At 45.2% G+C, this 57671-nt stretch carries 56 protein-coding genes and 1 riboswitch (2 of these 57 cut by a window edge); of the genes, 39 read left to right on the top strand and 17 right to left on the bottom strand.

From position 1 onward, the window contains the following. A protein-coding gene (locus tag LIN78_RS03480) for an ATP-binding protein (protein WP_227178513.1) crosses the window boundary here: on the bottom strand, positions 1 to 2764 show its 5' portion. Its footprint begins 170 nt before the window's first position; 2764 of the gene's 2934 nt are visible here — the first part of the coding sequence; the start codon lies at positions 2762 to 2764; the stop codon falls past the left edge of the window. A 535-nt stretch (positions 2765 to 3299) separates the two neighbouring features. Between LIN78_RS03480 and LIN78_RS03475 the strand changes: the two genes are divergently transcribed. The 9 genes from LIN78_RS03475 (at position 3300) to gloA2 (ending at position 11248) form a co-directional block, all read left to right on the top strand. Further along, positions 3300 to 3935, top strand: coding sequence for a YdcF family protein (locus tag LIN78_RS03475; protein ID WP_227178510.1), 636 nt, complete (start codon positions 3300 to 3302; stop codon positions 3933 to 3935). Positions 3936 to 4184: 249 nt separating this feature from the next. Continuing rightward, positions 4185 to 4781, top strand: coding sequence for a TRAP transporter small permease (locus tag LIN78_RS03470; protein WP_227178507.1), 597 nt, complete (start codon positions 4185 to 4187; stop codon positions 4779 to 4781). Position 4782: 1 nt separating this feature from the next. After that, the gene (locus tag LIN78_RS03465) at positions 4783 to 6063 is read left to right on the top strand and encodes a TRAP transporter large permease (RefSeq protein WP_227178505.1); all 1281 of its coding nucleotides are present in this window, start codon (positions 4783 to 4785) and stop codon (positions 6061 to 6063) included. A gap of 141 nt (positions 6064 to 6204) precedes the next feature. After that, complete coding sequence (nhaA, locus tag LIN78_RS03460; protein ID WP_227178503.1) at positions 6205 to 7545, top strand: Na+/H+ antiporter NhaA; 1341 nt, start codon at positions 6205 to 6207, stop codon at positions 7543 to 7545. A 105-nt stretch (positions 7546 to 7650) separates the two neighbouring features. Next, the gene (gene miaB / locus LIN78_RS03455; protein WP_227178501.1) at positions 7651 to 8982 is read left to right on the top strand and encodes a tRNA (N6-isopentenyl adenosine(37)-C2)-methylthiotransferase MiaB; all 1332 of its coding nucleotides are present in this window, start codon (positions 7651 to 7653) and stop codon (positions 8980 to 8982) included. A gap of 55 nt (positions 8983 to 9037) precedes the next feature. Then, positions 9038 to 9991 carry a PhoH family protein gene (locus LIN78_RS03450; protein WP_227178499.1) on the top strand — a complete coding sequence of 318 codons (954 nt, stop codon included), beginning with the start codon at positions 9038 to 9040 and terminating at the stop codon, positions 9989 to 9991. Continuing rightward, positions 9992 to 10360 carry a DUF5329 family protein gene (locus LIN78_RS03445; RefSeq protein ID WP_227178497.1) on the top strand — a complete coding sequence of 123 codons (369 nt, stop codon included), beginning with the start codon at positions 9992 to 9994 and terminating at the stop codon, positions 10358 to 10360. Positions 10361 to 10365: 5 nt separating this feature from the next. Then, positions 10366 to 10854 carry an rRNA maturation RNase YbeY gene (gene ybeY, locus LIN78_RS03440; protein WP_227178494.1) on the top strand — a complete coding sequence of 163 codons (489 nt, stop codon included), beginning with the start codon at positions 10366 to 10368 and terminating at the stop codon, positions 10852 to 10854. Then, on the top strand, positions 10847 to 11248 hold the full coding sequence (gloA2, locus tag LIN78_RS03435; RefSeq protein WP_227178492.1) for an SMU1112c/YaeR family gloxylase I-like metalloprotein: 402 nt from the start codon (positions 10847 to 10849) through the stop codon (positions 11246 to 11248). Before ybeY ends, gloA2 begins: the two co-directional genes overlap by 8 nt. A 1-nt stretch (position 11249) precedes the next feature. Here the strand turns inward: gloA2 and LIN78_RS03430 are convergent, their stop codons facing one another. Both LIN78_RS03430 and LIN78_RS03425 read right to left on the bottom strand, forming a co-directional pair. Then, entirely contained in the window at positions 11250 to 12428 is a 1179-nt protein-coding gene (locus LIN78_RS03430) for an amino acid aminotransferase (RefSeq protein WP_227178490.1), read from the bottom strand. 8 nt (positions 12429 to 12436) lie between these two features. Beyond that, a complete protein-coding gene (locus LIN78_RS03425) occupies positions 12437 to 13330 on the bottom strand; it encodes a DMT family transporter (protein ID WP_227178488.1) in 894 nt (297 codons plus the stop codon). 116 nt (positions 13331 to 13446) lie between these two features. Between LIN78_RS03425 and LIN78_RS03420 the strand changes: the two genes are divergently transcribed. Beyond that, positions 13447 to 13929 (top strand): Lrp/AsnC family transcriptional regulator, encoded by a 483-nt coding sequence (locus LIN78_RS03420; protein ID WP_227178486.1) that lies wholly within the window; start codon positions 13447 to 13449, stop codon positions 13927 to 13929. 18 nt (positions 13930 to 13947) lie between these two features. Here LIN78_RS03420 and LIN78_RS03415 read toward each other — a convergent pair whose 3' ends face one another. Together LIN78_RS03415 and LIN78_RS03410 are read right to left on the bottom strand one after the other, a co-directional pair. Next, the gene (locus tag LIN78_RS03415; protein ID WP_227178484.1) at positions 13948 to 14832 is read right to left on the bottom strand and encodes a pirin family protein; all 885 of its coding nucleotides are present in this window, start codon (positions 14830 to 14832) and stop codon (positions 13948 to 13950) included. A 122-nt stretch (positions 14833 to 14954) separates the two neighbouring features. Then, positions 14955 to 16169 carry an HD-GYP domain-containing protein gene (locus tag LIN78_RS03410; protein ID WP_227178482.1) on the bottom strand — a complete coding sequence of 405 codons (1215 nt, stop codon included), beginning with the start codon at positions 16167 to 16169 and terminating at the stop codon, positions 14955 to 14957. 506 nt (positions 16170 to 16675) lie between these two features. On the opposite strand from LIN78_RS03410, the gene cysD reads away from it, so the two are divergent. Both cysD and cysN read left to right on the top strand, forming a co-directional pair. Beyond that, positions 16676 to 17575: a sulfate adenylyltransferase subunit CysD gene (gene cysD / locus LIN78_RS03405; protein WP_227178480.1), complete on the top strand. Its 900-nt coding sequence runs from the start codon at positions 16676 to 16678 to the stop codon at positions 17573 to 17575. Next, a complete protein-coding gene (gene cysN / locus LIN78_RS03400) occupies positions 17575 to 19353 on the top strand; it encodes a sulfate adenylyltransferase subunit CysN (protein ID WP_227178478.1) in 1779 nt (592 codons plus the stop codon). Before cysD ends, cysN begins: the two co-directional genes overlap by 1 nt. A 235-nt stretch (positions 19354 to 19588) precedes the next feature. Here cysN and LIN78_RS03395 read toward each other — a convergent pair whose 3' ends face one another. The 4 genes from LIN78_RS03395 to waaC all read right to left on the bottom strand — a co-directional run bounded on the left by LIN78_RS03395 (position 19589) and on the right by waaC (position 24834). Continuing rightward, positions 19589 to 20383 (bottom strand): substrate-binding periplasmic protein, encoded by a 795-nt coding sequence (locus tag LIN78_RS03395; RefSeq protein WP_227178476.1) that lies wholly within the window; start codon positions 20381 to 20383, stop codon positions 19589 to 19591. A gap of 67 nt (positions 20384 to 20450) precedes the next feature. Next, positions 20451 to 22595, bottom strand: coding sequence for a DNA helicase RecQ (gene recQ, locus LIN78_RS03390; protein WP_227178474.1), 2145 nt, complete (start codon positions 22593 to 22595; stop codon positions 20451 to 20453). After that, positions 22592 to 23860, bottom strand: a complete 1269-nt coding sequence (waaA, locus tag LIN78_RS03385; protein WP_227178472.1) for a lipid IV(A) 3-deoxy-D-manno-octulosonic acid transferase — start codon at positions 23858 to 23860, stop codon at positions 22592 to 22594. Before waaA ends, recQ begins: the two co-directional genes overlap by 4 nt. Beyond that, a complete protein-coding gene (gene waaC / locus LIN78_RS03380) occupies positions 23860 to 24834 on the bottom strand; it encodes a lipopolysaccharide heptosyltransferase I (protein ID WP_227178469.1) in 975 nt (324 codons plus the stop codon). Before waaC ends, waaA begins: the two co-directional genes overlap by 1 nt. A 74-nt stretch (positions 24835 to 24908) precedes the next feature. Between waaC and LIN78_RS03375 the strand changes: the two genes are divergently transcribed. From LIN78_RS03375 to LIN78_RS03285, 19 genes are all read left to right on the top strand, one after another. Beyond that, a complete protein-coding gene (locus LIN78_RS03375) occupies positions 24909 to 25691 on the top strand; it encodes a glycosyltransferase family 2 protein (RefSeq protein WP_227178467.1) in 783 nt (260 codons plus the stop codon). Continuing rightward, the gene (locus LIN78_RS03370; RefSeq protein ID WP_227178464.1) at positions 25688 to 26695 is read left to right on the top strand and encodes an NAD-dependent epimerase; all 1008 of its coding nucleotides are present in this window, start codon (positions 25688 to 25690) and stop codon (positions 26693 to 26695) included. Before LIN78_RS03375 ends, LIN78_RS03370 begins: the two co-directional genes overlap by 4 nt. Before the next feature lie 123 nt (positions 26696 to 26818). Further along, complete coding sequence (locus tag LIN78_RS03365) at positions 26819 to 27184, top strand: ATP synthase subunit I (RefSeq protein ID WP_227178462.1); 366 nt, start codon at positions 26819 to 26821, stop codon at positions 27182 to 27184. Positions 27185 to 27190: 6 nt separating this feature from the next. Then, positions 27191 to 27997: a F0F1 ATP synthase subunit A gene (gene atpB, locus LIN78_RS03360; protein WP_227178460.1), complete on the top strand. Its 807-nt coding sequence runs from the start codon at positions 27191 to 27193 to the stop codon at positions 27995 to 27997. Positions 27998 to 28068: 71 nt separating this feature from the next. Beyond that, on the top strand, positions 28069 to 28350 hold the full coding sequence (gene atpE / locus LIN78_RS03355; RefSeq protein WP_018152618.1) for a F0F1 ATP synthase subunit C: 282 nt from the start codon (positions 28069 to 28071) through the stop codon (positions 28348 to 28350). 37 nt (positions 28351 to 28387) lie between these two features. Further along, a complete protein-coding gene (locus tag LIN78_RS03350) occupies positions 28388 to 28858 on the top strand; it encodes a F0F1 ATP synthase subunit B (RefSeq protein ID WP_227178458.1) in 471 nt (156 codons plus the stop codon). Positions 28859 to 28863: 5 nt separating this feature from the next. After that, complete coding sequence (locus LIN78_RS03345) at positions 28864 to 29400, top strand: F0F1 ATP synthase subunit delta (RefSeq protein WP_227178455.1); 537 nt, start codon at positions 28864 to 28866, stop codon at positions 29398 to 29400. An 8-nt stretch (positions 29401 to 29408) separates the two neighbouring features. Beyond that, positions 29409 to 30950 (top strand): F0F1 ATP synthase subunit alpha, encoded by a 1542-nt coding sequence (gene atpA, locus LIN78_RS03340; protein WP_227178453.1) that lies wholly within the window; start codon positions 29409 to 29411, stop codon positions 30948 to 30950. A 24-nt stretch (positions 30951 to 30974) separates the two neighbouring features. Next, positions 30975 to 31841 carry a F0F1 ATP synthase subunit gamma gene (gene atpG, locus LIN78_RS03335; protein ID WP_227178452.1) on the top strand — a complete coding sequence of 289 codons (867 nt, stop codon included), beginning with the start codon at positions 30975 to 30977 and terminating at the stop codon, positions 31839 to 31841. A gap of 52 nt (positions 31842 to 31893) precedes the next feature. Then, positions 31894 to 33294, top strand: coding sequence for a F0F1 ATP synthase subunit beta (gene atpD, locus LIN78_RS03330; protein WP_227178449.1), 1401 nt, complete (start codon positions 31894 to 31896; stop codon positions 33292 to 33294). Between the two features lie 15 nt (positions 33295 to 33309). Beyond that, positions 33310 to 33735: a F0F1 ATP synthase subunit epsilon gene (locus LIN78_RS03325; protein ID WP_227178447.1), complete on the top strand. Its 426-nt coding sequence runs from the start codon at positions 33310 to 33312 to the stop codon at positions 33733 to 33735. A gap of 146 nt (positions 33736 to 33881) precedes the next feature. Beyond that, entirely contained in the window at positions 33882 to 35261 is a 1380-nt protein-coding gene (gene glmU / locus LIN78_RS03320; RefSeq protein WP_227178445.1) for a bifunctional UDP-N-acetylglucosamine diphosphorylase/glucosamine-1-phosphate N-acetyltransferase GlmU, read from the top strand. A gap of 146 nt (positions 35262 to 35407) precedes the next feature. Next, on the top strand, positions 35408 to 36199 hold the full coding sequence (locus tag LIN78_RS03315; protein ID WP_227178443.1) for a DeoR/GlpR family DNA-binding transcription regulator: 792 nt from the start codon (positions 35408 to 35410) through the stop codon (positions 36197 to 36199). 1 nt (position 36200) lies between these two features. Further along, positions 36201 to 38030: a glutamine--fructose-6-phosphate transaminase (isomerizing) gene (glmS, locus tag LIN78_RS03310; protein WP_227178441.1), complete on the top strand. Its 1830-nt coding sequence runs from the start codon at positions 36201 to 36203 to the stop codon at positions 38028 to 38030. 168 nt (positions 38031 to 38198) lie between these two features. Next, on the top strand, positions 38199 to 38888 hold the full coding sequence (locus LIN78_RS03305; protein ID WP_227178440.1) for a hypothetical protein: 690 nt from the start codon (positions 38199 to 38201) through the stop codon (positions 38886 to 38888). Between the two features lie 266 nt (positions 38889 to 39154). Continuing rightward, on the top strand, positions 39155 to 39763 hold the full coding sequence (locus LIN78_RS03300) for a glutathione S-transferase family protein (RefSeq protein WP_227178439.1): 609 nt from the start codon (positions 39155 to 39157) through the stop codon (positions 39761 to 39763). A gap of 62 nt (positions 39764 to 39825) precedes the next feature. Further along, positions 39826 to 40710: an acetylglutamate kinase gene (gene argB / locus LIN78_RS03295; RefSeq protein ID WP_227178438.1), complete on the top strand. Its 885-nt coding sequence runs from the start codon at positions 39826 to 39828 to the stop codon at positions 40708 to 40710. 54 nt (positions 40711 to 40764) lie between these two features. Continuing rightward, positions 40765 to 41448, top strand: a complete 684-nt coding sequence (locus tag LIN78_RS03290; protein WP_227178437.1) for a pyrimidine 5'-nucleotidase — start codon at positions 40765 to 40767, stop codon at positions 41446 to 41448. Further along, positions 41442 to 42050, top strand: coding sequence for a 6-pyruvoyl trahydropterin synthase family protein (locus LIN78_RS03285; protein WP_227178436.1), 609 nt, complete (start codon positions 41442 to 41444; stop codon positions 42048 to 42050). The genes LIN78_RS03290 and LIN78_RS03285 overlap by 7 nt, the downstream gene beginning before the upstream one ends. A 25-nt stretch (positions 42051 to 42075) precedes the next feature. On the opposite strand, the gene LIN78_RS03280 is transcribed toward LIN78_RS03285, so the two are convergent. From LIN78_RS03280 to cobS, 8 genes are all read right to left on the bottom strand, one after another. After that, positions 42076 to 43395: a DUF58 domain-containing protein gene (locus LIN78_RS03280; protein ID WP_227178435.1), complete on the bottom strand. Its 1320-nt coding sequence runs from the start codon at positions 43393 to 43395 to the stop codon at positions 42076 to 42078. A gap of 4 nt (positions 43396 to 43399) precedes the next feature. Then, entirely contained in the window at positions 43400 to 44395 is a 996-nt protein-coding gene (locus tag LIN78_RS03275; protein WP_227178434.1) for an AAA family ATPase, read from the bottom strand. Positions 44396 to 44408: 13 nt separating this feature from the next. Continuing rightward, entirely contained in the window at positions 44409 to 45539 is a 1131-nt protein-coding gene (locus LIN78_RS03270) for a DUF4350 domain-containing protein (protein WP_227178433.1), read from the bottom strand. Next, a complete protein-coding gene (locus LIN78_RS18305) occupies positions 45536 to 47020 on the bottom strand; it encodes a DUF4129 domain-containing protein (RefSeq protein ID WP_227178431.1) in 1485 nt (494 codons plus the stop codon). The genes LIN78_RS03270 and LIN78_RS18305 overlap by 4 nt, the downstream gene beginning before the upstream one ends. Next, a complete protein-coding gene (locus LIN78_RS03260; protein WP_227178429.1) occupies positions 47010 to 47987 on the bottom strand; it encodes a stage II sporulation protein M in 978 nt (325 codons plus the stop codon). Before LIN78_RS03260 ends, LIN78_RS18305 begins: the two co-directional genes overlap by 11 nt. Next, complete coding sequence (locus tag LIN78_RS03255; RefSeq protein ID WP_227178427.1) at positions 47984 to 48694, bottom strand: RDD family protein; 711 nt, start codon at positions 48692 to 48694, stop codon at positions 47984 to 47986. The genes LIN78_RS03260 and LIN78_RS03255 overlap by 4 nt, the downstream gene beginning before the upstream one ends. A 9-nt stretch (positions 48695 to 48703) precedes the next feature. Continuing rightward, positions 48704 to 49516, bottom strand: coding sequence for a BPSS1780 family membrane protein (locus LIN78_RS03250; RefSeq protein WP_227178425.1), 813 nt, complete (start codon positions 49514 to 49516; stop codon positions 48704 to 48706). Positions 49517 to 49628: 112 nt separating this feature from the next. Next, a complete protein-coding gene (cobS, locus tag LIN78_RS03245; protein WP_227178423.1) occupies positions 49629 to 50372 on the bottom strand; it encodes an adenosylcobinamide-GDP ribazoletransferase in 744 nt (247 codons plus the stop codon). 103 nt (positions 50373 to 50475) lie between these two features. Continuing rightward, a riboswitch (cobalamin riboswitch) is annotated at positions 50476 to 50663 on the top strand. Between the two features lie 147 nt (positions 50664 to 50810). Here cobS and LIN78_RS03240 point away from each other — a divergent pair. The 8 genes in view from LIN78_RS03240 to LIN78_RS03205 are tightly spaced (at most 4 nt apart) and all read left to right on the top strand, a layout consistent with a single transcriptional unit that may run on beyond the window. Beyond that, positions 50811 to 52760 (top strand): TonB-dependent receptor, encoded by a 1950-nt coding sequence (locus LIN78_RS03240; protein WP_227178421.1) that lies wholly within the window; start codon positions 50811 to 50813, stop codon positions 52758 to 52760. Positions 52761 to 52764: 4 nt separating this feature from the next. Next, entirely contained in the window at positions 52765 to 53286 is a 522-nt protein-coding gene (gene cobU, locus LIN78_RS03235; protein WP_227178419.1) for a bifunctional adenosylcobinamide kinase/adenosylcobinamide-phosphate guanylyltransferase, read from the top strand. A 4-nt stretch (positions 53287 to 53290) separates the two neighbouring features. After that, a complete protein-coding gene (gene cobT, locus LIN78_RS03230; protein ID WP_227178417.1) occupies positions 53291 to 54337 on the top strand; it encodes a nicotinate-nucleotide--dimethylbenzimidazole phosphoribosyltransferase in 1047 nt (348 codons plus the stop codon). 2 nt (positions 54338 to 54339) lie between these two features. Next, a complete protein-coding gene (cobO, locus tag LIN78_RS03225) occupies positions 54340 to 54957 on the top strand; it encodes a cob(I)yrinic acid a,c-diamide adenosyltransferase (RefSeq protein WP_227178415.1) in 618 nt (205 codons plus the stop codon). Beyond that, the gene (locus LIN78_RS03220; protein ID WP_227178413.1) at positions 54951 to 55814 is read left to right on the top strand and encodes a cobalamin-binding protein; all 864 of its coding nucleotides are present in this window, start codon (positions 54951 to 54953) and stop codon (positions 55812 to 55814) included. Before cobO ends, LIN78_RS03220 begins: the two co-directional genes overlap by 7 nt. Further along, the gene (locus LIN78_RS03215; protein ID WP_227178411.1) at positions 55811 to 56773 is read left to right on the top strand and encodes a FecCD family ABC transporter permease; all 963 of its coding nucleotides are present in this window, start codon (positions 55811 to 55813) and stop codon (positions 56771 to 56773) included. Before LIN78_RS03220 ends, LIN78_RS03215 begins: the two co-directional genes overlap by 4 nt. After that, on the top strand, positions 56761 to 57546 hold the full coding sequence (locus LIN78_RS03210; protein WP_227178409.1) for an ABC transporter ATP-binding protein: 786 nt from the start codon (positions 56761 to 56763) through the stop codon (positions 57544 to 57546). The genes LIN78_RS03215 and LIN78_RS03210 overlap by 13 nt, the downstream gene beginning before the upstream one ends. Then, positions 57531 to 57671, top strand: the start of a protein-coding gene (locus tag LIN78_RS03205; protein WP_227178407.1) for a histidine phosphatase family protein. Its footprint extends 402 nt past the window's final position; only the first 141 of its 543 coding nucleotides appear in the window; it begins with the start codon at positions 57531 to 57533; its stop codon lies beyond the right edge, outside the window. The genes LIN78_RS03210 and LIN78_RS03205 overlap by 16 nt, the downstream gene beginning before the upstream one ends.

The raw sequence follows: 57671 nt of genomic DNA, 5'->3' as shown, positions 1-57671 counted from the left end.
CAATTCTATGTACTTCTTGCCAGTTCTTTTCTTTAAAAGCTTCTTGTAGTTTTGCCGGTGTGCCACTGTGGTGCTGATCAAACTTTCTTAAAATGTTTAGATAACGATCTGTCGGCAACCCAACGGTTTTTTGTCCCAGCACCAGATTAATACCCGGTAAAGAAGGGAGGGAAGGTAGTGTGTTTAACTGCGCTTCCGGTGCGAGATTTGAACCCTCTTCACTATATTTGTCATTTGCGTAGGCGGTAACCAATACTTCACGATCGGTATTAATGGAAGGGCGAATCAATCTGGCTAGTGTGCTATACAGTGTGTCTGGTAAAAAGGGTTTATTCACTACTTCGGTGAATTTAGCTTCTTCAGGAAGGAGTGCTACATCACTAATGGTATGTGCTGTTAAGGCAATAATCGGCAAGTCTAGATGACCTTCTTGGCGGATAATCACCGATGCAGAAATACCATCCATTACGGGCATGTGGATATCCATTAGCACCGCATCATATTGATTTTGGCGAACTTTCTTCACTGCTTCAGATCCATTCACCGCCGTGTCCGTGATAACGCCAACATTGGTTAGGAGCTCTTCTGCAATCTGAAGGTTAATTGGGTCATCTTCCACAATTAAAATATAAGCTTTAAAGAGTGCTCGGTAGCTAGTCTCCTCCTTACTGTTTGTCCAGATCGCTCTGTCGTCGCGTCTTCTTGATAATTGACCTGGTGAATGTAGGGATTTGATCGCTGAAATCAAGTGAGTTGGTAATATTGGTTTACTAATCACCTGAATAAAGGGCTGGTCAATTTCAAGTAAGTCTATGTCGTTATTGGATTCCAGCGGGCTTGATAAGAAGATAATAGGAATGGGTTTGCCATTATCTTGTTTAAGATCAGCGATCTGCCTGACTTCTGTCCAGCTCTTATGTTCCGTCTCAGAAATAATGAAATCTGGCTTGGTTAAATTTGCATCTACTTTCTCGAATAACTGTTCAAGATTGGTAATCGCAACAGGATGAATCCCTAAAAGATTGAGATACTGTAAGCAATTGCGTAGTGCATATGAGTTTTCAATATGCACAAAAGCGGTTTGCGGCAGGGTTTGATCAATCACCGGCAAGGAGTCAACAATGCCAAATTCAGCAGTAAAGCAAAACGATGAACCCGTTGCTTCATGGCTTTCTACCCAAATATTGCCATTCATTGCATCGACAATTTGTTTACAAATCGCAAGTCCTAGCCCTGTGCCACCATATTTTCGCGTAATGGATTCATCCGCTTGGGTAAACGGCTGGAACAGGTTGTTAATGCGAGACGCTGGAATACCTACGCCAGTATCTTGTACGGTAAAGTTAAGTTCAATTTTGTCTGCAGTTGATTTACCTGGGTGAATCGACAGGCGAATTTCCCCTTTATTGGTAAACTTGGCCGCATTGCTAAGCAGATTAAGTAAGACTTGTTCAAGCTTAACCCGGTCACCTACTAGTCGACTAGGCGAGTTTTTCTCTATATCAATCACAAATTCAATGTCTTTTTCAAAGATCTTCATTGCAATCTGGTTGACGACCCGAGAGACCACCTCCTCTAAAAAGAATGGCTTATTTTCTAGTTGTAACTTACCAGCTTCCGATTTTGAAAAATCTAAAATGTCATTGATTAGTATGAGTAAAGAGTCAGCAGATAGGCGAATCTTACTTAAATAATCTTTTTGTCTAGGGTCTTTCGATTTGTGTAAAGCAATCTCAGACAATCCAATAATAGCGTTCATTGGTGTGCGAATTTCATGGCTCATTCTGGCTAAGAATGCAGACTTCGCTTTTGCTGCTTGCTGTGCGGTATCAATGGCTTCTAATAAGCGTTTGTTCCAGTTTACAATCAAGTGATAGCCAAGATAGGCCAGTGCAAAGAATAGAAAACCAATCACAAGGTAAGTTGCATGAGAGGTGGCTTTTAGGAGTTCAATTTGCTGGCTCAGGGTATTGCTATCTATCTTGTCTGGATTGCGAATAATGTTGTTACTCAGCAAGACAGAAAGAAGAATAAATAGGTAAATGCTTGATAGCAAAATGATAATGGAAAAAAGTAGCCCTCGCTGATTTAATGGTTTTAGCTTTTCCGGGAAAGGGAAAATTTTATCTCTCCAGTTGGTTACCTTCTCACTAAAAAGTAACAAAATTGGCACGCCAATCACCACTGATTGGGCCACATACCCCACCCACCAGCCTTGCCAAATATTCAGCGTTTGCTGTGGCGTGTAATGGCCTGTGTAACTCCAAATAAACGTACCAACGCTACTTAAAATGCCACCAAGGAAAACAAGTAAAACAAATGATAATAAAGAGTGAGCGGATCTGAGGGTTAAGGGCAGTGAAATAGCGCGATAACCCGCAATGAACACGGCAAAAGCAATGGGGTCGGAAAGCGCAAATAATGCCGCCCAACTTGGGGACATTTGGAAATAAATGGATAGACAAAAGGTCGATATATAAGCAGGGATAGCACCCCACCAGAACCCAAACCAAAGTGTGAGTAAGCTACAAATAGTGAGCGGTGGGTACAGGGTAAGAGAGAAGTCTGCGCCGCCAAACTCAACCGGAATGCCTGACCATCCCATTTTGACGGAGGCAAGTCCGAGCGCAATACTTAAAATATTGAGTACTAGCCAACTTGAAACAAAATTTAAACGCTCTTGTTTACTGGCAAGCCGAATATCCCGCAGTGTAATCGCGCGGTAGTGATTACTTTCAGGCTTTATCGAGTTAAATGGCGACATAATGATCTACTTAGGTGCAGAACTGCTTTTTATAAAGCAACACAATTACTTGATTCATCTGAAAGATCATTTACGGATGAATGACTAAAAAAGTGCTGATCTCCCGTTTTGTTCTTGGTTGCCTAGCATTTGATCAAAGCGTGAACATCCCTTAGTGTAGTGAATACTTTGATATATGCAAGAGGGATATCAATGGTATTTTGCCAGTAAAAAAGAAAACTTGATTCAGAACAATCATTTATGGCAATAAAGGTACATTTTCGATTTAATCATATAGATGGCGAATAAGTGTATAGCAGCTTCCATGTTGAAGATAAAATACATTTCTATCATTTGGCGACAACAGGCTAAATGAGAATAATTCTATGTCTGATTTGAGTTTAAATAAATGGATATCAGCTGGTTTTTTCGTAATCTAATTGCAGCGTTTCTACTTCCTCCAATGTGTTTTTTAATCCCGTTAGTGATTGGGATGCTATTAATTTATTGGAATAGGAAAAAATTCGGACTTTGTTTGCTAGGTGTCACTTGTCTTGTGTTTTACCTCGCTTCCACACGGATGGTGGCGGTGTGGCTGATGGAGCCATTAGAAAATGGGATGAGATTAGTCTCTAATCCTAAGGCCGACGCTATTGTGATTCTTGGTGGTGGTAAGCGAGAACAATCAGAGTACAACGGTGAAACCATGCTTTCCGAAGGTAGTGGGCTCCGCCTGCAGTATGGTAGTTGGTTAGCTAAACAAACACATTTGCCTGTTCTCGTCACGGGCGGTTCCCCTGAAATGCAAGGGGAAGCAGAAGCGCGAGTGATGGAAAAAACGATGCTTAATTTTTATGATTCATCGCCACGATGGGTAGAGGATCAATCCAAAACGACAGAAGAAAATGCTCTTTATAGTGCGCCGCTGCTTAAAAAAGCAGGGATAAATACAATTGTTTTGGTGAGCCATGGTTGGCATTTGCCTCGGGCAATCCCCTTATTTGAAAAGGCTGGATTCAAAGTAATTCCTGCTGGTGTCGATTTTACCTATGCTTATACGCCAACCATTAGAAACTGGGTGCCTTCAGCTCGTAATCTGGAGCGAACAAGTTGGGCAATGCATGAGTGGATGGGAAGAATCTGGTATGCCTTAAAACCTGCTGCAAAGCCTGTCGAAACACCGTCTCCTTAAGTCCTCAATTTTTCAACTATTGGGGGTTTCCCTAATCGGTATTCCCCCAATAGTTCCAGCCTCTACTTTCCTCGACAATTCGTTCTGAAACTAAGCCTAATCAGCCTTGATTGGGCTTAGGAATCAACATCAGTCTCCGGATCCCTAGCAAGACACGTTTACGTGGGGGCTTGCTAGGTGTTGAGTGTCCCGCCTTCGTGCGGGCACCTTTTTCCTAAGGCTGGGGATGAACCATAAGAGGAGGCTGGCATGAAATGGCTAGATAAGTTGGAAGAGACGTTCATCGCGTTTCTCATGGCAGGTGCAACTGCCATTATTTTCCTTGCTGTATTGCAACGGTATCTGTCCGGAGTGGCCTTTATGGGCATTCAGGACTTCTTTATCGCCATTAACGTAAGTTGGGCGCAAGAACTTTGCATCATTATGTTTGTGTGGATGGCAAAGTTTGGCGCGGCTTACGGTGTGCGCACAGGCATCCATGTAGGTGTTGATGTGCTGATTAATCGCTTATCAGATAAAAATCGCAAGAAATTCATTCTCATCGGCTTAGGTGCTGGCGCCTTGTTCACCGGCATTATTGCTACGATGGGTGGTGAGTTGGTCATGCATGTGCAAGAAAGTGGATCAACGACGGAAGTGTTGGAGTGGCCGCAATGGATTGTGTATTTGGCTATTCCGCTAGGTTCTTCTTTAATGTGTTTCCGGTTCTTGCAAGTCTTAGTGTCCTTTGCACGGACAGGCGAGCTACCAAAACATGATCATGGTCATGTGGATGGGATGGAAGACATTCTGGATGAGGCAAATTTAGTGCCTCAAGACATGAAGCACGGCAAGGGAGATAAATAAGATGAGTGCTTTAATTATTCTTGCTCTGCTAGTCATCTTGATGTTGACCGGCATGCCGGTATCGATTTCGCTAGGCTTAACGGTACTGACTTTCTTCTTCACCTTCTCTACTGATCCAATGACAGTGGTCGCACAAAAACTGTTCACCGGGATTGAGAAGTTTGAAATTATGGCCATCCCTTTCTTTATTTTGGCGGGCAACTTTTTAACCCATGGCGGGGTCGCCAAGCGGATGATTAATTTTGCAACTAGCTTAATTGGACATTGGCACGGTGGTTTGGGTCTTGCGGGTGTGATGGCATGTGCGTTGTTTGCTGCAGTATCTGGTTCTAGCCCCGCAACAGTGGTGGCAATTGGCGGCTTAATTTTGCCCGCGATGGTCAAACAAGGATTCCCAAAGAATTTTGGCGCGGGTGTGATTACTACCAGTGGTGCTTTAGGGATTTTGATTCCACCATCCATTGTGATGGTGATGTATTCCGTCGCGACCAATACCTCTGTTGGTAAGTTATTTATGGCCGGTGTTGTGCCTGGTTTAATGTTGGCGTTCTTCCTTGGTTTAACAACTTGGCATATCGCTCGTAAAAACAACTATCCTCGCTTGCCAAAAGCAACTTGGGGTGAGCGTGGCAAAGCATTGCGCGAGAGTTTCTGGGGCTTGTCTCTGATTGTGATTGTGTTGGGCGGTATTTACAGCGGTAAATTTACCCCGACAGAAGCCGCGGCGATGAGTGCGGTATATGCTTTCATTATTGCGGTCTTTGTCTATAAAGATATGCCGTTAAAGCGTGTGTCAAAGGTGTTACTAGACTCAGCTAATATGAGTGCCATGTTGCTATATATTATTACCAATGCAGCATTGTTCTCTTACTTGATGACCAGTGAAAACATTCCTCAGCATCTTGCAGAATGGATGATTGGAATGGGGTTAGGCAAGATTGCGTTCCTGTTGTTTGTCAACTTACTACTATTGTTGGCCGGCAATGTGATGGAGCCTTCATCGATCGTCCTGATTATGGCTCCAATCTTGTTCCCTGTGGCCATGCAGTTGGGCATTGATCCGGTGCATTTCGGTATCCTGATTGTGGTGAACATGGAAGTCGGAATGTGTCATCCTCCGGTGGGTTTAAACCTTTATGTCGCCTCAGGTATTACCAAAATGGGTATTTCCGAACTTACCGTGGCGGTACTGCCTTGGTTATTAACGATGATTGGCTTCTTGCTCTTAGTTACTTATGTTCCACAAGTTTCTTTGTGGCTGCCAAATTTCCTTGGCATGTAATTAACAAGCCGTCTGGTATCAACAAAACCCCTTGCGCAGCAATTGCCCAAGGGGTTTTGTTTTGGTGATGGTACGGTTTTTCCCCGTCCGGCCTCGTTACATCGTAGAATTTATGCTCGGTTAATCAACTAGAGCATTAGCATGAGAAAACCTGCTGCCTATGAATTACTCCGTTTGATCATCGCGCCTTTCGAGCGATTCATGTCTTCTTCGATTGCCAGTGGCGTGTTGCTGAGCATCGTGACGCTATTTGCGTTGGCCTGGGTGAACTGGCTAGATCCCGAGAGTTATCATCACCTCTGGGAAATCCCTTTTGGTATTCAAATTGGCAGTCATCAATTAACTCATTCCCTTCATTTCTGGATTAATGATGGGCTGATGGCCGTCTTCTTTTTGTTAGTCGGCCTAGAAATTAAACGAGAGTTGCTGGTTGGCGAATTAGCGTCCCCAAGAAAGGCTGCTTTGCCGGTAATTGCGGCATTAGGCGGAATGGTCGTTCCAGCGGGGATCTTTGTTTACTTTAACCAAGGATTGCCGACACTCGGTGGTTGGGGTATCCCTATGGCAACCGATATCGCTTTTGCACTTGGTGTCGTGGCGCTATTAGGCCGTCGAGTACCGATTGGCCTCAAAGTGTTTTTAACTGCCTTGGCAATTGTCGATGATTTAGGTGCTGTCTTGGTGATCGCCTTTTTCTATACTGCCCAACTAAATTGGCTGATGCTGGTGTTTGCATTGGTGACATGGCTGGTGCTGTGGCAAGCGGGTAGGGCTGGGGTGAATAATTTATTATTTTATTGCGTGGGGGGCGTCATTCTTTGGCTGTTTACCTTGCAATCTGGTATTCATGCAACCCTTGCTGGGGTTGCGCTTGCCTTGGCTATTCCTGCAAAACCATGTGCTTCGCCGGGTATTTTTCTAAATGATGCTCGTCGTCTCCTCGATGATTTGGCCGATCGTCGACCCGATCAATTAAGTCTTTTAAACGATGCACGGGCGATTGATGTCATTAAAGGGTTAGAAGCCGGATGTGAGCTAATTCAACCACCATTATTAAGGATGGAGCATCATTTGCATCATGTGGTGGCCTTTTTGATTATGCCGCTATTTGCACTGGCAAATGCGGGGGTGATTTTTAATGCCTCATTGTCAGATTTGTTTCATCAACCTGCTTCGATGGGGATTATCGCCGGCCTAGTGTTAGGTAAACCACTTGGGATTGTGCTATTTACCCTCATCGCAAGACTGGCAAAATGGGTCGAGTTGCCAGAGGGGGCCAGCTGGTCTCAAGTCATTGGGGTTGGTTTCTTGGCAGGGATTGGTTTTACCATGTCTATTTTTATTGCCGGTCTAGCTTATCCAGACGAGGCAACTTTAGCCTTAGCTAAATCAGGGATTTTGCTCGCCTCTGTCATTGCGATTGTGCTTGGGGTGATTTGGTTATTGCTATCTAAACCACAGAAGCCCCCTAAACACACCTGATCTCCCGCAGGAAGATTGGCTTGTGATAAAATCGACCAATTTAATCAAGTATTTGCGCGCGCCTTGTTAATAACGATTGGCAAGGCCCTGAAGGCACGGTTGGTCATGAGCAAGAAAATCTTTATCAAAACCTTTGGCTGTCAAATGAATGAGTACGACTCAGACAAAATGGCAGACCTCCTGAATGTCTCTGAGGGACTATCTAAAACAGATAATCCTGAAGAAGCGGATGTGATCCTGTTTAATACCTGTTCGGTACGGGAAAAGGCACAAGAGAAAGTATTCTCTGACCTCGGTCGTATTCAACATTTAAAACAGCAAAACCCGAATTTGATTATTGGTGTTGGCGGTTGCGTTGCCTCGCAAGAGGGCGATGCCATTGTGAAACGCGCTCCATATGTGGACGTAGTGTTTGGCCCGCAAACATTGCATCGCTTGCCAGACTTGATGGATAAGCGTCGTAAAACCGGTCAATCTCAAGTCGATATTAGCTTCCCTGAAATCGAAAAATTCGACAACCTACCACCAGCGCGTGTGGAAGGTGGTTCGGCATTTGTGTCGATCATGGAAGGCTGTAGCAAATATTGTACATACTGCGTGGTGCCATACACTCGTGGCGAAGAAGTTTCCCGTCCATTTGAAGACGTGTTAACGGAAGTGGCTTCTTTGACGCTACAAGGCGTGAAAGAAATTAACCTACTAGGCCAAAACGTAAACGCCTACCGCGGCAAAATGGCCGATGGTGAAATTGCCGACTTTGCGATGCTGCTAGAGTATGTGCACGAAGTACCGGGCATTGAGCGTATTCGTTACACCACTAGCCATCCAAATGAAATTACACAACGCTTAATCGATTGCTACGCCAAACTGCCAAAGCTAGTGTCTTTCTTACACTTGCCAATTCAAGCTGGTTCAGACCGTGTATTGGCCGCGATGAAACGCGGTTATACATCGCTAGAATATAAGTCGGTTGTACGCAAATTGCGTGCAGCACGTCCTGATTTAACCCTGTCATCGGATTTCATTGTGGGCTTCCCGGGTGAAACCGAAGAAGACTTCGAAAAAACCATGAAAGCGGTAGAAGACATCGGTTTTGATCAGAGTTTCTCTTTTGTTTACAGTGCACGCCCAGGTACGCCTGCTGCAGACTTGGTAGACGATACACCACAAGAAGTGAAATTAGCGCGTTTGGCGCGATTGCAAAACCGTATCAACCAAATGGCACGCGAGATTAGCGAAAGCATGGTGGGTAGTGTGCAACGTGTGATGGTAGAAAACGTGAGTAAAAAGAACGATCAAGAGTTGTCTGCTAGAACAGAGAATAACCGTATCGTCAACTTCCCTGGTAATCCTCGTTTGATTAACCAGTTTGTGGAAGTGCGTATTACTGCCGCTAACCCAAATACCTTACGCGGTGAGTTAATCATTAAAGAGTAAGTGTTTCTCAGCGCACTGAATTTTTATTAATTTTAGATAAATAAAAGAAGAACAATTGGCCAATCTGGATATTGCATTTACCCCCGTTGATAACCTGAAACTCGCTCATCTATGTGGCGCGATGGATGAAAACCTCCGCCAGATGGAGAATGGGATAGGGGTGCAGATTAATCGCCGTAATGAAAAATTTAACGTAGAAGGTGCGCCAGATAAGGCCGCCCAAGCGATTGATCTCTTAAAAGTGCTCTATAGCCGTGCAGGTCGGCCAATTGAGGTTGAAGAAGTTCAACTAGGCATTATCGAGACGCTAAGGCCAGATTTGTCTGGGCCAGATGCCGCATCTCCTGTGCTATTAACCCGCCGTCCTGATCTACGTGGAAGAACCGCAAGGCAGGTCGACTACCTAAGAGCCATCCAACAAAACGATATTACCTTTGGTATTGGCCCTGCGGGTACAGGAAAAACCTATCTAGCAGTGGCTAGTGCCGTAGATGCATTAGAGCGTGATTTGGTTAAACGTTTGGTGCTCGTGCGTCCGGCGGTAGAAGCCGGTGAAAAGCTAGGCTTTCTGCCTGGCGATTTGGTGCAAAAGGTCGATCCTTACTTACGTCCACTTTATGATGCCTTATATGATTTGATGGGCTTTGATAAAGTACAAAAGTGCTTTGAGCGCCAGCAAATCGAGATTGCTCCTTTAGCTTTTATGCGGGGGCGGACGCTTAATCATTCCTTCATTATTCTGGATGAAGCGCAAAATACAACGCCAGAACAAATGAAAATGTTCTTAACCCGTATCGGCTTTGGTAGCAAAGCGGTGGTAACGGGCGATGTGACACAGATTGACTTAGATCGCCGTCAGAAAAGCGGTTTGATCGAAGTGAAATACATTCTCAATGATATTAAAGGGCTGTCATTTCACCAGTTCATGGCAGATGATGTCGTCCGTCATCCATTGGTGCAGCGAATTATCCAAGCCTATGAAGCGCATAAACAGATGATGGGCAATTAATTGAAAGCAACCTCTTTTATTGTATCGGTTCTGGCTTTGGTTGGTATTGCATGCAACGCGATCGCAACCCCAAATGTTACGGCAGAAAAAGAAGTTCAACATTTACTCTCTTTTGTCTCTCGATCTGGCTGCACCTTTGTACGTAATGGCGCCAATTATTCTGCGAGCCAAGCTAGTGAACATCTAGCGTCTAAGTACGACCAAGCAAAAGATAAGCTCAACACTTCAGAAGATTTTATCCGCTACGTTGCCTCAACGAGTTCGATGACGGGTAAGCCATACTTGGCTAAATGTAGTGGGAAAAGTGAAATAACTAGTAGCGTATGGCTGACCACCGAGTTGGCTCGCTTTCGTAAGCAAGGAAAATAAGTATTATGGCTAAAGCTTCTCTTGAATTGACGATCCAATTTCAAGTGCCGACAGATGGATTGCCCTCTCGTGAATTTTTTAGAAAGGTTGCGGCAGAAGCGCTTGCTGCTGGTGAAGTAGCAGAAGTGACCTTGCGTATTGTTGACGAAGAAGAAGGTCGTACGTTAAATCGCGACTATCGTGAAAAAGATTACGCCACCAATGTACTGACGTTTACGTTTGATGATGACATGCCTGTGATCGAAGGCTTGCCGCTAATTGGCGATATCGTCATGTGCGCACCGGTCGTCGCTAAAGAAGCGGCAGAACAAGGTAAAACTCTAGAAGCGCATTATGCCCATTTGCTCGTGCATGGTATGTTGCATTTGCAAGGCTTTGATCATCTAGAAGATGAAGAAGCGGAAGAAATGGAAACCTTAGAAACCCAGCTTCTGGGCGCGTTAGGTTTTGCAGACCCTTATGCCGGTGAAAAAGACGGCGCGATTGATGACTAAACCACTCTCGTTAAATGGCATGCATCATGTTGCCATTATCGCGAGCGATTACCATCGTTCAAAAAGCTTCTATACGGAAGTGCTGGGTTTGAAAGTATCGGCCGAGCATTTTCGTGAAGAGCGTCAGTCTTGGAAATTGGATTTGCAATTACCAGACGGCACGCAAGTTGAACTCTTTTCCTTTCCCAATCCGCCAAGTCGGGTGTCTAGACCAGAAGCCTGTGGTCTAAGGCATCTCGCGTTTAAGGTGGCAGATATTGATGCGTGTGTTGCCGCTTTGGTATCGCATCAAGTCAATTGCGAGCCGGTAAGGGTCGATCCTTATACCGGCGCACGCTTTACATTCTTTGCAGATCCAGACCACTTACCGATTGAACTATACGAAATCATCTAACCTATTGTTGGGCTAGTTGTCGAATCGCTTCCGTTAAATAAGGAATTTGGGATTCCTTTAATCCTGCAATATTAATCCGACCTGTTTTCGTGCCATAGATGCCAAATCTAGCGGCAAGTATGTCCATCTCTGAGCTGGAGAAGGGGAGAAGAGAGAACATGCCTTTGCCACGCGCTAAATATGCATACCTATTCTCTCGCTCATCTTCTTGTAACGCTAAGGATAGTTGTTTGCGCAAATGATTAATCCGATTGCGCATGAAGGTCAGTTCCCCTTGCCAATTGCTATTTAGCGTAGGGTCGCTTAGTAGTAAGTGCGCGATCGCTGCCCCATGCTCTGGCGGCATGGAATAATTGCTTCTGGCAATTTGCTCAAATAAGCTGCGAATGGCAGGTTGCTGACTGGTATTGCTCACCACCATGGCACATCCGGTACGTTCGCAATATAAGCCCATATTTTTTGAACAGCTAGCCGCGATAAAGACGGTCTCTAGCGACCCAATCAAATGATGTAGTCCTTTTAATTCATTTTCCATCGTGTCACTTAACCCTAGATAGGCAATATCGACTAGTGGGGTTAATTGCTTGCTCGCTAATAGGCTCGCTAAGGTTTTCCATTGAGGTTCGCTCAGGTCTACGCCGCTCGGGTTATGGCAACATCCATGTAAGACAACGACATCACCCGGCTTCGCCATCGATAGATGTTCTAACATCGCCGCCTCATCCAATTGACCGTTGCTATCCAAATAAGGGTAGGTTTTCGTTTTTAAACCGGCTTTTTGTGCGATTGGTTCATGGTTGATATAACCCGGATTGCTAATCCAAACGGTGGCAGAGGGCGATAGCGCATAAATGAAATCAAACAATAAGCGTAATGCGCCTGTGCCACCAACAGTTTGGATCGTCGTTGTTTTTGCTATTGCACCATTTGGGACTAACAGTCCCGTCATCGACGCATTAAATAATGTATTTCCACTTAATCCTTTATAAGCTTTAGAGGTCGCTTCATTGGCTAAGCGTTGTTCCGCTAGTTGGACGGCTTGCATGGTTGGCGTCACACCATTCTCATCGCGATAAACACCCACAATTAAATCTAGTTTGTCGTTGCGCTGATCTTGCTCCATTTTAGATAGGACTGCCCAAAGTGGATCTGGCTGAGGGATTGGAAGGTTATGTAGCATTTTCTTTCCTATCTAGAGGGTTTATTTGCGATGGAGACACCAATCGTGATGAGTACTACGCCGATTAAAACAGCGGCGGATAGTGATTCATGCAAGATGGGAACAGACAGTAAAGCGGTTAACGCAGGGGTAAGGGAACCAATCAATGCGCTTTTCTCGGCGCCAATTTCTTTGATTGCAAACCCGTAGCAAAGCCCTGAAACTACGCCAACGCCAATTCCTTGTAGTAAAAAGAACGGAGCAATGTCTGAAAGAGTGCTGTGTAAAAGGTGTGAGTCAGTCAGTTGAAATGACAAGGCAATTGCACAGATGACAAAGGAGGGTACGCAAAGTAGCAGGTTACATGCAATTGCATCTAACTGAGAAAGTCGGATGCCGACGGTGTAAAGACTCCAGAGTATGCTGGATATCAACAAAATAAGAATACCCAGGGTGATTTGATGGCCTGTTTGGTTACTCCAAAGCATCCCTAGTATGCCTAGTAAAATAAAGCCAAGCCCTATCAATCTTTGTTGGCTAGTTTGCTGCTTCCAAAACAGGACGCAGATGAGTGTGACAAATAAAGGGACGGTGCCTGATATCAACGCGCCGACATGGGCGGCAGAGGTCATTTTTGCACCAAGTGAAGCTAATAGAAAAAATGGAACACCAGCGCCAAAGGAAATCAGGAAAAGTGCGATTTTATTGGCATTTTTAATGGCTCGCCAACTCGATTTCCAATAAGGAAGGAGTAGCAAGCAAGGTAGCCCAAACCGAATGAAGGCGACATCAATTGGCAAAAGCGTTGAATGACCAATCGCCCGAATACTCAGCGCAAAACCTGTCCAAATAAGGAGCGTCATACACATGGCTAAATAGCCCGAGGTTGACTTGGAGGTTGAGATAGGAAGGGCAATTTGCATGACAATACTCTCGAAGCGGATAGAGAGATTGTAAGAAAGAATTCCTAGAATGAGTTTGCATTTATGCTGCTAAATGAGGTAATTTATAGGTAAATATTCTATTGAAATTTACTTAAATGGAAAATAATTCCCAAGTGTTTGACCGCCTAGATTCTAAAATCTTAACGCTGATGCAAGAGGATGCACGACTCACAACGGCAGAGCTGGCGCAGAAAATCTCGTTGAGCAACACGCCTTGCTGGCGTCGCTTAAAACGCCTAGAAGAAGTCGGGATAATCGAGGGGTATCACGCCAGATTAAATGCCCGTCAACTAGGATGGGGGGTAACCGCTTTCGTTCACGTCATGTTAGAAAGTCATCATCCAGAATTAGGCGTACAGTTTGAGGCTGCGGTATTAGCGTTGCCCGAAGTGGTGGCATGTCATAATATCTCAGGACAATATGATTTTTTACTACAGATTGTGGCGAAAGATTTAGAAGGGTTTGGCGAGTTTGCGAGGAACGAACTCCGCAGGTTACCCGGGGTAAAAGAACTTAACTCTAGTTTTTCATTGAAAGCCGTGAAAACAGAAGGAAGCCTACCCATTCCATCACGGTAGGATAGGCCCTTCTACACCTTAGAATTTACCTGCGCGATAATCGAAAACGGCTTCTTCAATTTCTGCTCGGGTATTCATCACAAATGGACCTAGCTGTGCAATTGGTTCATTGAGTGGCTTGCCCGCTGCAATATAAATCTTACTTTCTTCCGTTCCTTTGTTTTCAAATCGTACGCCATCTGCGCTGGTCGAGTTAGTCAGAATCGCCATGGTTTGTAGCGGTGCAGTATTGCCTTCAATTTCTACATTGCCTTCAAAAATATAGGCAAAGGCATTGTGCGTACTCGGGATGGCAATGGCGGCAGATTCACCAGCAGGGATGCTAATGGCTAACAAAAGTGGCTCGGTGTTTGGTTTCTCTACAGGGCCTTTTAAGTCGCCTAATTGACCTGCAATAATCGTTCCGGTCGTCCCATTTTCTGTTTGAAAATGCGTTAGCGTTTCTTCCCCAATATCCTCATAGCCCGGCGCGCACATTTTGTCCGTGCTCTTTAGGTTTAGCCATAGTTGAAACCCTTGCAAGCGGCCTTCTTTTTGTTGAGGCATTTCGGAGTGGATAATCCCTTTGCCCGCAACCATCCATTGCACCGCCCCCGTTTCTAACAAGCCCTCTCCACCATGGTTATCACGGTGAGCCATTCTGCCTTTGATTAGGTAGGTAACTGTCTCAAACCCGCGGTGCGGATGATCTGGGAAGCCTGCGATGTAGTCATTTGGGTTGTCAGAGCGAAATTCATCTAACATCAAAAACGGGTCTAATCTGCGTTGCAAATCTTGAGTCAGGACGCGGAGTAACTTCACCCCTGCACCATCAGAGGTAGGCATGCCGCGCACTGTATGCTCGATTTTTCTGCTCGTTTGGACGGCTGGCAATGAAATAGGATGAATAACTTTTGCTGACATGATCTCTGTCCCCGGTTGGAGTGTTCTATGGGGACAGCTTAACAAGTTAGATTGTTTTGATAAAGTAGGTGCAGTGCATAGTATTGTTCTATTAATGGAACAATACTATGTTATTTAATGATTTAAGCAAGATAGCGTTCAGGCACAATTTGCCATTTTAGTGGGTCTTCATGGCTGACTATTTTGTCTCCACCACCCATACCCAGTGGTTTGGATAAATCTACTTCGTGCGGCGTGATGAACGTATTAGATTTTGTGCTGAACATGACTTTAACCTTTGGCGTTAGCATGTTCTTTTCACTTTGCTCTGTGACAACACCAATTTTGCCGCTTTCTAAGCGCACTAGCGTACCGACCGGATAAATGCCGACTGTACGCATAAATAGCTGCATCAATTGTGGGTTAAAGTGAAACTTACTCCATTCCCACATTTTTTTCAGCGCTTCTGTTGGTGGCATCCCTTTGTGATAACAACGATCTGCCGTAATGGCATCGTAAACGTCCACAATGGCCGCCATCTGAGAGAGTGTGCTAATTTGGTCACCTGGCAATTTATCAGGATATCCACTGCCATCCATTCGTTCGTGGTGATGTCTGGTAATGTCGAGCGGGATATTCCCAACACCAGGCGTCGCAACTAAAATGTTGTATCCATCCATTGGGTGTTGGCGAATAATGGCAAACTCTTCGTCTGTGAGTTTACCGGGTTTATTTAAGATACTATCTGGCACCTTCATTTTGCCTAGGTCGTGCAATAGGCCACCAACCCCCGCTTCACGGGTAATGTCGGTATCCATTTGCAACGCGTGGCAAAACGTCACCATTAGCGTACAGACGCTAACCGAGTGAAGAAAAGTGTAATCGTCTTTGTTCTTGATCTTTAGTAGGGAAATCAGTGCGCCATTATTGCGCATAACCGATCCCGTAATGTCTTCAACCAATGGGGCAACGTTTTCAACGTTAATCGCATGGCCAAGTCGAACATCCTTCATCACGTCTTGTACAATTTGCGCTGCTTGGCTGTGGATCTTTTTTGCTTTTGCTAATTCTTCGGCAATTGAGATGCGAACAATTTCTGGCCGCTGAGAACCAATGGCTTCCAGTTCAGCCTCTAGTTGCGCATCTACTTCTGCTTTGGTTGGCGCATTTTCTACGTCTAAGCCTTTGCTCGTATCAATGTAGAGATCGTGAATGCCCGCATTCGCAATTTTTTGTAGATCCTCGTCCGATCTCACCATGAACTGATTTCTAGCAAAAGGATGGGACATCCAGTCGCAGTTCAGGTCATGCACAAACATGCCAGGGGTTAATTGGTCAAATTGGATTTTCTTAATCATTACTAGACTAGCGCCTGAGCTACAACGTTGGTTGGAATCTTTATTAAGTATAGAAAATTTCTAGTTTTTTTCTTAAAACTTTACTTTGTAGCACCATGTAAAAACGCATGTCACACTCGACCGCCAAAACTTGGCGATAGCCTCTTTAGATACTAGATAAGTTTGGGTGAAATTTTACCCTAAATAGGTCATTTTATAGGTACTGGCTACGTAAAATTTGCAATTTTTCAAGATGTTTTTAATTAAATTGCATATCAGTATCTTGTGAATAATGAGGATGGTTCTAAGTGTATTTTGGTAGTAAACAAGATCTCTCAGTCAAAATGCCTTTTTTAAATAAATTTGCACGATATGGTGTGCTTCTATGACTGCCGAGCAAGTGAGGCTTCTGTTTTTGATGGCTTTAGAAGCTTCAGTTATTAACTCATGCCATATTAGTCAAAGAAAGAATAGGTTTTCCGATATAATTCACGCTTTGACCTGTATTTTATTAAAGTGGCGAATCCATGACACTTACCCACCTCCAGCGATTAGAGGCTGAAAGCATTCATATCATGCGTGAGGTTGTTGCAGAATGTGACAACCCTGTGATGCTGTATTCTATTGGCAAAGATAGTGCAGTAATGCTGCACTTGGCTCGTAAAGCCTTTTTCCCTGCTGTACCACCATTTCCATTGCTCCATGTCGATACCACATGGAAATTTAAGGCAATGTATGAAATGCGTGACCGTATGGCTAAAGAGTTGGGGATGGAGTTGTTGGTTCATCACAACCCTGAAGCGGAAGCCTTAGGTATCAATCCATTTGAGCATGGCTCTCAAGTGCATACCGACATGTGGAAAACCGTTGGATTGAAGCAGGCCTTAGATAAATACGGGTTTGATGCGGCTTTCGGTGGCGCACGCCGAGATGAAGAAAAGTCTCGTGCGAAAGAACGTATTTTCTCTTTCCGTACGGCACAACATCGTTGGGATCCAAAAAACCAACGTCCAGAATTATGGCACCTTTATAACACGCGTAAACATAAGGGTGAGTCGATCCGTGTGTTTCCATTGTCAAACTGGACCGAGTTAGACATTTGGCAATATATCTATCTAGAAAACATTCCAATCGTGCCTTTGTACTACGCTGCAGAGCGCCCAGTGGTAGAGCGCAATGGCACCTTGATTATGGTGGATGACGAACGTTTCCCATTGCAGCCTGGCGAAGAACCAATGATGAAGAGCATTCGCTTCCGTACATTGGGTTGTTATCCGCTGACGGGTGCAGTTGAGTCTACTGCAAATACATTGCCTGCCATTATTCAGGAAATGTTGCTGACCAAAACGTCTGAGCGCCAAGGTCGTATGATCGACCATGACTCCGCCGCATCCATGGAAAAGAAAAAGCAGGAAGGTTATTTCTAATGGCACACGTATCTGATTTGATTGCCAGTGATATCGAGCAGTATCTAAAAAGCCACGAACACAAAAGCCTATTGCGCTTTATTACCTGTGGTAGCGTGGATGACGGTAAAAGTACCCTGATTGGGCGCTTACTGTATGAATCTAAAATGCTGTTTGAAGATCAGCTGGCTGCGATTGAGGCTGACTCCAAAAAATGGGGCACGCAAGGTGGCGAGATTGACTTTGCGCTTCTCGTTGATGGTCTAGCAGCAGAGCGCGAGCAAGGTATTACGATTGACGTTGCGTATCGCTTTTTCTCTACCGATCGCCGCAAGTTTATTGTTGCTGATACCCCTGGGCATGAACAGTACACCCGCAACATGGTGACTGGCGCATCGACTGCCGATGTTGCGGTTATTTTGATTGATGCTCGCCGTGGGGTGTTGACTCAAAGCCGTCGACATAGCTACCTTGTTTCACTCATTGGGATTCGTCACGTCGTCTTGGCTATCAACAAGATGGACTTGATGAACTACTCGCAAGAGGTATACGACAAGATTGTTGCGGAATATAGCGAGTTTGCTGCGCAAATTGGCTTAAAAGATGTGACCCCAATCCCAATGTCTGCTTTAAAAGGCGACAACATTGTGGATCCAAGCGAAAGCATGCCTTGGTATAGCGGCCCAACATTAATGTCCTACCTGGAAAGCGTGGAAATTGATGAAGCCCGTATGCAAAAAGGTGCGTTCCGCTTACCTGTTCAGTGGGTTAACCGTCCAAACCTAGATTTCCGTGGCTTTGCCGGTACGATTGCTAGTGGAGTGGTTCGCACCGGCGACCGTGTGAAGGTACTTCCATCTGGTAAAGAAAGTACGGTTGCGAGAATCGTTACCTTTAGTGGTGATCTAGAAGAGGCTATTGCAGGCCAATCGGTTACGCTGACATTGGCGGACGAGATTGATATTTCTCGCGGCGATGTTTTAGCAAAAGTTAGTGAACTACCGCAAGTCGATAGCGCATTTGAAGCAACGGTTGTCTGGATGCACGATACTGCCTTGCAACCTGGCCGTCCATACTTGTTAAAGACAAGTGCAAGAACCGCCACTGCGACCATTGATCGTATTGAATACCAAGTGAATGTTAATACGTTAGAACGCACGCAACCAGAGGTGTTAGAGCTCAATGGTATTGCTGTTTGCTCGATGACGCTGGATCGTTCAATTGCATTTGATCCGTATGAAGACAATAAAGAAACCGGTGGCTTCATTCTTATCGACCGTCTAAGCAACACAACCGTAGGTGCTGGCCTGTTGCTAAAAGGCCTTCAAGGTGAGCAGAAGATCGGTAATGACGGCCCATTAGACCAGAAAGCACGTGCTGCACATCTAGGTCAAAAGCCGGTGATTTTATGGGTGTCTGGCGGTGATGCTGATCAGCGACTATCTATTGGATCTGCACTAGAGAAGAAATTGCTATCAGTGGGTATGCATACCTACTTGTTGGCACCATCTGTACTCGCTAATGCAATGGGTCCATGCGGTGATTATGCGCAGACACTCAATCAACAAGCAGGTGTTGCCGCGCTAATGGCGGATGCTGGTTTGGTGGTGATTGTTGTGGCAGCCGATGGTGCTGCAATTGAACATGCAGCTTTAGTTGCTAGCTTGCAAGGGCAGGGCGTGCTGCTATCTCTGGATGGTGCAGAGGCTGGAGCAATTGCTGTGGATGTGAATGCAGCCTCTGAAGATGAAACCATTATGGCGTTGCTACAATCTTTGCAGACGACCGGTGCCATCTAATTAGCTAAGCTAAATTGGCGCTAAATAAACAAAACCCCAGTTGGTACGCCACTGGGGTTTTGTTTTTGGTCTGTGATCAAAAAATATCACAGCCTACGCTAAAAAGAAAAAAGAAGTGGTAGAGCTACAAGCAGGGAGGGCAACCCGCTCTACCACCCTTTAAAAACCTTGAATTTGCTGCCTACTTTGAGCTTAGACTACTTTGACAGGATTTCAAGGAATGTCTTTTGTATGATTAATTCATCCAAGATGGCATCGGCAGAAAGACTGCGCCAGACATAAGCGGTTGGAAGTATTTATCAGCTAATTTCTGATAAATCTTTTTTAGATTCTTCGGTTGGAGTTGCTGATTAAACGCATCACGGAACTGCTTGTTATGAAACTCTAAGACATATTCGGTTGCCGGAAAGACATAGTGCAAATCTAATTTTTGCATGGTATTAACTTGCTCTTTCACCAATTGGTTAGAGGCAAGAAAAATGTATAGATCAGCAATCACCGCATCTGTTCTTCCTCCATATAAGAGTTTATTTTGCAGCAATTGCGGAGAAACCTCTTCATATTCCGAAGCTGTGCTAATGGCGTAAGCGTATTCGTAACCTAGGTTTAAAGAGGCATTTTGAAAGGCGGCTACTTTTAACCCTTTTAGATCTTTGAGTGACTCTATCGGTAAGTGTCTGTCTTGCAGGGTTAACGCTACATTTTGAAATCGGATATAAGGTTTCGTTGTAAATCCGTTATCACGTGGTTTATTTTCTATCACGCCGATAATCCCATCCACCTCACCACTTTTGAGCATTAGCAACATGCGTTTATTCGGCGCAAAGTGAGGCTCTAATTCATAGCCCATGTTCTTCACAATGGTTTGAACAATCTCAAACTCCACTCCGCATTGGCATGTACTATTGCTGTACGGAGCCTTGTTATCGCTAAAAGCAATTTTTAGAATCGGCTTGGCAAGTAGATGGGTGCAGATACCCCAGCTGATCAGAAACAAAGCTAGCTTGAATAGTAGAGATTTCATTTGCATGGGAGTCGCTAAATGAGAGGCATGACTATCTAAGTCTAGCAGCCATCATGCGCGATTGCACTGGTAATTATGCTGATTTACTAATACTCAGTCCCGCTTTTACACATCGGAGTACGCCAAAGCTAAACTCCCCGCCTAGCTCGTCAAAAGCAGGTTTTAATCGCATTTGATCATCGGCCGTCAAAATGGCGTGTTCCATTTTTGCAATGCTTGCGCTGTCTAATCCAGTCGCTGTTTGAACGTCAACTAAACCTGCGCTAATGCCTGCCGCTAAATGACTGTAGATGGTTTCTGGAGATAGTCCTCTCGCGGTAGCAATCGCTATTGGGGCGCGCCCACTTTTCACTGCAGCGATGGTTTCTTCTGCACTACTCGATAAGGTTTGGCTAATCGGTTTGGGTTTGCCATATTCAGCATGATGCTTACAAATCACGCCCGCAAAATCACGGCCAAACTTTTGTAATTTGCTATCTCCCACCCCAAATAAGTCTTGCATGTCCTCTACTTTTTCTGGTCGACGGTCAAGCATATGGCGAAGGGTGGTGTCACCAAAAACCATATACGGGGGGATGCCATGCTGCTGAGCAAGTTCACGACGGCATTTACGCAAGGCTTCCCACAAAATATATTCTGCCTCGTCTCTAAACTTAAATTCGCCAGTAGATTGCTTTTGTTTATCAGACTTCTTAATTTTCCGAAGCGTTAGTTGGGTTTCGCCTTTTAGGAGGGGCTTGGAGCGTTCAGTTAACTTTAGCGCACCATTACGCTCTCCGTGGCAGTCAATCCAGCCACCGGCTAATAACTGTCGAAATAGCCCTTTCCAGCTCGTCTCTGTTAGGTCTGCACCAATGCCAAACGTAGTGAGTTGCTGATGCTGGTGCTGTAAGACTTTTTCAGTCGATTTTCCCAGTAAAATATCCGTTAAATGGCCCGCACCAAATTGCTGACCACTTCGGTAAATGCACGATAATGCTTTTTGTGCAGGGACGGTGGCATCCCATGTTTCGGGCGGTGTTTCGCAATTATCACAATGCCCGCAAGGGGGAATGGTTTCGCCAAAATAGCCAAGCAGCGCCTGTCTTCTGCATTGTGAAGACTCACAGAATCCTAACATGGCGTCTAGCTTGTTCCGTTCAAGCTGCTTCTGGGTATCAGGGAGTTGGCCGTGCTCAATCATCTCTCGATGAAGTAAGACATCTTGCATGCCATAAAACAGCAAGACTTCAGCGGGTTCTCCATCTCTACCCGCACGGCCAGTTTCTTGATAATAGCCTTCAATGCTTCTAGGTAAATCTAAATGTGCGACAAACCGCACATCTGGTTTGTCGATCCCCATTCCAAACGCAACTGTTGCCACCATCACAATGCCATCTTCCCGAAGGAAACGCTGCTGATGATGGCTTCTAACAGCGTTATCCAATCCCGCATGGTAGTGAAGGGCGGAAATACCTTGTTGTCTTAGCCAACTCGCTGTGTCTTCAACGCGCTTTCTCGATCCGCAGTAAACGATGCCCGATTCATCCGCATGACGCCGAATAAAAGCCAGTAAATGATCTTTGCTTTTTTGCTTCTCTTGAATCCGGTAAAAGAGGTTCGGTCGATCAAAGCTGGTGATGAACTTTTGGGCATCTGTTAAGCCCAGTCGCAGCGCAATATCTTCTCTGGTATGCGCGTCAGCAGTAGCCGTTAGTGCAATACGCGGCACATTTGGCCAGCGCTGCTGCAAAATGGATAGCTGACGATAGTCTGTCCTAAAGTCATGCCCCCATTGCGATACGCAATGTGCTTCGTCAATCGCAAAAATGGAGATGTCGATAGACTGAAGTAGTCCAAGAAAACGTTCTGTTAATAAACGTTCTGGCGCAACATACAATAAGTCGATCTGCCCATTTAGCAGCTGCTGTTCCACCTGGAGGCTATCTTGAAAAGTCATGGTGGAGTTTAAATAAGCAGCACTTACACCAAGTTGCTGTAGCGTTTCCACCTGATCTTGCATGAGTGCAATGAGCGGAGAGATGACTATCCCACAGCCGGGTCGAATAATGGCGGGGATTTGATAGCATAAAGACTTACCGCCGCCCGTTGGCATTAACACTAAAGCATCGTTGCCAGATAGTACGTGCTCAACAATTGCCTCTTGTGGCCCCCTAAACTCTGGGTAGCCAAATGTATGGAGCAATAATTGTCGAGCTTTTTGCAGCAAATCACTCATTGATTAATCAACTTTGCAAGTTGGCCGACGATCTTCTGAGTTGCTCCTTGGTGCGCCTTCGCAAACTGATGTGCGTTGTTTCGCATGGAAAGAATTGCGGCGTTATCACTCAATAGCTGTTCAGCAGTCAGTAGCGCATTTTTTACATCAGCAACTTCTTTTGAGGCGCCTGCCGTCAGTGCAGCCTTGCTCGCTTCAGCAAAATTAAACATGTGTGGGCCAAATAAACTTGGGCAGCCATAGGCAGCTGCTTCGATGAGGTTCTGACCACCCAGCGGTGCAAGGCTACCACCAATTAGGCACAAGTCGCTTGCGGTGTAATATGCACCCATTTCCCCCATGCTATCGCCTAGTAAAACTTCTACCGTATCTTGTATTTCTTCTGAAGAAACGATAGAAGACCGTTTTATGAATGAGAGCTCATGGGCAGTAATGCAGTCTGCTACTTCATCAAATCGCTGAGGGTGTCGCGGGACGATAATCAGTATGGCTTTGTGTCGAAGATTACTTTGTTTCCACTCGCTTAGAATTAATGCCTCTTCCCCTTCGCGGCTGCTCGCAAATAAAAAGGCTGGGCGACGATTAAGCTTCGTTTTGAATGTTAATCCTAACTCTATTTGTGCGTCTGACGGCTGTACATCAAATTTTAAATTGCCACAAACATGAATGTGGTTCGCTCCAAGATTGGATAGGCGCTCTTGATCATCGCTACTTTGAGCACAAATCAACGAAAACTGTTTCAAGGCGGGGCTTAATAATGCGCTAAAGCGTTGGTAACCTCTGGCTGACTTGGCTGACAGTCGCGCATTTACTAGGGCTAAAGGAATACCATTTTTTGCTGCGGTTTGGCAAAGCGCTGGCCAGACTTCCGTTTCCATGATAATGCCAATAGCTGGCTTAAAATGCTGAAAGAAGCGGCTCATCAGCCAAGATAAATCGTAGGGTAGTGTGGCAATCGTTGCAAACTCTCCATACAACGATTCCGCTGCAGTTCTCCCGGTTGCGGTCATGTGGGTGATCAATAAATGATGATTTGGGTATTTGTTTTTTAGTGAGATGACGAGTGGTTGCGCTGCGCGCGTCTCACCCAAAGAAACCGCATGAATCCAGATGATCGGTTTTTTTTGGGGAAATTTTGGATATATACCAAGGCGCTGTTGCCAATGTAATCGGTAAGCGGGTTCTTTCTTGCCCCTTAGCCAAACTCTTAAAAGGGCAAAGGGCAGTAAGATGATCCAAACTATACGATACAAAAATAATGCCATTACTGACTCTTGCTAGATAAATGAAGCGCATTTGCTACATGTTGCCAAACTTCATCCACCGAAGGTTGAACCTGTATGCCGCCAAGGTTGGCTACGTACTGATCGCCAATTACACCCGCATGATTGGGGTCACTGTCACAAAAAATAGCAATGGTCGGTGTTTCTACCGCATTAGCAATATGCGTAAAACCGGTGTCTACACCAATTGTAATCATCGAATTGGATAGCATCGATGTGGCATCCATTAGGCTTAGTTTTGGTGCAATAGTGCAATTCGGTATTTGCTTCGCAATTTCTTCGGCTCGCGCTTTTTCTGTTGCACTTCCCCAAGTCAATACCGAATGAATGCCTTCTTGATGAAGTTTATTCCCAAGCTCAACCCAACGACGAGTTTCCCATTCTTTTGCAGCTCTAGCGGTATTAACAAGTAAGCAAGCAAAAGCAGTTTTAGGTAGCCAATCTAACGCATGGCTTACATTGCGTATGCCGTAATGAATCGCTTCAGAAGGCGTGTAACCAAGGGCTAGTCCAGCTAACTTTCGATTTTTTGTAATGACATGATCGGTTTTTGGAATTGCAAACGTCTTATCATAAAAAGGAAGGGCGAACTTGTCGCGAATGTTGGTTTTGTCAAATGCACAAGAAGGACCGCGTGCGCGTTTACACACCCAAACACTTTTTAATAGGCCTTGCGGATCAATGATCGCATCGTAGCGATCTTGCTCCAAGCGTTGTAAAAATGCCCTCATCTCCTGACGTATACTTTTTTTCCATAGCTGTTTTCTCCAGCGACGAAGCGCAATAGAAATAACGTGATTCACCCCTGGGTGTAGACGAGGAAGCTCTACATAGGCTTCTTCTGCAACCCAGTCAATCTGCGCGTCTGGAAAGTGCTCGCGAATATCCGTAATCACGGGGAGCGTATGAATTAAGTCCCCCATGGAGGACATGCGAACGATGAGAAATTTAGGCATGTGTATATTGTACCGAAGCTTGCGGTTATAATCTTCCTCCAAATGATCAATTCTCGAAAAGCGACAACAGCTTTATGTCATCATCTCTCGCTCGCTCAGAAAAAATCGCCCTAACGGCGGTTATCATCACTAAAAATGCGGCAACCCAACTAGCTGATTGTTTAAAGTCATTGGCTTTTTGTCAGGAAATCATCGTGGTCGATTCAGGTAGTGAAGACGACACTATCGAGATTGCCAATTCATTTGGTGTGACACTATTGCACCAGTCTTGGCTCGGATTTGGTCCGCAAAAAAAGTTTGCTGTCGGACAATCCAAAACAGATTGGGTGTTATGTCTAGATGCGGATGAACGAATTAGTGAAAAACTAAAAGCCGCGATTATTGCAGAGTTCAAATCGCCAAAATTTCTTGTCTATCAAATGCCTCGTTGCAATCGGTTCATGGGGCGATGGCTAAGACATGGAGAAGGCTATCCAGACTTTAATATCCGACTATTTAATCGTCAGGCAGCAAATTGGTCGAATGATTTGGTGCATGAGCATGTTGTGACAAGTTCTCCGATAGGTGTTTTGCAGGGGGATATCATGCATGATACTGCCGAAACGATTGCTAATTACCTAGAGAAACAAAATCGCTACACAACGCTTCAGGCAGAAGCAATGTATAAAAAAGGCAAAGTACCATCAGTCGTGAAAGTCGTACTTTCCCCATGGATACGGTTCTTTAAAATGTATGTGATTCGCAGGGGTTGGCAAGATGGATTTCCCGGGTTTGTGCACATTACCATCGGTTGTTTAAATAGCTTTTTTAAATACGTTAAGGCGAGAGAGTTCGCTAAACAGGATGAAGTGAAATGAAGATTCTAGTAACTGGCGCAGCAGGCTTTGTGGGTATGCATGTTTCCTTAAAACTACTGGCGCGCGGCGATGAGGTATATGGAATCGACAATTTAAATAGTTACTATGATCCTGCATTAAAAGAAGCGCGTTTGCAGGTGCTATCAGCAGAGCCAAAGTTTCAATTTGAAAAAATGGATATTGCAGATGCGGCTTCATTGCTGTTGCTGTTTGCAAAAGAAAAGTTTGATGCGGTTATTAATTTGGCTGCGCAAGCGGGCGTTCGCTATTCGCTAGAAAATCCAAAAGCCTACGTTGCAAGTAATTTGCACGGGTTTGTAAATATTCTTGAGGCGTGCCGACAATATCCTGTGCAGCATTTAGTCTATGCAAGCTCGAGTAGTGTTTATGGTGCAAATAAAAAAGTGCCATTTAGTGAGTCAGATCCTGTTGATCATCCAGTTAGCCTTTATGCCGCAACCAAAAAATCAAATGAGTTAATGGCGCATACCTATAGCCACCTATTTAATATCCCTACTACAGGGCTCCGCTTCTTTACTGTGTATGGCCCATGGGGGCGTCCGGATATGGCGTATTGGTCATTTACTAAAAAAATATTGGCCGGAGAGAAAATTCCTGTTTTTAATCATGGCGCCCTTAAGCGAGACTTCACATTTATTGATGACATTGTTGAAGGCGTTGTGCGCGTACTAGATCAACCCGCCACGCCTGATGAGCAATTCGATGTAATGCACCCAACTGCTGCTAGTAGTTTTGCACCGTATCGTGTCTTTAATATTGGCAATCACCAGCCTGTGGCGTTAATGACTTTTATCGAGACGTTGGAAAACGCGATTGGTAAAAAAGCAGAAAAAGAATATTTGCCAATGCAGCCGGGAGATGTTGAGGCAACCTATGCCGATACCGATCGTTTGCAGCGCTTGTGCGGCTTTGCCCCATCTACGTCGCTAGCAGATGGCTTGGCGAAATTTGCAGACTGGTACAAAAACTACAATTTTTCATAGCAATGTCATGTAACTCATTGAAAATCAATAAATGAACGGCCAGATGGAATTGACGGGAAGTAGTTGTTTTGGCTATAATCCGGCAGTTTTTCGCTCCACCAAAATTGTTAGCTAGGTAAACAAATGAAGAGTACCAAAGCGGGTAGTGTAATTGCTTTGCAATTGGTGCTAACGACAATCATGTCTTTGTTGGCTCTAGTCTTATCAGATGGCTTTGCTGCATTGAGCGCAGTAATGGGCGGCGGAATCGCGATCTTAGGCGCATTGCTTTACATCAAAGTAGCCTATCGCACCAAGTTTGCAAGCCCTCAAGTTTTGATGAGGGCGCATTTTCGTGCGGAAATGCTGAAAATGTTTGCGACAGCACTTTTGTTTGCTGTCGTGTTTATAGGGTTTAAAGGTGTGGCAGCAGGGTGGGTGATTGGTTCCTTTGCTGTTGCTACCGCAGCCTATTGGCTGGTACTGGTATCTATTAGAAAAAACGGGTGAGTTTTTATGTCTCAAGAAGCACATCACGGGCCGGCGAATGCCACCGAGTATATTCAGCACCACTTGACGTTCCTTACGCCAGATCCGCATACCCATCAAGGTTTTCACTTGGATACCTTCTGGATTGCATTGGTTCTAGGTTTGCTATTTGTTGGCGTATTCAGCCTGGTTGCACGCAAGGCCAGCGTAGAAAAGCCTGGTCGTTTACAGTGCTTGGTTGAAATCATCATCGAGATGGTTGATAAGCAGATCAAAGATGCATTCCACGGTAAGAGTAAAGTAATTGCGCCATTGTCACTCACGATTTTCTGCTGGGTGTTCTTAATGAACGCAATGGACTTCTTGCCGGTTGACTTACTGCCTTGGATTGCTAATCACGTATTTGGTATTGCTTACCTACGTGTTGTTCCTACTGCAGACGTAAACCAAACATTTGCAATGTCAATTTCTGTCATGTTCCTAATTATCGGCTTCTCTATTGCCGCTAAAGGTCCTGGTGGATACGTTAAAGAGTTATTTACTGCGCCATTCCATGCTTCAAGCACAGGTATGACGATCGTGTTGGCGCCAGTTAACTTTGCTTTCCAGTTAATCGAATTGCTTGCTAAGCCAATTTCTCTGGCGTTGCGGTTGTTCGGTAACATGTATGCTGGTGAATTGATTTTCATCTTGATCGCTATGCTGCCAATGAGCGTGCAATGGATCTTGGGTGGGCCTTGGGCAATCTTCCACATTTTAGTGGTTACCCTACAGGCATTCGTGTTCATGATGTTGACCATTGTTTACCTCAGCCTAGCGGTTGAAGATCATTGATCAGTATCTGACAACAATTGTATTAACTTTTTTCATTAACCTTTACTTTTTTATCTACTAGGAGAACATCAATGCAAGCACTGATCGCTCAACTGCAGGGCTACACTGTTCTAGCAGCAGCTTTCATCATCGGTCTGGCCGCTATCGGTACAGCTATCGGTTTCGCTCTGTTAGGTGGCAAGTTCTTGGAAGCATCTGCACGTCAGCCAGAATTGATTCCAGTTTTGCAAACAAAACTGTTCATTATTGCTGGTCTATTGGACGCGATCTCTATGATCGGTGTTGGTGTTGCTATGCTTTACACCTTCAACAACCCGTTCATCGCTGCGGTTAAGGCTGCTGTTGGCGCCTAATCTAGGGTCCTTTATTAACCCTTGAGAGGAAAACAACATGGATATCAATGCCTCGTTGTTAGGGCAAATGATCACCTTCGCTATTTTGGTGGTCTTTACCATGAAGTTTGTTTGGCCTCCGCTGACCCAGATGATGGACGAGCGCGCTAAGCGTATTTCTGAAGGTCTGGCTGCTGCGGAAAAAGGCAAGCATGACCTAGAAAATGCTGAAAAGCGTGCCGCGGAAAAACTGCGCGAATCAAAAGGTCAGGCTGCGGAAATCATCGCTCTGGCAGAAAAACGTGCTGCGCAGATTGTTGATGAGGCAAAACAGGCTGCTAAAGCAGAAGGTGAGCGTCAGCTTGCTGCTGCTGAGGCTGAAGTCGAGCAAGTAATGGCTCGTGCTAAGGAAGAACTACGTCAGCAAGTAGCTGCTCTTGCAGTGACTGGCGCAGAAAAAATCCTACGTCGTGAAATCGACGCTAAGGCACATGCTGATTTGCTTGAAAACATCAAAGCGGAATTGTAAAACTCATGGCAGAAATCGTTACCGTTGCGCGCCCATATGCAGAGGCTGCATTCAAGCTATCTAATGAGCTTGGACAGTTGGCTGCTTGGGACGACGCTTTGCGTCTGTTGGTGGCGGTGGTTCAGAATGAACAGGTTGCTGATGTTATCGGCAATCCAAACATCTCTGGATCGCAGGTCGAGTCTCTGCTGCTGGATATCGTGAGTGACAAAGTCTCTTCAGAAGTGAAGAACTTTGTGAGGGTGCTTGTGGAAAACAAGCGTCTGGTCTTGTTGCCAGAAATCTCTCGTCAATTTGCCGAGCTAAAGCTCAAGGCAGAAAACTCTATCGATGCCAGCATCGTGTCCGCCTTCCCGCTGACTGATGCCCAACTAGGTGAGCTCACAGCCCAACTGGTAAAACGGTTTGATCGCCAGATTCGCGCGCAGGTGACGGTAGACCCTGAACTATTAGGCGGGGTTAAAATCACTGTCGGAGACGTCGTTGTCGACGCATCCGTTCGCGGCAAGCTGCAGGCGATGGCCTATGGGCTCAAAAGTTAGGAGTAAACATGCAACTGAATCCATCTGAAATCAGCGAGCTGATTAAGAACAAGATCCAGAACCTGTCTGCAGGTTCGGAATCTCGTACACAAGGTACGGTTGTGTCGGTAACTGACGGTATCGTTCGTGTTCACGGTCTATCAGACGTGATGCAGGGCGAGATGTTAGAGTTCCCGAACAACACTTTCGGTCTAGCACTGAACTTGGAGCGTGACTCCGTTGGTGCTGTGGTGATGGGCGATTATGAGCACATCACTGAAGGCAACGAAGTTAAATGTACCGGCCGTATTCTAGAAGTACCTGTAGGTCCTGAATTGGTAGGCCGCGTGGTTAACGCGCTAGGTCAACCAATCGACGGCAAAGGCCCGATCAACGCTAAGGCTTCTTCTCCAATCGAGAAGATTGCTCCAGGCGTTATTGCTCGTCAGAGCGTTTCTCAGCCAATGCAAACTGGTATCAAAGCGATTGACGCAATGGTTCCGGTTGGTCGTGGTCAGCGTGAGTTGATCATTGGTGACCGTCAAACTGGTAAAACAGCGGTTGCGATCGATGCGATCATCAACCAAAAAGGTACCGGTGTAATTTGTATTTACGTAGCGATTGGCCAGAAGGCTTCTTCTATCGCTAACGTGGTACGTAAATTGGAAGAGCACGGCGCATTGGGTCACACCATCATCGTTGCTGCATCTTCTTCTGAATCTGCTGCGATGCAATTCATTGCACCTTATGCTGGTTGTGCAATGGGTGAGTACTTCCGCGATCGCGGTGAAGATGCGCTAATTGTTTATGACGATTTGTCTAAGCAAGCGGTTGCATACCGTCAGATTTCTCTGTTGTTACGTCGTCCACCTGGTCGTGAAGCGTACCCTGGTGACGTATTCTACATTCACTCTCGTTTGCTAGAGCGTGCAGCTCGTGTAAATGCAGAATATGTAGAAAAACTAACCAACGGTGAAGTGAAAGGCAAAACTGGTTCTCTAACCGCATTGCCAATCATTGAAACCCAAGCTGGTGACGTATCTGCATTCGTTCCAACCAACGTGATTTCCATTACTGACGGTCAGATCTTCTTGGAAACTGACTTGTTCAACTCTGGTATCCGTCCAGCGATCAACGCGGGTATTTCTGTTTCTCGTGTGGGTGGCGCAGCGCAAACTAAAGCGGTTAAAAAGTTGTCTGGTGGTATCCGTACCGACTTGGCACAGTACCGTGAACTAGCAGCGTTTGCTCAGTTTGCTTCTGATTTGGATGAAGCAACACGTAAGCAGTTGGAGCGTGGTCGTCGTGTGACTGAGTTGATGAAGCAAGGTCAATACGCGCCAATGAAAGTCTCTGAAATGACCCTAACACTGTTCGGTGTTAACAAGGGTTATTACGATGACGTTGCTGTCGAAAAGTGTCTGGCATTTGAAGCTGCCTTCTTGTCATACGTAAAAGCTAATCACCCACAAGTGTTGGCTGACGTTGACAGTACAAACGAATTGTCTGGTGACAATGAGAAAGTACTAGCTTCTGCGCTGGTTGAGTTCAAAAAGACTGCAACCTACTAATCAGACGCAAGGACAGGAACTGTTATGGCAGGCGGAAAAGAGATTCGCAACAAGATCAAGAGCGTGCAAAACACGCAAAAGATCACTCGTGCGATGGAAATGGTTGCCGCATCCAAAATGCGCCGTGCGCAAGACCGGATGCGGGCTGCCCGCCCTTACGGTGAAAAGATCCGCACCGTTGCCGCTAATCTGTCGCAAGCCACCAAGGATTACATGCATCCTTTCTTGGTTACTCGCCCAACCGTTAAACGTGTTGGTGTGATTGTAGTAACCTCTGACAAGGGTCTTTGTGGTGGCTTGAATACCAACGTGTTGCGTTTGTTGACGCAGCGCATGAAAGCCTGGCAAGGCCAAAACGTCGATGTAGATGTATGTGCAATCGGCGGTAAAGGCTTCGGCTTTATGCAGCGTATCGGCGCTAGCGTGGTATCCAATGCGACTCACTTGGGTGACACACCGCATTTGGATCAATTAATTGGTCCAGTGAAGGTGATGCTGGATGCATTCATCGAAGGCAAAATCGACGAACTGCACGTTGTATACACCAAGTTTATCAACACAATGCGTCAAGAGCCTGTTGCTGAGCAATTACTGCCAGTAAAAGCTGAAACGCTGAAAAATGAGCAATCCCATAACTGGGAATATCTGTATGAACCAGATGCTCGTATCGTGATTGATGAACTGTTGCTTCGTTATGTTGAAGCTTTGGTATACCAGGCTGTAGCCGAGAACATGGCATCTGAGCAAAGTGCTCGTATGGTTGCTATGAAAGCTGCATCTGACAACGCAGGTACTGTGATTGATGAGCTGAAACTGGTTTATAACAAAACCCGTCAAGCTGCAATTACAAAAGAACTGTCTGAGATTGTTGCGGGGGCAGCAGCGGTCTAACCTGAAGGTTAGGTTCGCTTCGCAAAGGTTTTAACTGGATTTGGGAACCAACATGAGCAAAGGTAAAATTGTTCAGATCATTGGTGCGGTGGTTGACGTGGAATTTCCACGTGATCAAATGCCCAAGGTATATGACGCCTTGAAAATGTCTGCGCCTGAGTTGACGCTGGAAGTTCAGCAGCAACTAGGTGACGGCGTGGTGCGTTCTATTGCCATGGGTTCTACCGATGGTCTGCGTCGTGGCATGGAAGTTGAAGGTACTGGCGCTGGTATTTCTGTACCAGTGGGTGCTGCAACTCTAGGCCGTATTATGGACGTATTGGGTAACCCTGTTGACGAAGCTGGTGACATCACTGCTTCTGACAAGTGGGCTATCCACCGTAAAGCACCAAAGTTCGACGAGCTATCTTCAGCTAACGAACTATTGGAAACTGGTATTAAAGTTATTGACTTGCTATGTCCATTCGCTAAGGGTGGTAAAGTGGGTCTGTTCGGTGGTGCCGGTGTAGGTAAAACCGTTAACATGATGGAACTGATCAACAACATTGCTAAGGCTCACAGTGGTCTTTCAGTGTTTGCTGGTGTAGGTGAGCGTACCCGTGAAGGTAACGACTTCTATCATGAAATGAAGGACTCTAACGTTCTAGATAAAGTGGCCATGGTTTATGGTCAGATGAACGAGCCTCCTGGTAACCGTCTGCGCGTTGCGTTGACTGGTCTTACTATGGCTGAGTACTTCCGTGACGAAGTTCGCGAAGATGGCGGCAAAGGCCGTGACGTTCTATTCTTCGTGGATAACATCTACCGTTACACACTAGCCGGTACTGAAGTATCTGCGCTATTGGGTCGTATGCCTTCTGCTGTGGGTTATCAGCCTACACTAGCGGAAGAAATGGGCCGTCTACAAGAGCGTATTACTTCTACTAAGACAGGTTCTATTACATCTATTCAGGCCGTTTACGTTCCTGCGGATGACTTGACTGACCCGTCTCCAGCTACAACGTTCGCTCACTTGGATGCGACCGTGGTTCTGAGCCGTGATATTGCTGCATTGGGTATCTACCCAGCGGTTGACCCACTAGACTCTACCTCACGTCAGCTAGATCCGTTGATCGTGGGCGAAGAGCACTACTCAGTAGCTCGTGGTGTTCAGCAAACCTTGCAGCGTTACAAAGAATTGCGTGACATTATTGCGATTCTGGGTATGGACGAGTTGTCACCAGAAGATAAATTGGTGGTTCAACGCGCTCGTAAGATCCAGCGTTTCTTGTCTCAGCCATTCCACGTAGCGGAAGTGTTTACCGGTAGCCCTGGTAAGTACGTATCACTGAAAGATACCATTTCTGGCTTCAAGGCTATCTTGAGTGGTGATTACGACCATCTGCCAGAACAGGCATTCTACATGGTCGGTACCATTGATGAGGCTGTAGAAAAAGCCAAGTCTCTTCAGTAATAAGGCGGGTGAAATATGGCTATGACGATGCATGTAGATGTGGTTAGTGCTGAACAAAACATTTTCTCTGGTACAGCCGAGTTTATCGTTGCACCAGCAGAAAAAGGTGAAATCGGTGTTTACCCACGCCATGCGCCGTTGTTGACGCGTTTGAAACCTGGTCTTCTGAAGATCAAACTCCAGCATGCTGATGAAGAAACATATATTTTTGTTTCTGGTGGCTTGCTGGAGGTGCAGCCCCATGTCGTAACAGTGCTAGCTGATACGGCTCTTCGTGGTGCAGACCTTGATGAGGCTCGTGCATCTGAAGCGAAGCGTCGTGCGGAAGAAGCGCTTAAAGACAAGTCTGCTGCAATGGATCTTGCCAAGGCACAGGCGGAACTCGCTGAGGCGGTGGCTCAACTTGCCGCCATCAACAAGCTGCGCAAACGGTCTCATTGATCGTGTAGTGACAAACAGAAAAGGCAGCTTCGGCTGCCTTTTTTGCATTTTCTATCATAGATAGAAAGCCCATTAGCTGCAGAGCTGGCGGGATGCTGGTATATTCACTTCTTTCTCTTCTTTGTCCAAATCTGGCCTGAAATTCAATGACTACACCTTTACACGTTGTAATTTTAGCGGGCGGTAAGGGTACGCGCATGTACTCAAAACAGCCTAAAGTTCTTCACCAAATTGGTGGCAAGCCAATGCTTGAGCATGTCATCGACTGTGCACAATCGCTTTCTCCAGAAAAGCTGATTGTGATTTATGGTCACGGTGGTGAGTCAGTTAAAGATGCGGTGGCTAATCCAGCGCTAGAGTGGGTTAAGCAGGAGCCCCAGTTGGGTACAGGTCATGCAATGCAATGCGCCGCGCCTAACTTAACCTCGGCAGGTTATTCGCTGGTGCTATATGGTGACGTGCCGTTGCTAGATAAGCAAACCTTACAAAAAATGTTGGCAAAAGTAGCGGATGAACAGTCTTCGGTCGTTCTGCTGACACAGTTTCTTGCTAACCCTACTGGTTATGGCCGAATTGTTCGTGATGATGCCGGTGCTGTAACAGCCATTGTTGAACATAAAGATGCGTCAGAAGTTCAACTGGCAATAAATGAAATTAACACCGGTATTTTGTTATTGCCCAACTCGCATGTGCATACTTGGTTGTCTAAGTTGACGAATAATAATGCGCAAGGAGAGTACTATTTAACGGATTTAATTGGCATGGCGGTGCATGACGGACTTGTTGTTCAAACTGTTCAGCCAATGAATGAGTGGGAAACACTCGGCGTTAATAATAAAATCCAACTGGCTGAACTTGAACGCCATTATCAGTCACAAAACGCGTTATCGCTGATGACAAAGGGTGTCATGTTGCTTGACCCCGCGAGAATAGATATTCGAGGCAATCTCACTTGTGGACAAGATGTCGTCATTGATGTGAACTGTGTCTTTGAAGGTAGTGTTATCTTAGGTGACGATGTTGAGATCGGGCCGAACTGTTATCTAAGTAATTGCCAAATCGCCGCTGGAACAAAGATTGCAGCCTTTTCGCATATTGATGGTGCTGAAGTGGGGCAAGGTGCAAAAATTGGTCCGTATGCAAGATTGCGACCGGGGGCTAAATTAGCAGATGAAGTGCATATTGGTAACTTTGTAGAGATTAAAAAATCACAAGTTGGCTTAGGAAGTAAGGTAAACCATCTTAGCTATATTGGGGATGCGCTAGTTGGATCTGGTGTCAATATTGGTGCGGGTACAATTACTTGTAACTATGACGGAGTCAATAAGTCGCTTACCGAAATAGGTGATGGCGCGTTTGTTGGTTCTGGCAGCATGTTGGTTGCGCCTGTCGTGATTGGCGCAGGTTCAACAATTGGTGCTGGTTCGACGATTACTAAGCCTGCGCCCGCAGAGCAACTGACGGTAGCGCGTGCTAAACAAGTTAGCTTATCTAATTGGCAACGCCCCGTGAAAAAAACATCCTAATTAATAGAATAATTAACTAGGATGCTTAGAAAATAAAAGCCTGGCAGGGTGAACTTGCTAGGCTTTTTATTTTTCAAAAATAGAAGAGGTTGCAAAGGGATTTCTTTCGCTGTTATAGTTACAAAACTTTCGAAACGAAATTTAAAATGACAAAACGAAACACGCAGCAGCGAAGGCATGCGATTGCAACATTGGTGCAAGAGCAGGGCGAAGTGAGTGTCGAAGAGTTAACTCAGCGTTTTGCCACATCTGAGGTAACGATTCGAAAAGACTTGGCATTACTAGAAACCAGTGGCGTTTTACTTCGTCGATATGGTGGAGCGGTTTCTCTCCCGAATGAGATGGTTGCAGAAGCCGAGTCTGATAAAGTTTCGCTTCGAAAGCAAATGATTGCACGAGTTGCCGCTGAAAGAATCCGTGATCATAATCGCGTGATTATTGATAGCGGGACGACGACCAGTGCAATGATCCCATTGTTAGGCAATAAACAAGGGTTAGTCGTGATGACAAACTCTTTAAATGTGGCTAGCCAATTGCGGGAGCTCGAAAATGAACCCATCCTCTTGATGACCGGAGGAACTTGGGATCCGCATTCCGAGTCTTTTCAAGGACAGGTGGCAGAACAAGCATTGAGATCATATGATTTTGATCAGCTGTTTATTGGCGCAGATGGTATCGATTTAGCACGTGGTACCACCACTTTTAATGAGCTAGTTGGACTTTCTCGCGTTATGGCCGAAGTGGCAAGGGAAGTGATTGTGATGGTGGAGTCAGAAAAGATTGGCCGTCGCATTCCAAATTTAGAATTGCCATGGCAAAGAATACATACACTGGTGACGGATGACGCATTAAATGATGATGCTCGTCAGCAGATTGAATCAAAAGGGGTGACGGTTATTTGTGCACCTACTTCAGCAGATACGCCTAGGAGAAAATAATATGTGTGGGATTGTTGGCGCGGTAGCGCAACGAAATATTGTTCCGGTATTAGTGGATGGTTTGAAGCGTTTGGAATACAGAGGATACGACTCTGCTGGCGTAGCCGTGTTAACGAACGGTTCTATTGAGCGCGTGCGCCGTGTTGGCCGTGTCGCGGAAATGGAAAAAGCAGCTGAAGAGATTAACTTAAACGGATTCTTAGGTATTGGCCATACCCGCTGGGCAACCCATGGCGGCGTTACCGAACCAAATGCACACCCACATGTATCGAATGGTGAGTTAGCTGTAGTACACAACGGTATTATCGAGAACCACGAAGAGAAACGGCAAGCATTAAAAGCACTTGGTTATGAATTTACTTCGCAGACAGATACGGAAGTCATTGCCCATTTGGTGCACCATCATCTCAAGTCGGCTACAAGTCTATTTGAAGCCGTTCGCTTAGCAGTGAAAGAACTGAGTGGTGCATTTGCCATTGGCGTGATTTCTGTGAAAGAACCAGAAACCCTGATTTGTGCACGAGTTGGTTGCCCGCTGTTAATTGGTCTAGGTGAGGGGGAAAACTTTGTGGCGTCTGATGTTTCTGCCGTTTTATCTGCAACCCGTCGTGTGATGTTCTTGGAAGAGGGGGATGTCGCTGAAATTACGGCGAACCAGATCACGATCGTTGACCTAGATAATCACCCTGTGGAACGTAAGGTTCATGTGTCGGATGTCTCTTTGGCTTCATTAGAGCTTGGTCCATACAATCACTTCATGCAAAAAGAGATTCATGAGCAGCCTAAAGCACTCTCTGACACTATTGAGCAAGTATTGGAAAGTGGGTTTGCGCCTTCGCTATTTGGTGATCATGCTCAGAATGTCTTTGAGCAGATTGATAGCGTGCAGATTCTTGCCTGCGGAACGAGTTATTACGCGGGCTCAGTTGCTAGGTATTGGGTAGAGGCAATCGCGGGTGTTCCTTGCTCTGTCGAAATTGCTAGCGAATATCGTTATCGTGATGTGGTCGCGAATCCAAAGTCGCTGATTGTAACGATTTCGCAAAGCGGTGAGACCTTAGATACGATGGAGGCGCTGAAGTACGCCAAATCCCTAGGTCATGAAGAAACGCTTTCTATTTGTAACGTACAGGAAAGCGCGATTCCACGCGCTAGTAAGTTGGTCTTCTATACGCGAGCAGGGGCAGAGATTGGTGTTGCTTCCACCAAGGCGTTTACCACCCAATTAATTGCATTGTTTGCACTTGCCGTGACACTGGCCAAATTTAAGGGCAAATTAACGGCTGAAAAAGAAACTGAATATCTTGAAGCATTGCGCCATTTGCCGGGCAGTGTTCAGCACGCGCTGAATTTAGAACCACAAATTAAGAGTTGGGCGGAGAAATTCTCTCCAAAAGATCATGCTTTATTCTTAGGCCGTGGGGTGCATTACCCAATTGCATTAGAAGGCGCACTGAAGTTAAAAGAGATTTCGTATATTCACGCAGAAGCATATCCCGCAGGCGAACTAAAGCATGGTCCGTTAGCACTGGTAGATGAAAAAATGCCAGTCGTTGTGATTGCGCCAAATGATGCGTTATTAGAAAAGGTGAAATCCAATATGCAAGAGGTGCGTGCCCGTGGCGGTGAATTGTTCGTCTTTGCGGATTTAGATAGCCATTTCAGTGAGTCTGAAGGTGTGCATGTTATCCGCACCCCTCGTCACGTTGGTGTATTAAGCCCTGTCTTGCATGCGATTCCTGTGCAATTGTTGGCGTATCATGCCGCCCTTCAAAAGGGAACCGATGTAGATAAGCCAAGAAACTTGGCTAAGTCGGTAACGGTTGAGTAAAAAAGTTTCATCTCTCAATGAACTTTAGAGAAACCCATGCTGCTATGCTCTTAATTAGGATATTAAGATGCTGTACTAGGCAATGCCGTGGGAGTGAATTTTATTGACTTACTCTTTATGTTTATGACTTTTCATATTTTGGGCTGCTTTTGAGTGAGGTGATTGTTAATGGCAAATAATTTAAGTGCAGACCTAATCGAAAGAATTCGAAACTATCAAATTGAAAAGAAATTACTAAAAAAATCGCATCACTTTGTTTTTGATTGCCCTCTAAATTTCAGTCGTCCGTGTCACCCAAGATATATATGGATTGGTCTTAACCCTGGAGATGACAATAGTGACTGGGAGACAACTGATCAAAAAAATGATGAGGAAACTCGAGATAGAAATTTTCAGGAGGTGTACGGTAGAAGTCGGGGTAGCAAAACAAGGATGACCAAAATGAGACATTTTTTAGGTCAAGAAGTGTTTGATCAAACTACGCATACCGAACTATTTTTTTGGTGTTCTAGAAATTTGCAAAATGATTTTGAGAAAAGATATGGTACACAATTTTCCAAATCACCACATTTAGAATTCTGTATAGAAGTTAACAAAGAGTTGGTAAACCGTATAGAACCTAGAGCAATCTTTTTTGAAAGTCTTGATCGTATAAGCATACTTCAAAAGTCATTCAGTCTCGAGAAAATTAACAGCTATCCTGCTGGAGATAGACGCGTTGATGAATACGTTATGGATGGTAAATTCAGATTGATAAACTTTGATCATTTAAGTGCTGGTCCTCCTATGTCTAAGCATAGACAAGAGGTCAGTAGAGTAGTAAGAGCCCTCATTGGCGCGGCCGCTGACAATTTGTAGGTGCTAGATTAGTAAAGTCAAAAGTCACAAAATAGATCAAGGGCGCTTAAGTCGCCCTTGATCTATTTTATTCATTCACTTGCAATGATGATTAGTTAAGCTTTTTCCATTTTTGTAATAGGTAATTGATCATCTGAAAAATCAAACACTTAATGGTGTAAATGAGACAAATGATTTTTAAAGTGAATGGATTAACCCCTATAAACTTGCGTTAAATAGTGAGGGGGTTAAAATGCGCCCCATTCTTTTGGGTTAATGGTAAATTGATGATCGATTTGTATACATGGGGAACCCCAAATGGTCGAAAAGTGTCGATCTTATTGGAGGAGTTGGGCTTAGCCTATCAAGTGTTTCCTGTGAATATTGGCGCGGGCGAGCAGTTTTCAGAAACGTTTCGTGCCTTAACACCAAATGGGAAGATCCCTGTTATTGTAGATCGCCGTAGCGCTGAACCAATGACGTTGTTTGAGAGCGGTGCAATCTTGCTGTATCTCGCAGAACAGGCGGGGCAGTTTTTACCAACGTCAGGTGCTGCTCGATATGAAGTGATGCAGTGGCTAATGTTCCAGATGGGGGGCGTTGGTCCCATGTTAGGTCAAGTGCACCATTTTTTACGAAGTGCATCGCAACCCGTTCCTTATGCGATTAATCGATACACTTCGGAGGCGCACCGGCTTTACTCGGTGATGAACCAAGTTTTAGAGAATAAGCACTATTTTGCAGAAGCTTATTCGATTGCAGATATGGCGATATTCCCTTGGGTGAGTCGTCATGAGTGGCAGCAAATTGAATTGGCAGATTTTCCGGCAGTGGCAGATTGGTTTGATCGCGTAGGGGCGAGACCGGCTGTGCAGCGTGGAATGTTGATCCCGTAATGTTGAATACTTGTGTGCAAATAGTAAACACAAGTATTAGATAACAATTTGGAGCAAATTGTATGAGTACCAATCATATTGGTGGGCAAGAAAAAGCAGCAATTCTTGCGGAAGCACTACCTTATATTCGTAGCTTCGCAGGGAAAACCGTTGTAGTGAAATACGGTGGTAATGCGATGACTGACCCTGCATTGAAAGAAGGTTTTGCTCGCGATGTGGTGATGCTAAAGCTAGTTGGGATTAACCCTGTGGTCGTTCACGGTGGTGGTCCACAAATTAATGATTTGCTATCTCGTGTTGGTAAGCAAGGTGAGTTTATTCAGGGTATGCGCGTAACAGACGCCGAAACCATGGATATTGTAGAAATGGTACTTGGTGGTTTGGTTAACAAAGAAATCGTTAGCCTAATTAACAAGCATGGTGGCCGGGCAGTGGGTCTCACTGGTAAAGATGGCGGCATGATTAAAGCAAGCAAGATGTTCTTGAAAGGGGCAACTCAAGAAGATCTAGTGGATATCGGTCAGGTGGGTGAGGTTGCCGAGATTGATCCTGAATTGGTTGCTTTACTAGATACCGCCGACTTTATTCCAGTGATTGCGCCAGTTGGTGTTGGCGAGAATGGCGAAGCATATAATATTAATGCGGATTTAGTGGCTGGTAAGTTGGCCGAAACGCTGAATGCAGAAAAGCTGATTTTGATGACTAACACGCCAGGTGTGTTGGATAAAAGTGGCAACCTGCTAACTGGGTTAACCCCAGCTAAAATTGATGCGCTGGTAGAAGACGGTACGCTATCTGGTGGCATGTTGCCAAAGATTAGTTCTGCGCTAGATGCTGCACGTGCTGGCGTGCCTTCTGTGCATATTATTGATGGCCGTGTGAAGCATGCCTTGTTGCTAGAGATTCTGACTGATGTTGGCGTAGGTACAATGATTCGTGCCAAATAAAGTAGTGACAACCCCCAACCTTTTGAACTTCGTATCCAAAAGGTTGGGTACTCCATGAGTACGATTGCACAGCACCGGCAATGGACATGGCTGTTTGATTTGGATAACACCCTGCATGATGCGAATCCGGTTATTTTTCCGCGTATCGCAGAGGCAATGACGGCCTATATCGAGACCAACCTTCAGCTAAATACCCCTGATGCACACGCATTAAGGACAAAGTACTGGTCACTCTATGGCGCGACGCTAAAAGGGCTGGTTCTTCATCATGGCGTTAACCCGCATCATTTTCTACAAGAAACGCATCAGTTTCCTGATCTATTAGATATTCTCGTGTTCGAGTCATCCCTCCGGCGTGTCTTTCATCGGCTTCCCGGGCAAAAAATTTTGTTTAGTAATGCCCCGAGACATTATGCACAAGCGGCCGTAAAAGGATTAGGCATCAAGCCGTTTTTTAATCGGATTCTGGGGTTAGAAGATGTCGGTTTTCATGCTAAACCTGGCAAAAAGGGCTATCTGCAAATCTTAAAAGAACAAAAGCTAGCCGCACACCATGTGATCATGGTTGAGGATACGCTCGAGAATTTATGGACGGCACATCAGCTTGGCATGCGGACCGTTTGGATTACGCAAAGTAAACAACACCCAAATTGGCTTGATGGTAAAATTACCCAATTAACAGGCCTAAGCAAGCTCGCTTGGGTGAGAAATTCAAAGCAAGGCGAATCACCATGTTAATCCGTAAAAAATTTGGATTTGAAAGTGCACACATTGTCCGTAACTGTTCTAGCGATCGTTGCCGTCGATCGATTCATGGACACAGTTACAAAGTTGAAGTGCTACTAGAAGCCAATGCGTTTGATAACGGCCAAATGGTGTATGACTTTGGTTTGATGAAAGGGACGATCCGCGATGTGATTGATGCGTTTGATCATGCGGTGACCTTCTGGGATAGCGATCACGAAGACTATATCGAGCTATGTAAACAGTTTTCTGCGCGTTGGATTAGCCTACCGGTGTCGCCAAGTGCAGAACAATTTAGCCGCGTCTTCTTTGTCATTATCGATGCTTTGTTAAAGCAAACCATCATGCAAAATGGTGAGCATGATGTGGTATTGCATTCTGTTATCGCCCACGAAACCGAAACCGGCTATGCACAATGCTTCCGCGCAGATGCTTATAATCCACGCATGGGTGAACTGAAGTTAGAAGACATCGTTTTTTCTGATCAAGTGCGAGCAGAATGGATGGATCCTGACATGTACGAGCGCTTAAAGCGTGGCGAATCGTTTACCAACCCAGAAGTGACGATGCAGGTGCATACGCGTGAGGATGACTAAATAGAGCCTCACTCATGACTTAATTTTAGATTTTTGCTTTCATCTTCAGATCTAAATATTGGTTAACCAATTCAATCGCCAATTTTTCAGGTGGTGTCTCAATAGCCAATGTCCGATTGGCATTGAGTTTTCTTAGTAGCTGTTCACGCTTATTTAGAAAATCACAATTTGCGGCAAATTGAATCGCCTCTTTGTCGGTATGAATAGGTGAAGTAATTTGTTGAAGTAAGCTGCTTTCTTGCAAGCTGGCAAAAATTACTAAATGCTTTTTCTGTAATAACTGTAGTGCAGGCAATAGGGTTACATCATCCTCGTCACGCAAGTTACTTAAGATAACGATGAGCGCACGTTTTTTTAGCTTTAGTGTGAGATCAATCGCTGCTTGATAATAATCTGATGTTTGAAGACTGGGCTGTAAATCAAATACTTGGTTAAGAATTAGGTTAACCGTTTTGTCGGACTTCTTTGGGGCCAAATATCGGATGTCTTGTGTGGCAAACGTGCTAAGACCGACCGCATCGCCTTGTCTAAGTGCGACATAGCTCAGTAGCAGCATGGCATTGAGTGTGTGATCAAAGTGGCTGAGATGACCATCTTGTGCCTGCATTCGTCTTCCGCAATCTAACAAAAAAACTACTTGCTGGTCTTTTTCGTCCTGATATTCTCTGGAGATTAGTTTACGCATCCGGCTGCTCGCTTTCCAGTCGATTTGCCTCCTAGAATCTCCCTCTCGATACTCTCTCAACTGACGAAAATCTAAGCCTTCCCCTCTGCGCTGCCGTACCAAAATACCTAATTGTCCGAGACGATGATCAGTGGCTAATAAGTGATATTTGACGATGGCGGCAAAGTTTGGATACACATGGATCTTCGTCGTATCACCCGCTCGAAACTGGCGCGACCAGAACCCTAAGGGTGAAAATAGTCTTAAGTCACAAGGCTCAAACTGATGGCGGCCTCGTACGACTGGGGTGGCTATATAAGTTACCGTTCCGTGTTGCCCCGGGAGGAGGCGAAGCTGACGGCGCTCACTGGTGATATCCGACTCAAATCCTTCAGGGATTGAGTCAATGAATTCACAGCGAATGGTTTGCTGGTATTGATGAGAGACATGAAGTGAGATTTCTTGTGCAATACCTAGGGCAAGTGAATGTGGGACTTCCCGCTGGATGTTGAAGTGCTTTCCTAGTCGGAAAAGAAGAGCCGCATCAATGATGGAAGCTGTTAGTAGGATACTCACAACACTCCACCAGACGATGCTGAACGTAGTCCAAATACTACATACGACGGAGAGTAGTGAGAGCCCAGCAAACATAGCGAGTAAACGACGACTAGGAGTCTGCATGTGTTTATAGCCTTGGTGCTGCGATTTGTCCGAGTAGGGCGATCAGCACGCTATCGTTTGTTTGTCCTTCAATTTCTAATTCAGGGGTTAATGCAATGCGATGTCGTAAGGCAGGAAGGGCAATGTGCTTAATATCATCGGGCAAGACAAAGTCTCTGCCGGCGAGGAGTGCGGCTGCTTTCGCGCAGCGAATTAAGGCAATCCCACCGCGCGGCCCTGCACCAACTGAAATGCCAGGGTGATTTCTGGTTGCTCTGATAATCCGGGTGGCGTATTCCACTACTTTTTCATCAACGGTTAAGCTGGCTGTTAATTGCTGGAGTGATTGAATCGCTTTTGCGGGAATAACGCTCGCCACACTAGCTGTTTCTAATTGGCTATTTGCCGCCGATTTGGTGACCTGTGCGAGCAGTTTAATTTCCTCTGCTTCTGTTGGGTAATCAATGATAACTTTTAACAAGAAGCGATCTAGTTGTGCTTCCGGTAGGGGGTAGGTTCCTTCTTGTTCTAATGGGTTTTGTGTGGCAAGTACCATAAATGGTGCCGAAAGCGCGTGAGTTTGGCCTTCAATCGTCACTTGTTGTTCTTGCATGACTTCAAGCAATGCTGATTGTGTTTTTGCCGGTGCGCGGTTGATTTCATCTGCTAACAATAAGTTAGTAAAGATGGGGCCTTTTCTTGTGGTGAATTGGCTCGTTGCCGGATCAAATAAGGTGTGTCCTGTCACGTCTGCGGGCATTAGGTCTGGTGTAAATTGAATGCGACGGAAATCCCCTTGGAAGGTTTTTGCCAACGCTTTGACTAAGAGTGTTTTTCCTAATCCAGGAACACCTTCTAGTAAAACATGCCCACCGGCAAGTAAACAAATGAGGGTTTCTTCAATGATCGTCTCTTGACCAATGACCGCTTGCCCAATTTGGCTCTTCATCGCATCAACAATTTGCTTGGCTTGCGTCAACTTGTCTGAAGATGTGTCGTTTGTATTGGCGGGTGTATTCATCTTGTTATCCTGTTTATAGCGATCGATAGACTTGTTGTAGCAAGGTCATGCTGCGTATCAATGTTTTCTTGTTGTGTGGCAACGTTTCAAAAGCGGTTTGAATTTGTTCTGATGCGATACCGGTTTTGCTAGCTAAATATGCCCATTTCTTCTCTGTTGGAAGGTAAAAGAAATCGGGGTATTTTCGCTGGATTTTGGCATTGACTCGATCAGTGACGGCTTGATGCATGGGCTGAAATGACTTGACTTTCCATAGGTAAAAACCCGTGGCCAATAAGTGTTCTTGCAGGCTGCGACGAACCGTTTCTTCACCGGATTTGATCGTGCCAAAACGAGGGATGACATACCAAAGCCACATCAAGAGGCAAAGGAAAATACTGGCTAACACTAGCGGTGTATTTTTAACCATCCAACCAAATAGAGATGGGTCATCTAAGGCCGTATTAAATATTACCGGCGCTTGTGCGTAGTGAAGCGTTGCTAGTCGATTGAGCAAAATGGCATGGTCAAAATCACCGATGTCGTCATTTGAAAATATCCATGTTTCAAAAGCTAAAGTGGTGACAAAGCCTTTGCCATATGGCTGATCGATCAACCATCGAGCCTCTTTCTTGCCCACCTTGGAAAGTGGAACAGGATTTCCGTATTGATCTGATATCCAAATTTCTTGACCAATAGCTGCATCATTGATGATCAGGGCTGATGCCAAGCACTGATATTTCTCTCTCTCTATACTGTTTGGTCGTTCATTTCTTTTTGATGCGGGTGTAGTTTGCTGCTCTACGCCCAAATGTTGATAAAGTTTGGCGCCTGAGTAGTTGATGGGAAGTATGAGGTGCCCACCGTTGCGAATCCAATTTAATAATTGGTATTGGTCTTTATCCTCGAGTAAATATCCCCATCCATCATCTAAAAACAACACCGCCTTTTGTGGTAAATGCTGTATCGCCGCTCTATCATTTGCTTCAATGACGCTACGATTTCTTTTTATCAGTAGCTTGGTGGCTGCATAGCGGGAGTTTCTCGCTACCTCGGGATGCGCCCGCTCTTTTTCATAGTGTGTTTGCCAAACCAAATGTTGGGTTATCCAAAAGCCGCTTAAGCCCATTAGTGTGACAAGAAAGACTAAGCCGATCTTTTTCATTGCGGCGTACTCTTCTTAAAATGGGTAGGCCATGCCTTGGCAAGTGATATCAGTTGCTCTTTCGGTATCGTTTGATGTCCGTAAGCAATTTTTTGCCAGCCGTTGACTAGTTGCGCGAAGTAATTTCCCTGTGCCTGATGTAGTTTTTGGACACGACGAACACAGTCTCCTTCGGTATCTCCCGGGCGAATCAAGAGTCCGTTGTCTAGCCAATAAATGAGTGCTGCTCGATATAGCAGGCTAAGTGCAGCTCTAAAATCGTTATTTTCAATTAGCGCTAAAGCAGTTGCCTCTACATCTTCTGGCAAGTTTTCGGGGGCGACATCTAAACCAAATAGCGTGGTGAGATTGGATGAGTTGGATTGGCTATTTCGCCAGTCAGCTTGGTTAACATAGCGGAAGAATCGGATCACTAAGTAAGTGATAAAGCCAGCCCCGATAATCCAAATAAAAATTCGAAATCCGGAGGCAAATTGCTTGCCTGAATTTTCCAACCAATCATTATGTTCATAATGAATGTTGGCGGGCTCTTCATTATCGTTACGCCACTCTAATTCACTCTTTGCCACGTATCGACCAAATTCTGGCTGAGCTAAGATCTCCCGTATTTCTTGGCGAATAGTGGCGTCTTCTACAGGATCGGCCTGAGCTACCTTCGGCAGGAGCGACGTCGTCATGCATATGCAAACAACGAAGATCGAAAGTAGTGTATTGGTGTGCTTTTGGAGTCGTTGCCCTATTTTTGCTAATTTATGCTGTAAGTCCCACGCTTCTAATTCGGTACGTTTTTGCAGGTAAAGCGCAAATCCACCCGCTGTAAAAAAGGGGACAAACAGCGCATCGATTGTGACAAACAAACTAGCTAAAAAGAGCTCAACATAAACAGTTTGTTGGCTATCTGCTGCCACCCTCCACCAAGATTTGTTACTTTCGATTGGAGTGAGCCAACTAATCAGGAAAAACAAACCGCCATATAAAAATAGTTGGGCATTCGCTAGCGACAGCCCTAAACCGACGGCAATGACTCGTTTGCCAGATAACAGTAGTTTTCGACGTTGACGACGTGCTTTTCCCCTTTGCCCTTCTAATTGTTTAATCGGCAAATGGATGCTTCTGGCTGGAGAGATTCGATCCCATAGCAAATCGACTAATAATCCGGTTTTAAAGATTAAAAAAGGTAGCCGCTTAATCACTATTTTTAATGAAGGGGGAGAGGAAAAAAGTGCATCAGCTAAGACGTTTAAAATAATTCGTTCTTGAATGGGTTTTAGCCACCAAATGGCAAATAAGTAGATGGCCATATTTTCTTGGCCAAAGAACCATGTACAACCGGCTAAGAGACAAAGAGAAAAAGGAATCCAAATGACAAGCAAGCACAGATAGATTGGTTTTGCCCATGATCTTACCATTGCGAGACCTAGATCGAGCGTTTCCCATCCTCCGCGCGATCTTAATTGGATTTGAAGGCTATTAATGTCCACGGCGTTTTCTCCCACCAAGGCATAACCAAAGCCAAACCAATGTCCAGAGTAAAACGCCGACGCTATATTTAACCCAAGGGCTAACCCATACTTGCGCTGACCAAAAGGCTTCTATAAATGCGGCCAGAAAGGTAAGTGTTGCAGCGCCTATAACAAGCACAACGGCTGGTCGCGCTGCATTTTTTAAGGCATTTTTTCTTGATAATCGTTTAGGAGAAATGAGTGAGTAGCCTAGTTTTAGCCCGCCAGCCCCCGCTAAGACAATGCCCGTTAGTTCAGGTCCGCTATGCCCAGCCACAAAGCTCCAGAACGTAGTGGTATAACCTATTTGGGTGAGATGTCCTGCAACTGCTCCGATGATAAACCCGTTGTAAGCAGTAAAGAAAATAGAGCCTAGCCCGAAAAATAGCCCGGTTGCAAAACACTGAAAATCAATTCGGATGTTGTTCCAAATGTAGATGCCCCACATCACCATATCATTGCTTGCTTCACGATCAAACCCTGATACTTCATTACCTGGTTTATACATTTGTTCCATGGATGAAATCGTATCGTGGCTGATGATGTAAATGACAAAATCTGGTCTAAATTGCAAAAGTACAATTAAGAAAATGAGAGGAATAAAGAAAAGCCCTGCACTGACCGCGTTTACTTTCCATTCTCTACGAAACGTCTGCGGAATTTCAGATTTAAAAAAGGTCAGTATGGATTGCTGTGTTTCATTTACCCCGCCGTAGAGTGCTTGATGACCTTGTTCGACAAGACGATGGAGTTCTTCAATTAGGCTGGTGCTGTAATAGCGATCTTTTGCTATGGATAATTGTTGGCACAGCGCACGATATTTTTCAGGGAAGGCACCATCAGCAAAAGTAACGGTTTCTCCGGATTTTTTTTTCTTCTTGTCGACCCAGTTTGCAAAGGCTTCCCATTCTATTCGGTGCTTTGCCTCGAACTCTGCTTGCTTCATTCTTTTTTACCAATTAAAAAATTGGCAATCTTCAATAGCTGATCTTTTGCCGGGGTTGCATCTGTAGTTGAAATGAGAGGGCTGGTTAATGCAGCTAATTCATTGGCACGTTCGTTTGTAAGGCGCATAGATCGATAAGCAAAGTCGATGATCACTTGTTGTTCATCTGGCGTAATCGGGAGTGTGGGGGCGACCGCCGTTTGTGGGAAATCCATGTGGGAGAGTGGTTTTGTTTTTTTTGCCCGATAAACCACTAATGTACCAGCGGCAATATCGCCAACGCGTTGGAACTGCCCACTAATTAAGCAACTAATCAGACCAATTGCGTAAAAACCGGGTAGAAAATCCACTGGCCAGAGTAAATTACGAGTAAGAGAACTCCGCCAATCCACCGGGGTGCCATTGGTGCGAACCACTTTGATGCCAACTAATTTCTTTCCTAGTGTGGCACCGTTAAAGAGCATCTCTAATAAAGAAGGATATAGCCACTCGATAAAGAAAATGAAAATGAGGAAAAAACCAAAGCCCGCTTCACCAACTGTACTGATTGCGCTGGCAAACCAGACATAGAGCGCGAAGCGAATAATTACATCGACCAGCCATGCAACGCCTCTGACAAGCGGTCCAGCAGGCCGAACTTCTAGCAACACCCCCTCAGGTGTTTGTAACTTGAGGAGGGTGTCTATTTGAATTGGTTGGGTTGGCAAAATAAAGTCTTATAGATAAATTTGTTTGTAACAAGCGTACAAACTGCCAATCAATACCGGGATGGAAATCAGTAAACCAAGACCAAATGGCAGCATGGACACGATTAGCATAATGCCACTGATAATGCCAAAAACAATGAATGGTAGGATGTTTTTCCAAACACCTGCAAAGCTCGCTTTAATGGCATCCATTGGCGCGACGTCATGCAATACGACCAGCACAGGGGCGAATAAAATGCATGAGTACACCATGAAACCAATAATAAATGAGACAAAAATCAGGATTAGGAAAGAGAAACTTAACCCACTCATCAATGCAAACATCCCTGCTGGATTATTGCCTGAGAGGGCGGATAAACCACCGGTAAACAGACTTCCACCAATGAAAATCATGGCTAATACACCCATGACTGCCATCATGACAATGGATAGGACAATTTGAATCACACCAATCACAATCAGTTGTGAGGCATGTGTTTGCAGGCCTGCAAAAAGATGATTCACAGAAAGTGATTCGCCATCATCAATTGCTCTGCATCCCACCATAAAGCCAGCAATTAGTACGGCGGAAACGATCGGTTGAATTAAAAAGTTAAGAAACGGAATGATTCCCGCTACTGCCATAACAATGAAGAAAATAATGAGGTTGGCAATCCAAATGCCTGGTGCTGCTTTGAATAGCGCCCATCCTTCCCCAATCCAACTGACGCCATCTCCTGCGGAGACTGTGTTGCCTGTTAGATTTAAGTTGCCGATCGATTCATAGGCATTACGTTCCTCGATGACAGCCTGAGGAGGTTGGTATGGATTCTGACTAGACATGATTGCCCCTTGTTCGATTTGCCAAATTGGCTTTTTAAATGGTTAAAACGTGTAAACGCCAACCACAAAGACAAGAGGATAACGATAAAGTCATATTTTGCCAATAGCATATTTATGGTAATGCTGAGTGAAAAACGAGGATGGTTAGCAACAAGATCAGTGATTCACAGACCTCAATGCCTGCGCCAAGGCAGTCTCCCGTCACACCATGAATTTTTTGTTTCAGATACTGCTGCCAAATGGGCAATGTGAGTAATGCAAGCACTAATAGTGGGTGAATGTATGCAGCCAAGGCTGCTAAGGTAAACCCCCAGAAAATAATAATGGGGTAGCGAATGTTCCAGGCAAATTGCTCTGCCATGCCGCCGCCTAAAGGAGGGAGGGTTTTACTCCAATAAAGTGGGCCGATTCTGGTGATAGCAGGGATAAGGATAAGTAATGGTGTGGCGTGTTGAAGCGTAATTAAATAGATAAGGCAAAGCTTTGTGGTGATTTGAATGATGAGCGTGATGACACCAAAGCTACCTAGGTGAGGATCTTTTAAGACGGCAAGGAAGCGCTCGGGTGAGCGGTGTGACGCACCTAGTGCGTCAGCGAGATCCGCTAATCCATCTAGATGTAATCCACCTGTAATCCATGCCCAAGTAATCAATGTCATGAGGGCGGCAAATAGCGGATGAATGGACTGCCCTGTCATATTCACGCCATACAAAATCAGACCAATCAATAAACCGACGGCAGGAAACCACGCAGCAGATTGGCTGAGTAAGCTTGGGTGAAAATCTTTGATCGTTGGCGTCGGTAGCCGAGTGAGAAATTGGATTGCCAGGCACAGTGTTTTTAGGGATTTTGGCATTGCGTCAACTCGTTAATGAGCGATGAATCAATAAAGTGTGAATTTAATACAACTGACGAGTCAGTTGCGCGATGATGAAAGATTTTCACGCAAGATTATTGTTATAATGCAAGAAATTCAAGGTGCTAAGCGTCATTATACGTTTAGTTAAACGGGAAATCGGTGAAATACCGATGCTGCCCCTGCAACGGTAATAAAGTGTGGGTCTTCATTTATGTCACTGCGCAATGCGTGGGAAGGCGGAGATCAAGTCTTTAGAGCCCGGATACCGGCCTTGTTCAGCCTACAAAAATATAAAGGCTGCAGTTATCGCTCGGCAGGGTGCACGAGGCGGGATGTCATTCGCCTCGCGATGCCGCGAGCCTTTGTCGTTCCTATCGTTTTCTCTGCTGGTTTGTTTATCTGGTAATGAATAACCATTACCACAGGGAGAATGTTGTGAAGTTTCGTCCAGTTGTCTTTCCTTTCTTTTTATCTGTAATTGCCGCTAGCGTACAAGCTTACGCAGATGATGTTGTTGAATTGCCAGAAACCGTCATTACCGCGACTAAAGTACCAACCCCAAAAACAGGGTTGGCTGCACTGACCACCGTGATTACCGCGGAAGAAATTCAGAAGAGCCCAGCGCAAACTCTTAGTACTTTGCTTAGCATGCAAGCTGGTGTAAATGTTCGCTCATTAGATAGTTCTTCTAATGCAAGTATTGACATGGGGGGGTTTGGCTCAACAGGTTCTTACAATACTTTGATTTTGGTAAATGGTGTTTCGCAGGTAGAAAACGATCTTTCAGCACCAAGGATTTCTCAAATTTCTTTGGATACGATTGAAAGAATCGAAATTGTTCGAGGAAGTGGGGCTGTCCAGTATGGTGGCGGTGCTACGGGTGGTGTGATTAATATCATCACTAAATCAGCTTTAAAGTCGCAACCAAAACTTGCTGTTTCTGTCTCTGGTGGTAGTCATCACTTACAAGAGCTTTCTGCTAACTTTAATGTTCAGTCAGACACACTTGGTTGGACTGTGAATGCTGATCAATTTGACACTAATAACTATAGAAAAAATAACGCAGAACATAGAAAAACAGTTCAATCCGTATTGAGTCTAAAAGGTAGTGACAGTCGTTTGGATTTAACTGTAGAAAAAAGTAATATTGATCAACGGTTACCTGGTTCTCTTAGTTACTCGGAGTGGGAAGCTGACCCTAGGAAAACTAACAACCCAACCGAATGGTATGCTGTCGACTCACAATTTCAAAATCTTCATTATGAAACAGGATCTGATAAATTCATGATGTTGGTAGATGCCTCTCATCGTGAAAAAGATGCTTTGTTCTATCAGAGTTCATCACTAAGTAGATACGCTTACCAATCTAATGAGTTGACCCCACGGGCTAGAATTAATTCTGAATTGAGTAATGGCAGCAAAAATAGCCTTGTTGTTGGCGTAGATATTAAATCCAATAAAAACCTGGGTAAAACAAGCTACAGCACAACTGATGGCGTTCAACGGCAGTATGGGGTTTATGCAGATAACACGCTTTCGCTTGTAGATGGAACCGAATTAAAAGGTGGTTTGCGACTTCAACGTGTTGATAGCACACTTAACTCCAAAGAGGCTGTAAATAACCTAAATGCATGGCAATTTGCTGTTGATAAGCCACTAGGTAGTGGACTTGGCGTTTACGCAAAAGTAGGCAAGAGCTTCCGTGTGGCTACGTCTGATGAGCAAAACCCAGATTACACTCCAGATGGCAATCCTCTTAAGCCCCAAACCTCGAAAGACTATGAGTTTGGAACACATTGGGCTAGTGATAAATCAGAGTTAAAAGTGTCTGTATTTAGAAACGATGTGAAGAATGAAATTCACTATAACCCACAAGCATCTAATAATTCGAGTGGTACAGGGGCAAATGTGAACTTGGCTCCGACGCTTCACCAAGGATTGGTATTTGGCTATAAGTATCAAGCATTGCCAGAGTTGGCGCTGACGGCTAATGCCACACTGCAGAGTGCGAAGTTCAAGTCTGATGGTGCGGGCTCAACCCAAATAGCAGGGAAATATATTCCATTAGTTCCTAAAAAAATGCTGAACTTAGGGTTGAGTTGGAAAGTAAATGCCAACACAACCCTAGATACTAATATTCATTATGTATCAAAGCAGTACATGGATGGGGATGAAAAGAATACCCTAGCGTATAAAATGCCAAGTTATACGCTAGTAAATGTAGCGATTGGACAGAAGTGGAAGGATTGGGGATGGAAGTTCTCAGTAAATAATTTGTTTAATAAGCAATATTTGGCGTATGCCTCTTCTTATACAACATCAACCTACGTGTACTCAGGGCAAGGCCGTTCTGCTGTATTGTCATTAAACTACCAGTTCCAATAATTACATGTCCTCTACACTCATCCTTGGTGGTCGCCGAAGTGGGAAAAGTCGGCGCGCGCAAGCGCTGGCTGAAGCTTATTCCGATGTGGTGTATATTGCCACGGCGACGGCTTGGGATGAGGAGATGGTGGAGCGAATTGCTCACCATCAATCAGATAGGCCAAGTAGTTGGAAAACGGTTGAGTCTCCCTTGTTGTTAGCGGAAACCCTGCTTGAGTATGATCACTCAGGGCGATGCTTGCTAGTCGATTGTTTAACGCTCTGGCAAACTAATTTACTGCTATTGGATAATCCTCAGTTAATGCGGCAAGAAGTGAAGGCTTTGCAAGCGCTCTTGCCTAAGCTGAGCGCAGAAGTATTGTTGGTGAGTAATGAGGTGGGGTGGAGTATTGTCCCTGAAAATGCGCTTGCGAGGCAGTTTGCTGATGAAGTTGGCCGTTTGCACCAGCAATTGGCAGCTTGTTGCAATCGGGTAGAATTAGTTGTCGCTGGTATCCCTGTAACGATTAAAGCAGAAGAAAAGTAGATCGATGAACTGGATTTTTGAGCGGGCAAAGCCGTTTAGCCAAGATGCGAAAATGAGTGCCTTGCGTCGTCAGCTGCAATTGACTAAACCGCAAGGTTCACTTGGTGAGCTTGAAAGTCTGGTTGTCCACTTGGCGGGGTTACAAGGTGTAGATCGGCCACATATTCGAGCACCTTGGGTCACCATTTTTGCTGCGGACCATGGCATTGCAACAGAAGGCGTTTCTGCTTATCCGCAGGAAGTGACTTTTCAAATGGTGGCTAACTTTGCTGCAGGCGGTGCCGCAGCGAGTGTTTTAGCGAAGCAGCATAATGCAAGATTTGAAATTGTCGATGTCGGCGTGATTGGCGATACTTCCGTGTTTCCGAGTGTATTTGTACAAAAAGTGGCTGCGGGTACGCAAAATTGTTTACATCATGCCGCGATGACAGATTTGCAATTGAAGCAGGCGATGAAAGCTGGGGCAGAAGCTGCTGCGCGTGCTCAGGCAGGTTATGCCGATTTGTTTATTGCCGGTGAAATGGGGATTGGCAATACAACCATTGCGAGCGCGCTTCTTGCTGCGCTAGCAAACGTACCTATCGAACAAGTAACAGGTGCAGGAACGGGTATTTCTTCAGAAAAAATTGCATATAAGCAATCAGTCATTCAGAAGATTCTTTCGTGCCATTCACACTCTCTATCAGTGACGGAAAAACTGGCTGCGATGGGAGGGTTTGAGGTTGTCGCAATGGCAGGCGCGTATATTCGCGCCGCTCAATTGGGGATGCCTATTCTTGTCGATGGATTTATTAGTTCAGTGGCAGCGCTTTACGCCTGTAATATCAATCATTCTGTTAGAGAGTGGCTGTTTTTTGGGCATTTGTCAGATGAGCGAGCTCATCAATTAGTCCTAGATCTAATGGGGGCTAAGCCAATGTTGGCTCTCAATATGCGTTTAGGCGAGGCAAGTGGTGCCTTAATGGCATTGCCAATTCTTCGATTGGCGTGTGAATTACATGAACAGATGGCGACTTTTGCAGAGGCCGGTGTTGCGAATAAGGAAACATAGAGATGTCCGTTGAACAGTTGGATGCCGAGAAAGCTGCAAGATACGCCGCCAGAATGGCACGCAAAAAAGCAATTATCGATAAGAAGATTGCAAGTGCAGATCAAGACACTGGGCTTTTGCTGGTATTAACTGGCAATGGAAAAGGGAAGTCCTCTTCCGCTTTTGGCATGGTGGCAAGAGCACTTGGTCATGGGTTAAACGTTGGCGTTGTCCAATTTATTAAAGGTAGAACCGATACCGGAGAAGAAGCGTTTCTCTCTAAGCAAGCTGGTGTGGAATGGCATGTGATGGGGGATGGGTTTACATGGGAAACACAAAACTTAGCCCAGGATAAAGCCAAGGCCGAAGCAGCTTGGGAACTTGCAAAAAAAATGCTGCAAAGTGATCAATATGATTTGGTTGTTTTGGATGAACTCACATATTGCATTCAATATGGTTTCTTAGACGCGCAGGTTGTTCGGTCTGATTTGCTCAGTCGTCCAGAAATGCAGCATGTAGTGGTCACAGGGCGCGGCGCACAACCTATCTTGATAGAGATTGCTGATACTGTCACTGAAATGTCTGCCGAGAAACATGCGTATGAGGCAGGTATTCGCGCCCAAAAAGGTGTGGAGTGGTAATTCGGATTCTCACTCTTCTCCTGTGCTTTTGGGCGTCTGTTGCCAGGGCTCAGGTTTCAGTGGTCGATGGTGTTGGCAACCAAGTGGTGCTTAAGTCGCCTGCTAAAAGGGTGGTCACGCTGGCACCACACTTAACCGAGCATCTGTTTGCAATCGGTGCAGGTACCACTATCGTGGGTACGGTGGATTATAGTGATTTTCCAGCCGAGGCTAATCAAATCCCCAGGGTGGGCGGATATTCTGGGTGGGATCTTGAAAGAATTACCGCCCTTAAACCAGATCTTATCTTGGCTTGGTATTCTGGGAACCCGAATAACCAACTCGAACAACTAAAGAAATTAGGGGTTCCGATCTTTTTTGATCATGCGAAGGTCTTAAAAGACATCCCTACCGTGATGAAAAAGTTAGGCGTGCTAACTGGGCAAGAGGCTAACGCGACACAGCTCGCAAATCACTTCTCTAGCCAACTCCTCCAATTAACTAATCGCTATCAACTTGCCAAAAAAGTGCGAGTTTTTTATCAGGTTTGGCAAAAGCCACTTATGACGATTAATGATCTGCAAATCATTTCAGATGCGATTCGTTTATGTGGCGGGGTGAATGTATTTGGCTCTGCGCCAAGCTTAGTGCCAACAATTGACGAAGAGGCCGTCATTTTTAAAAAACCGGAGCTCATTGCCACGAGTGGCGGTGAGGAGGCGAATGTTCTGGATCGCTGGAAAAAATGGTCTGTGATCCCCGCTGTAGCAAACCATCATTTAGAGGTGTTGCCAAAAGATATTTTAGTGCGCTTAGGACCTAGAATGCTCGCGGGAACGGAGTCGATGTGCCAAGCTATCGAGCGAGCGAGGAAATGAGCCTCTCCCGTCGTTTATTCTGGCTGTTGACGCTAAGCCTGTGTTGGTTGGTTGCTGCTGCGATTAGCTTAACGGTAGGCAGTAGTGGTTTGTGGTCATGGTGGGACACATCATCCACTAATGAAATGACCTCAATGATGCTGGCGCTTCGGATGCCTAGAACGCTGGCGGCACTTGGCGTGGGGGCGCTATTAGCTATTGCTGGTTGCATGCAGCAAGTGCTATTGAGAAACCCTCAGGCAGACCCTTATATTTTAGGGACAGCTGGTGCTGCTGGAGTTGGGGCATTGCTTGGTATGCTATTCCAGTTTCCAAATGCGCTAATTCCTTGGTTAGCCGGGCTGGGGGCGTTAATTAGTATTTTTTGCGTATTTGCATTAGCGGGGCAAGATCGAAGCAGTGCGCAAACCAAAGTCCTACTGACAGGAATTGCGTTGTCCTCTTTCTGTGTGGCCATCACTTCTTTGTTATTGAGTTTGGCGCCCGATGATCGTTTACGCGGGATGATCTTTTGGTTGCTGGGGGATATCTCTGGCGCAGAGGGTGGCAAAAGTTTGGCCGTTGCTTTGATTTTGATAATGGTCGTTTGGCCATTCTCAAGAGATTTAAACAGACTCTCTTCGGGCGTCATGCAAGCCCATTCCCTTGGGATCAACCTACAAAAACTCCGTTATTTTTTATATGTCATTGTGGCGATGGCAACTGCTGTTGCCGTCATTACTGCTGGTGCTGTTGGCTTTGTTGGGCTAATTATTCCTCACGCCCTTCGGATGCTTATCGGGCATGATCACCGATACCTCATTCCTGCGAGTGCATTGGCTGGTGGAACATTGCTGGTCTTGGCGGATACATTGGGTCGTACCATCATTGCGCCACAACAAATCCCTGTCGGGGTAATTACGGCCTTAATTGGTGTGCCGGTGTTTCTTTGGATGCTGAGAAAAAAATGGCATCAGTAAACTTGAATATTACCTGTGAAAATTTGTCTCTGATTCAGCATCAACGCTGTTTACTGCGATCTCTAAACCTTACCTTTCATGAGGGTGAGGCATGGATGATATTAGGCGAAAATGGTGTTGGCAAAAGCACCCTGCTATCTGTTTTAGCTGGTTGGCAAGCATCTGCATTTGGGGTCGTTAAGTTAGCTGACCAAGTTTTGCATCAAATAAATGGCAAAGATCGGGCAAAAACGTTAGCGTGGCTTCCGCAACAAGATGAATACCCATTTCCTGAAACGGTGATGGAGAGAGTGCTTTCAGGCCGTCACCCATACCAGTCTAAATGGCATCTTGATTCTGAGTTTGATTATGCAATTGCAACGGATGCATTAAAAAAGCTAGACCTTCTCCCTCTCAAAAATCAGGATTTATCGACCCTTTCTGGCGGCGAACGTCGGCGCACCTCCTTAGCCGCGATACTTTCACAGCAAACGAAATGGTTGTTGCTAGATGAACCGATGTCTCAGCTAGATATTCGTCATCAACAACAATTGATTTCCATTTTTCGAGCGTGTCGCGAAAATGGTCAGTCCATCATCGCGGTTGGCCATGAGCCCAATCATGCGCAAGCGTTTGCTAGCCATGTCTTACTCATTGGGACAGATGGTAGTTGGCAAGCGGGCTCCGTCGAAGAGGTTTTAACCGCGGCCAATTTGAGTAAGATTTATCATACCGAGATTGAGGCTTGGGAAAAAAATGGTGAGAGGCGTTTTGTTCCATGCCTTTCACGTTAATTCGTCATCCAAAATGCGTACATGCAGAAGGCATTTGCTATGGCCATCTAGATTTACCTGCAGATTCACTATATCTAAAGCAGCATCTTCCGCAGTTGTTAGCTGCACTTCCATCTGACTTCCTA

This window comes from Leeia speluncae, assembly GCF_020564625.1.
Taxonomy (GTDB): Bacteria; Pseudomonadota; Gammaproteobacteria; order Burkholderiales; family Leeiaceae; genus Leeia; species Leeia speluncae.
Note: the sequence above shows the minus strand (reverse complement) of the source record. Positions and strands in the feature narration are given on the sequence as shown.

Excerpts from the sequence above, each read along its gene's own strand:
- LIN78_RS03470 (WP_227178507.1), top strand. The coding sequence starts at position 4,185 with ATGAAATGGCTAGATAAGTTGGAAGAGACGTTCATCGCGTTTCTCATG.
- LIN78_RS03465 (WP_227178505.1), top strand. The coding sequence starts at position 4,783 with ATGAGTGCTTTAATTATTCTTGCTCTGCTAGTCATCTTGATGTTGACC.
- nhaA (WP_227178503.1), top strand. The coding sequence starts at position 6,205 with ATGAGAAAACCTGCTGCCTATGAATTACTCCGTTTGATCATCGCGCCT.
- miaB (WP_227178501.1), top strand. The coding sequence starts at position 7,651 with ATGAGCAAGAAAATCTTTATCAAAACCTTTGGCTGTCAAATGAATGAG.
- ybeY (WP_227178494.1), top strand. The coding sequence starts at position 10,366 with ATGGCTAAAGCTTCTCTTGAATTGACGATCCAATTTCAAGTGCCGACA.
- gloA2 (WP_227178492.1), top strand. The coding sequence starts at position 10,847 with ATGACTAAACCACTCTCGTTAAATGGCATGCATCATGTTGCCATTATC.
- LIN78_RS03430 (WP_227178490.1), bottom strand. The coding sequence starts at position 12,428 with ATGCTACATAACCTTCCAATCCCTCAGCCAGATCCACTTTGGGCAGTC.
- LIN78_RS03425 (WP_227178488.1), bottom strand. The coding sequence starts at position 13,330 with ATGCAAATTGCCCTTCCTATCTCAACCTCCAAGTCAACCTCGGGCTAT.
- LIN78_RS03420 (WP_227178486.1), top strand. The coding sequence starts at position 13,447 with ATGGAAAATAATTCCCAAGTGTTTGACCGCCTAGATTCTAAAATCTTA.
- LIN78_RS03415 (WP_227178484.1), bottom strand. The coding sequence starts at position 14,832 with ATGTCAGCAAAAGTTATTCATCCTATTTCATTGCCAGCCGTCCAAACG.
- LIN78_RS03410 (WP_227178482.1), bottom strand. The coding sequence starts at position 16,169 with ATGATTAAGAAAATCCAATTTGACCAATTAACCCCTGGCATGTTTGTG.
- cysD (WP_227178480.1), top strand. The coding sequence starts at position 16,676 with ATGACACTTACCCACCTCCAGCGATTAGAGGCTGAAAGCATTCATATC.
- cysN (WP_227178478.1), top strand. The coding sequence starts at position 17,575 with ATGGCACACGTATCTGATTTGATTGCCAGTGATATCGAGCAGTATCTA.
- LIN78_RS03395 (WP_227178476.1), bottom strand. The coding sequence starts at position 20,383 with ATGCAAATGAAATCTCTACTATTCAAGCTAGCTTTGTTTCTGATCAGC.
- recQ (WP_227178474.1), bottom strand. The coding sequence starts at position 22,595 with ATGAGTGATTTGCTGCAAAAAGCTCGACAATTATTGCTCCATACATTT.
- waaA (WP_227178472.1), bottom strand. The coding sequence starts at position 23,860 with ATGGCATTATTTTTGTATCGTATAGTTTGGATCATCTTACTGCCCTTT.
- waaC (WP_227178469.1), bottom strand. The coding sequence starts at position 24,834 with ATGCCTAAATTTCTCATCGTTCGCATGTCCTCCATGGGGGACTTAATT.
- LIN78_RS03375 (WP_227178467.1), top strand. The coding sequence starts at position 24,909 with ATGTCATCATCTCTCGCTCGCTCAGAAAAAATCGCCCTAACGGCGGTT.
- LIN78_RS03370 (WP_227178464.1), top strand. The coding sequence starts at position 25,688 with ATGAAGATTCTAGTAACTGGCGCAGCAGGCTTTGTGGGTATGCATGTT.
- LIN78_RS03365 (WP_227178462.1), top strand. The coding sequence starts at position 26,819 with ATGAAGAGTACCAAAGCGGGTAGTGTAATTGCTTTGCAATTGGTGCTA.
- atpB (WP_227178460.1), top strand. The coding sequence starts at position 27,191 with ATGTCTCAAGAAGCACATCACGGGCCGGCGAATGCCACCGAGTATATT.
- atpE (WP_018152618.1), top strand. The coding sequence starts at position 28,069 with ATGCAAGCACTGATCGCTCAACTGCAGGGCTACACTGTTCTAGCAGCA.
- LIN78_RS03350 (WP_227178458.1), top strand. The coding sequence starts at position 28,388 with ATGGATATCAATGCCTCGTTGTTAGGGCAAATGATCACCTTCGCTATT.
- LIN78_RS03345 (WP_227178455.1), top strand. The coding sequence starts at position 28,864 with ATGGCAGAAATCGTTACCGTTGCGCGCCCATATGCAGAGGCTGCATTC.
- atpA (WP_227178453.1), top strand. The coding sequence starts at position 29,409 with ATGCAACTGAATCCATCTGAAATCAGCGAGCTGATTAAGAACAAGATC.
- atpG (WP_227178452.1), top strand. The coding sequence starts at position 30,975 with ATGGCAGGCGGAAAAGAGATTCGCAACAAGATCAAGAGCGTGCAAAAC.
- atpD (WP_227178449.1), top strand. The coding sequence starts at position 31,894 with ATGAGCAAAGGTAAAATTGTTCAGATCATTGGTGCGGTGGTTGACGTG.
- LIN78_RS03325 (WP_227178447.1), top strand. The coding sequence starts at position 33,310 with ATGGCTATGACGATGCATGTAGATGTGGTTAGTGCTGAACAAAACATT.
- glmU (WP_227178445.1), top strand. The coding sequence starts at position 33,882 with ATGACTACACCTTTACACGTTGTAATTTTAGCGGGCGGTAAGGGTACG.
- LIN78_RS03315 (WP_227178443.1), top strand. The coding sequence starts at position 35,408 with ATGACAAAACGAAACACGCAGCAGCGAAGGCATGCGATTGCAACATTG.
- glmS (WP_227178441.1), top strand. The coding sequence starts at position 36,201 with ATGTGTGGGATTGTTGGCGCGGTAGCGCAACGAAATATTGTTCCGGTA.
- LIN78_RS03305 (WP_227178440.1), top strand. The coding sequence starts at position 38,199 with ATGGCAAATAATTTAAGTGCAGACCTAATCGAAAGAATTCGAAACTAT.
- LIN78_RS03300 (WP_227178439.1), top strand. The coding sequence starts at position 39,155 with ATGATCGATTTGTATACATGGGGAACCCCAAATGGTCGAAAAGTGTCG.
- argB (WP_227178438.1), top strand. The coding sequence starts at position 39,826 with ATGAGTACCAATCATATTGGTGGGCAAGAAAAAGCAGCAATTCTTGCG.
- LIN78_RS03290 (WP_227178437.1), top strand. The coding sequence starts at position 40,765 with ATGAGTACGATTGCACAGCACCGGCAATGGACATGGCTGTTTGATTTG.
- LIN78_RS03285 (WP_227178436.1), top strand. The coding sequence starts at position 41,442 with ATGTTAATCCGTAAAAAATTTGGATTTGAAAGTGCACACATTGTCCGT.
- LIN78_RS03280 (WP_227178435.1), bottom strand. The coding sequence starts at position 43,395 with ATGCAGACTCCTAGTCGTCGTTTACTCGCTATGTTTGCTGGGCTCTCA.
- LIN78_RS03275 (WP_227178434.1), bottom strand. The coding sequence starts at position 44,395 with ATGAATACACCCGCCAATACAAACGACACATCTTCAGACAAGTTGACG.
- LIN78_RS03270 (WP_227178433.1), bottom strand. The coding sequence starts at position 45,539 with ATGAAAAAGATCGGCTTAGTCTTTCTTGTCACACTAATGGGCTTAAGC.
- LIN78_RS03260 (WP_227178429.1), bottom strand. The coding sequence starts at position 47,987 with ATGAAGCAAGCAGAGTTCGAGGCAAAGCACCGAATAGAATGGGAAGCC.
- LIN78_RS03250 (WP_227178425.1), bottom strand. The coding sequence starts at position 49,516 with ATGTCTAGTCAGAATCCATACCAACCTCCTCAGGCTGTCATCGAGGAA.
- cobS (WP_227178423.1), bottom strand. The coding sequence starts at position 50,372 with ATGCCAAAATCCCTAAAAACACTGTGCCTGGCAATCCAATTTCTCACT.
- cobU (WP_227178419.1), top strand. The coding sequence starts at position 52,765 with ATGTCCTCTACACTCATCCTTGGTGGTCGCCGAAGTGGGAAAAGTCGG.
- cobT (WP_227178417.1), top strand. The coding sequence starts at position 53,291 with ATGAACTGGATTTTTGAGCGGGCAAAGCCGTTTAGCCAAGATGCGAAA.
- cobO (WP_227178415.1), top strand. The coding sequence starts at position 54,340 with ATGTCCGTTGAACAGTTGGATGCCGAGAAAGCTGCAAGATACGCCGCC.
- LIN78_RS03215 (WP_227178411.1), top strand. The coding sequence starts at position 55,811 with ATGAGCCTCTCCCGTCGTTTATTCTGGCTGTTGACGCTAAGCCTGTGT.
- LIN78_RS03210 (WP_227178409.1), top strand. The coding sequence starts at position 56,761 with ATGGCATCAGTAAACTTGAATATTACCTGTGAAAATTTGTCTCTGATT.